At 69.8% G+C, this 55,925-nt stretch carries 51 protein-coding genes, 1 tRNA gene and 2 pseudogenes (2 of these 54 cut by a window edge); 31 read left to right on the forward strand and 23 right to left on the reverse strand.

Going from position 1 to position 55,925, the window contains the following annotated elements:
• From WAE60_RS06180 to WAE60_RS06195, 4 genes are all read left to right on the forward strand, one after another.
• On the forward strand, nt 1-161 hold the end of the coding sequence (locus tag WAE60_RS06180; protein WP_029907086.1) for a MotA/TolQ/ExbB proton channel family protein. 742 nt of this gene lie to the left of the window's left edge; the window shows 161 of its 903 coding nt (coding positions 743-903); the start codon falls outside the window, past its left edge; its stop codon occupies nt 159-161.
• 5 nt (nt 162-166) lie between these two features.
• Nucleotides 167-601, forward strand: a complete 435-nt coding sequence (locus tag WAE60_RS06185; RefSeq protein ID WP_029907087.1) for a biopolymer transporter ExbD — start codon at nt 167-169, stop codon at nt 599-601.
• Nucleotides 602-610: 9 nt separating this feature from the next.
• Nucleotides 611-1,348 carry an energy transducer TonB gene (locus WAE60_RS06190; RefSeq protein ID WP_029907088.1) on the forward strand — a complete coding sequence of 246 codons (738 nt, stop codon included), beginning with the start codon at nt 611-613 and terminating at the stop codon, nt 1,346-1,348.
• A 129-nt stretch (nt 1,349-1,477) separates the two neighbouring features.
• Nucleotides 1,478-1,554: transfer RNA gene (locus WAE60_RS06195), tRNA-His, on the forward strand.
• A 57-nt stretch (nt 1,555-1,611) separates the two neighbouring features.
• Here the strand turns inward: WAE60_RS06195 and WAE60_RS06200 are convergent.
• The 3 genes from WAE60_RS06200 to WAE60_RS06210 form a co-directional block, all read right to left on the reverse strand.
• Nucleotides 1,612-1,755, reverse strand: a complete 144-nt coding sequence (locus tag WAE60_RS06200) for a hypothetical protein (protein ID WP_156035529.1) — start codon at nt 1,753-1,755, stop codon at nt 1,612-1,614.
• A gap of 96 nt (nt 1,756-1,851) precedes the next feature.
• Nucleotides 1,852-2,013 (reverse strand): hypothetical protein, encoded by a 162-nt coding sequence (locus WAE60_RS06205; RefSeq protein WP_337685433.1) that lies wholly within the window; start codon nt 2,011-2,013, stop codon nt 1,852-1,854.
• Between the two features lie 111 nt (nt 2,014-2,124).
• Nucleotides 2,125-2,547 (reverse strand): helix-turn-helix transcriptional regulator, encoded by a 423-nt coding sequence (locus WAE60_RS06210; RefSeq protein WP_029907089.1) that lies wholly within the window; start codon nt 2,545-2,547, stop codon nt 2,125-2,127.
• 181 nt (nt 2,548-2,728) lie between these two features.
• Here WAE60_RS06210 and WAE60_RS06215 point away from each other — a divergent pair, with 181 nt between their 5' ends.
• Together WAE60_RS06215 and WAE60_RS06220 are read left to right on the forward strand one after the other, a co-directional pair.
• Nucleotides 2,729-3,718 carry an FAD-dependent oxidoreductase gene (locus WAE60_RS06215; RefSeq protein WP_337685434.1) on the forward strand — a complete coding sequence of 330 codons (990 nt, stop codon included), beginning with the start codon at nt 2,729-2,731 and terminating at the stop codon, nt 3,716-3,718.
• A gap of 27 nt (nt 3,719-3,745) precedes the next feature.
• Nucleotides 3,746-4,909 carry an acyl-CoA dehydrogenase family protein gene (locus WAE60_RS06220; protein ID WP_337685435.1) on the forward strand — a complete coding sequence of 388 codons (1,164 nt, stop codon included), beginning with the start codon at nt 3,746-3,748 and terminating at the stop codon, nt 4,907-4,909.
• An 842-nt stretch (nt 4,910-5,751) separates the two neighbouring features.
• Here the strand turns inward: WAE60_RS06220 and WAE60_RS06225 are convergent.
• Nucleotides 5,752-6,417: a class I SAM-dependent methyltransferase gene (locus WAE60_RS06225; protein WP_337685436.1), complete on the reverse strand. Its 666-nt coding sequence runs from the start codon at nt 6,415-6,417 to the stop codon at nt 5,752-5,754.
• Nucleotides 6,418-6,511: 94 nt separating this feature from the next.
• On the opposite strand from WAE60_RS06225, the gene WAE60_RS06230 reads away from it, so the two are divergent.
• A complete protein-coding gene (locus WAE60_RS06230; RefSeq protein WP_029907093.1) occupies nt 6,512-7,144 on the forward strand; it encodes a TetR family transcriptional regulator in 633 nt (210 codons plus the stop codon).
• 157 nt (nt 7,145-7,301) lie between these two features.
• Here WAE60_RS06230 and WAE60_RS06235 read toward each other — a convergent pair whose 3' ends face one another.
• Nucleotides 7,302-8,021 carry an energy transducer TonB gene (locus WAE60_RS06235; protein WP_337685437.1) on the reverse strand — a complete coding sequence of 240 codons (720 nt, stop codon included), beginning with the start codon at nt 8,019-8,021 and terminating at the stop codon, nt 7,302-7,304.
• A gap of 195 nt (nt 8,022-8,216) precedes the next feature.
• Here WAE60_RS06235 and WAE60_RS06240 point away from each other — a divergent pair, with 195 nt between their 5' ends.
• The gene (locus WAE60_RS06240) at nt 8,217-9,083 is read left to right on the forward strand and encodes a transglycosylase SLT domain-containing protein (RefSeq protein ID WP_029907095.1); all 867 of its coding nucleotides are present in this window, start codon (nt 8,217-8,219) and stop codon (nt 9,081-9,083) included.
• Between the two features lie 62 nt (nt 9,084-9,145).
• Here WAE60_RS06240 and WAE60_RS06245 read toward each other — a convergent pair whose 3' ends face one another.
• Together WAE60_RS06245 and WAE60_RS06250 are read right to left on the reverse strand one after the other, a co-directional pair.
• Complete coding sequence (locus WAE60_RS06245; protein WP_337685439.1) at nt 9,146-10,330, reverse strand: CaiB/BaiF CoA-transferase family protein; 1,185 nt, start codon at nt 10,328-10,330, stop codon at nt 9,146-9,148.
• Between the two features lie 119 nt (nt 10,331-10,449).
• Complete coding sequence (locus WAE60_RS06250) at nt 10,450-12,258, reverse strand: ATP-binding protein (protein ID WP_337685440.1); 1,809 nt, start codon at nt 12,256-12,258, stop codon at nt 10,450-10,452.
• 158 nt (nt 12,259-12,416) lie between these two features.
• Between WAE60_RS06250 and spbR the strand changes: the two genes are divergently transcribed.
• From spbR to WAE60_RS06265, 3 genes and pseudogenes are all read left to right on the forward strand, one after another.
• Complete coding sequence (gene spbR, locus WAE60_RS06255) at nt 12,417-13,553, forward strand: pole-localized protein SpbR (protein ID WP_337685441.1); 1,137 nt, start codon at nt 12,417-12,419, stop codon at nt 13,551-13,553.
• A gap of 245 nt (nt 13,554-13,798) precedes the next feature.
• Nucleotides 13,799-14,563: an NUDIX hydrolase gene (locus WAE60_RS06260; RefSeq protein WP_337685442.1), complete on the forward strand. Its 765-nt coding sequence runs from the start codon at nt 13,799-13,801 to the stop codon at nt 14,561-14,563.
• Nucleotides 14,564-14,696: 133 nt separating this feature from the next.
• Nucleotides 14,697-15,023: pseudogene (locus tag WAE60_RS06265) on the forward strand (endonuclease domain-containing protein); the annotation flags it as partial.
• A 76-nt stretch (nt 15,024-15,099) separates the two neighbouring features.
• Here the strand turns inward: WAE60_RS06265 and WAE60_RS06270 are convergent.
• A complete protein-coding gene (locus WAE60_RS06270) occupies nt 15,100-16,005 on the reverse strand; it encodes a LysR substrate-binding domain-containing protein (protein ID WP_337685443.1) in 906 nt (301 codons plus the stop codon).
• 146 nt (nt 16,006-16,151) lie between these two features.
• Here WAE60_RS06270 and katG point away from each other — a divergent pair, with 146 nt between their 5' ends.
• Together katG and WAE60_RS06280 are read left to right on the forward strand one after the other, a co-directional pair.
• Nucleotides 16,152-18,332, forward strand: a complete 2,181-nt coding sequence (gene katG / locus WAE60_RS06275) for a catalase/peroxidase HPI (RefSeq protein ID WP_337685444.1) — start codon at nt 16,152-16,154, stop codon at nt 18,330-18,332.
• 112 nt (nt 18,333-18,444) lie between these two features.
• Nucleotides 18,445-18,885 carry a transcriptional repressor gene (locus WAE60_RS06280; RefSeq protein WP_337685445.1) on the forward strand — a complete coding sequence of 147 codons (441 nt, stop codon included), beginning with the start codon at nt 18,445-18,447 and terminating at the stop codon, nt 18,883-18,885.
• Here the strand turns inward: WAE60_RS06280 and WAE60_RS06285 are convergent.
• The 4 genes from WAE60_RS06285 to WAE60_RS06300 all read right to left on the reverse strand — a co-directional run bounded on the left by WAE60_RS06285 (nt 18,882) and on the right by WAE60_RS06300 (nt 22,505).
• Nucleotides 18,882-19,520 (reverse strand): ABC-type transport auxiliary lipoprotein family protein, encoded by a 639-nt coding sequence (locus WAE60_RS06285; RefSeq protein ID WP_029907104.1) that lies wholly within the window; start codon nt 19,518-19,520, stop codon nt 18,882-18,884. The genes WAE60_RS06280 and WAE60_RS06285 overlap by 4 nt on opposite strands.
• A complete protein-coding gene (locus WAE60_RS06290; RefSeq protein ID WP_029907105.1) occupies nt 19,517-20,455 on the reverse strand; it encodes an MlaD family protein in 939 nt (312 codons plus the stop codon). Before WAE60_RS06290 ends, WAE60_RS06285 begins: the two co-directional genes overlap by 4 nt.
• Nucleotides 20,455-21,303 (reverse strand): ABC transporter ATP-binding protein, encoded by an 849-nt coding sequence (locus WAE60_RS06295; protein WP_029907106.1) that lies wholly within the window; start codon nt 21,301-21,303, stop codon nt 20,455-20,457. The genes WAE60_RS06290 and WAE60_RS06295 overlap by 1 nt, the downstream gene beginning before the upstream one ends.
• Before the next feature lie 86 nt (nt 21,304-21,389).
• Nucleotides 21,390-22,505 (reverse strand): ABC transporter permease, encoded by a 1,116-nt coding sequence (locus WAE60_RS06300; protein ID WP_029907107.1) that lies wholly within the window; start codon nt 22,503-22,505, stop codon nt 21,390-21,392.
• Between the two features lie 224 nt (nt 22,506-22,729).
• Here WAE60_RS06300 and WAE60_RS06305 point away from each other — a divergent pair, with 224 nt between their 5' ends.
• The 4 genes from WAE60_RS06305 to WAE60_RS06320 all read left to right on the forward strand — a co-directional run bounded on the left by WAE60_RS06305 (nt 22,730) and on the right by WAE60_RS06320 (nt 28,146).
• Entirely contained in the window at nt 22,730-24,286 is a 1,557-nt protein-coding gene (locus tag WAE60_RS06305) for a glucan biosynthesis protein G (RefSeq protein ID WP_337685446.1), read from the forward strand.
• Nucleotides 24,287-24,350: 64 nt separating this feature from the next.
• A complete protein-coding gene (locus tag WAE60_RS06310; protein ID WP_029907109.1) occupies nt 24,351-24,884 on the forward strand; it encodes a dihydrofolate reductase family protein in 534 nt (177 codons plus the stop codon).
• 100 nt (nt 24,885-24,984) lie between these two features.
• Nucleotides 24,985-26,517 (forward strand): methyl-accepting chemotaxis protein, encoded by a 1,533-nt coding sequence (locus WAE60_RS06315; RefSeq protein WP_337685447.1) that lies wholly within the window; start codon nt 24,985-24,987, stop codon nt 26,515-26,517.
• Nucleotides 26,518-26,586: 69 nt separating this feature from the next.
• On the forward strand, nt 26,587-28,146 hold the full coding sequence (locus WAE60_RS06320; protein WP_337685449.1) for a tryptophan halogenase family protein: 1,560 nt from the start codon (nt 26,587-26,589) through the stop codon (nt 28,144-28,146).
• Nucleotides 28,147-28,158: 12 nt separating this feature from the next.
• On the opposite strand, the gene WAE60_RS06325 is transcribed toward WAE60_RS06320, so the two are convergent.
• Both WAE60_RS06325 and WAE60_RS06330 read right to left on the reverse strand, forming a co-directional pair.
• Nucleotides 28,159-28,527, reverse strand: a complete 369-nt coding sequence (locus WAE60_RS06325) for a YciI family protein (protein ID WP_337685450.1) — start codon at nt 28,525-28,527, stop codon at nt 28,159-28,161.
• A gap of 162 nt (nt 28,528-28,689) precedes the next feature.
• On the reverse strand, nt 28,690-30,060 hold the full coding sequence (locus WAE60_RS06330; RefSeq protein WP_337685451.1) for a cation:proton antiporter: 1,371 nt from the start codon (nt 30,058-30,060) through the stop codon (nt 28,690-28,692).
• A 206-nt stretch (nt 30,061-30,266) separates the two neighbouring features.
• Here WAE60_RS06330 and WAE60_RS06335 point away from each other — a divergent pair, with 206 nt between their 5' ends.
• Together WAE60_RS06335 and WAE60_RS06340 are read left to right on the forward strand one after the other, a co-directional pair.
• Complete coding sequence (locus WAE60_RS06335; RefSeq protein ID WP_337685452.1) at nt 30,267-30,521, forward strand: type II toxin-antitoxin system Phd/YefM family antitoxin; 255 nt, start codon at nt 30,267-30,269, stop codon at nt 30,519-30,521.
• Nucleotides 30,521-31,018 (forward strand): type II toxin-antitoxin system VapC family toxin, encoded by a 498-nt coding sequence (locus WAE60_RS06340; RefSeq protein ID WP_029907115.1) that lies wholly within the window; start codon nt 30,521-30,523, stop codon nt 31,016-31,018. Before WAE60_RS06335 ends, WAE60_RS06340 begins: the two co-directional genes overlap by 1 nt.
• Before the next feature lie 32 nt (nt 31,019-31,050).
• Here WAE60_RS06340 and WAE60_RS06345 read toward each other — a convergent pair.
• Nucleotides 31,051-31,257 (reverse strand): annotated as a pseudogene (locus WAE60_RS06345) (LuxR C-terminal-related transcriptional regulator); the annotation flags it as partial.
• A gap of 332 nt (nt 31,258-31,589) precedes the next feature.
• Here WAE60_RS06345 and WAE60_RS06350 point away from each other — a divergent pair.
• Entirely contained in the window at nt 31,590-32,267 is a 678-nt protein-coding gene (locus WAE60_RS06350; RefSeq protein ID WP_029915262.1) for an FCD domain-containing protein, read from the forward strand.
• A gap of 9 nt (nt 32,268-32,276) precedes the next feature.
• Here the strand turns inward: WAE60_RS06350 and WAE60_RS06355 are convergent, their stop codons facing one another.
• Nucleotides 32,277-32,822, reverse strand: a complete 546-nt coding sequence (locus WAE60_RS06355; protein WP_337685453.1) for a gluconokinase — start codon at nt 32,820-32,822, stop codon at nt 32,277-32,279.
• Nucleotides 32,823-32,984: 162 nt separating this feature from the next.
• On the opposite strand from WAE60_RS06355, the gene WAE60_RS06360 reads away from it, so the two are divergent.
• Together WAE60_RS06360 and WAE60_RS06365 are read left to right on the forward strand one after the other, a co-directional pair.
• Complete coding sequence (locus tag WAE60_RS06360) at nt 32,985-35,990, forward strand: glycosyl hydrolase family 28-related protein (protein WP_337685454.1); 3,006 nt, start codon at nt 32,985-32,987, stop codon at nt 35,988-35,990.
• A gap of 70 nt (nt 35,991-36,060) precedes the next feature.
• On the forward strand, nt 36,061-39,099 hold the full coding sequence (locus WAE60_RS06365; RefSeq protein ID WP_337685455.1) for a glycosyl hydrolase family 28-related protein: 3,039 nt from the start codon (nt 36,061-36,063) through the stop codon (nt 39,097-39,099).
• A gap of 153 nt (nt 39,100-39,252) precedes the next feature.
• On the opposite strand, the gene WAE60_RS06370 is transcribed toward WAE60_RS06365, so the two are convergent.
• Nucleotides 39,253-39,390, reverse strand: coding sequence for a hypothetical protein (locus WAE60_RS06370; protein ID WP_231499516.1), 138 nt, complete (start codon nt 39,388-39,390; stop codon nt 39,253-39,255).
• On the opposite strand from WAE60_RS06370, the gene WAE60_RS06375 reads away from it, so the two are divergent.
• The 3 genes from WAE60_RS06375 (at nt 39,371) to WAE60_RS06385 (ending at nt 44,846) form a co-directional block, all read left to right on the forward strand.
• Nucleotides 39,371-42,223: a TonB-dependent receptor gene (locus WAE60_RS06375; RefSeq protein WP_337685456.1), complete on the forward strand. Its 2,853-nt coding sequence runs from the start codon at nt 39,371-39,373 to the stop codon at nt 42,221-42,223. The two genes, WAE60_RS06370 and WAE60_RS06375, sit on opposite strands and share 20 nt — an antisense overlap.
• A gap of 252 nt (nt 42,224-42,475) precedes the next feature.
• Nucleotides 42,476-43,558: a LacI family DNA-binding transcriptional regulator gene (locus WAE60_RS06380; protein ID WP_337685457.1), complete on the forward strand. Its 1,083-nt coding sequence runs from the start codon at nt 42,476-42,478 to the stop codon at nt 43,556-43,558.
• Nucleotides 43,551-44,846 carry an MFS transporter gene (locus WAE60_RS06385; protein WP_029915273.1) on the forward strand — a complete coding sequence of 432 codons (1,296 nt, stop codon included), beginning with the start codon at nt 43,551-43,553 and terminating at the stop codon, nt 44,844-44,846. The genes WAE60_RS06380 and WAE60_RS06385 overlap by 8 nt, the downstream gene beginning before the upstream one ends.
• 6 nt (nt 44,847-44,852) lie before the next feature.
• Here the strand turns inward: WAE60_RS06385 and WAE60_RS06390 are convergent, their stop codons facing one another.
• On the reverse strand, nt 44,853-45,908 hold the full coding sequence (locus WAE60_RS06390) for a LacI family DNA-binding transcriptional regulator (protein ID WP_337685458.1): 1,056 nt from the start codon (nt 45,906-45,908) through the stop codon (nt 44,853-44,855).
• 226 nt (nt 45,909-46,134) lie between these two features.
• On the opposite strand from WAE60_RS06390, the gene WAE60_RS06395 reads away from it, so the two are divergent.
• From WAE60_RS06395 to WAE60_RS06410, 4 genes are all read left to right on the forward strand, one after another.
• A complete protein-coding gene (locus WAE60_RS06395; protein ID WP_337685459.1) occupies nt 46,135-47,406 on the forward strand; it encodes an MFS transporter in 1,272 nt (423 codons plus the stop codon).
• A gap of 18 nt (nt 47,407-47,424) precedes the next feature.
• Nucleotides 47,425-48,231, forward strand: a complete 807-nt coding sequence (locus WAE60_RS06400; RefSeq protein WP_337685460.1) for an RNA methyltransferase — start codon at nt 47,425-47,427, stop codon at nt 48,229-48,231.
• Nucleotides 48,232-48,463: 232 nt separating this feature from the next.
• On the forward strand, nt 48,464-49,444 hold the full coding sequence (locus tag WAE60_RS06405) for an alpha/beta hydrolase (RefSeq protein WP_337685461.1): 981 nt from the start codon (nt 48,464-48,466) through the stop codon (nt 49,442-49,444).
• A gap of 51 nt (nt 49,445-49,495) precedes the next feature.
• Complete coding sequence (locus WAE60_RS06410) at nt 49,496-49,909, forward strand: hypothetical protein (protein WP_029915290.1); 414 nt, start codon at nt 49,496-49,498, stop codon at nt 49,907-49,909.
• On the opposite strand, the gene WAE60_RS06415 is transcribed toward WAE60_RS06410, so the two are convergent.
• A complete protein-coding gene (locus tag WAE60_RS06415; RefSeq protein WP_029915292.1) occupies nt 49,906-50,625 on the reverse strand; it encodes a YafY family protein in 720 nt (239 codons plus the stop codon). The genes WAE60_RS06410 and WAE60_RS06415 overlap by 4 nt on opposite strands.
• A 137-nt stretch (nt 50,626-50,762) precedes the next feature.
• Here WAE60_RS06415 and WAE60_RS06420 point away from each other — a divergent pair, with 137 nt between their 5' ends.
• A complete protein-coding gene (locus WAE60_RS06420) occupies nt 50,763-51,488 on the forward strand; it encodes a glutathione S-transferase family protein (protein WP_337685463.1) in 726 nt (241 codons plus the stop codon).
• Nucleotides 51,489-51,668: 180 nt separating this feature from the next.
• Here WAE60_RS06420 and WAE60_RS06425 read toward each other — a convergent pair whose 3' ends face one another.
• A complete protein-coding gene (locus WAE60_RS06425) occupies nt 51,669-51,863 on the reverse strand; it encodes a hypothetical protein (RefSeq protein WP_337685464.1) in 195 nt (64 codons plus the stop codon).
• A 176-nt stretch (nt 51,864-52,039) separates the two neighbouring features.
• Here WAE60_RS06425 and WAE60_RS06430 point away from each other — a divergent pair, with 176 nt between their 5' ends.
• Nucleotides 52,040-52,819, forward strand: a complete 780-nt coding sequence (locus tag WAE60_RS06430; RefSeq protein WP_337685466.1) for an IclR family transcriptional regulator — start codon at nt 52,040-52,042, stop codon at nt 52,817-52,819.
• Here the strand turns inward: WAE60_RS06430 and rhaT are convergent.
• The 3 genes from rhaT to WAE60_RS06445 all read right to left on the reverse strand — a co-directional run.
• A complete protein-coding gene (gene rhaT / locus WAE60_RS06435; RefSeq protein WP_337685467.1) occupies nt 52,816-53,910 on the reverse strand; it encodes an L-rhamnose/proton symporter RhaT in 1,095 nt (364 codons plus the stop codon). The two genes, WAE60_RS06430 and rhaT, sit on opposite strands and share 4 nt — an antisense overlap.
• A 72-nt stretch (nt 53,911-53,982) precedes the next feature.
• Nucleotides 53,983-55,434 carry a glucuronate isomerase gene (uxaC, locus tag WAE60_RS06440; RefSeq protein WP_337685468.1) on the reverse strand — a complete coding sequence of 484 codons (1,452 nt, stop codon included), beginning with the start codon at nt 55,432-55,434 and terminating at the stop codon, nt 53,983-53,985.
• A gap of 66 nt (nt 55,435-55,500) precedes the next feature.
• Nucleotides 55,501-55,925, reverse strand: partial view of a hypothetical protein gene (locus WAE60_RS06445; RefSeq protein ID WP_337685469.1) — the 3' end only. It continues 1,825 nt past the right edge of the window; 425 of the gene's 2,250 nt are visible here — the last part of the coding sequence; its start codon lies beyond the right edge, outside the window; the stop codon is at nt 55,501-55,503.

The raw sequence follows: 55,925 nt of genomic DNA on the forward strand, positions 1-55,925 counted from the left end.
AAGCGCTGCTCGCCACCGGTATTGGTCTGTTCGCCGCTATCCCGGCCGTTATCTTCTACAACTTCTTCCAGACCCGCATTTCCGGCTACGGCACGCGCTCTGAAGGTTTCGTTGCTGAACTGATGAACGCCATTTCGCGTCAGCTCGACAAAGGGGCGTAAGACCGATGGCCGCCAAACTCTCAGGCGGTGGGGGCGACAGGTTTAACATCGACCAAAACAGCGAGATCAACGTTACGCCCTTCGTGGACGTCATGCTGGTTCTCCTGATCATCTTCATGGTGGCGGCTCCGCTCGCCTCCGTGTCGGTCGAAGTGAACCTGCCGCCGGCGGTCGCCAAACCGTCGACGACCCCGCCAAAGCCCGTCTACATCTCGATCAAGGCTTCGGGACAGGTCTTCATTGGCGATGACCGCACTACGGTTGACGAGATGGGTGCGGACCTCGTTAAGAACATTGGCCGTCGCGATCCCACCAAGGAGCGCATCTATATCCGCGCCGATGAAAAGACGCGCTACGGGGCCTTCATGGAGGTGATGAACACCCTCCAGGATAACGGCTTCTATAGCGTGGCGCTCATCGGCAAGGATCAGAACAGCTAGGGGTGATGCATGGCTGAACAACAAACGCCTGAGCATCGCCACTACGATCCGCTCACTTCGGACGGCCCGCGCCGCAAGAAGGGCCTCGGCGCCTTCGGCGTCGCGACCATCGTCGTCGTCGGCTTCCACGCTGCTTTGTTCGCTTATCTGGCGAAGCAGAAGTTCGAAGCGGTGATGAAGGAGTATCACGACGACGCCGTGGACGTGGAGCTGCCTCCGCCGCCCCCGCCGCCGCCGCCGCCTCCTCCGCCGCCGCCGCCGCCGCCGACCAACGCTCCGCCTCCGCCTCCCGCGGTGGTGCAGCCGAGGCCGCCGATCGCGCCGCCGCCGGACGTGACGCCGCCGCCGCCGCTGCCGATTCCGCCCGTCAAGGAGCGGGTCGAGCAAACGGCTCCGCCGGTGATCTCGAACGTGCCGCCGGTTCCTTCGAACCCGCCGGCTCGGGCTTCGGTGATCACCAAGCCGGACTGGGCCCGCAAGCCCACCGGCGAGGACATGGCTCGTTACTACCCCGACCGCGCTCAGCGGATGGAAGTTGGCGGCCGCGCGACCCTGTCGTGCACCGTCACCGCCAAGGGGTCGCTGGAAGGCTGCTCGGTCGTGTCGGAAAACCCGGCCGACTACGGCTTCGGCGATGCGGCCCTGAAGCTGTCGCGGCTGTTCCGCATGAAGCCGAAGACGCTTGACGGCGCTCCGGTGGACGGCGGTCAGATCACGATCCCGATCGTGTTCACGGTCCCCCGCTAGGGGCCGAGGCGACAGGCCAAGAAACGAACGCCCCGGAGCTTCACCGCTCCGGGGCGTTTTCGTGTGGAAGGGCCGTTTCGGCGCTTGATCCGGCTCGCGCGTCCGACTAAAGACACTGCCTCGCGATACGCCGCCTTAGCTCAGTTGGTTAGAGCGCTAGATTGTGGATCTAGAGGTCCTCGGTTCGAGCCCGAGAGGTGGTACCATCGCAAGACGTTGAAAAGCCCTGGGTTCGCCCAGGGCTTTTTCATTGGGGCCGAGGCCTAGGCGTGGCGGCCGCTCAGGGCGCTCCAGACGCGCCAGCCGACCAGGGCGATCGCGATCCACCCCGCCGCCAGGCCGACCATCGGCCGGGCTTGCCACCAATAGCGAATGCGGCCGACCGCCGTCTTCGAGGACGCGCTCACTTCGAAACTCCCGACTTTGACGCGCTTCTGCGCGTCCGCTCCCTGACCCGAAGGTTGCGCCCGAACGGTGTTTTGCGGAAGTGCGGCGCAACGCCGCTAGGACGGGCCGTCGAAACGGTACTCGGCCACCGGCGTGGCGCGGAGGAAGGCCTCGATCTGCTTGCGGCGCCAGATCGCGCGCTGGTGACGGCGAACCACCTCGCCGACCGGCGGGGTGACGACGGCGCAGATCAGGAACAGCGATACGATCAGAAGCATGCGGGCTCGTGGACGGCGACGAACGCCCCTTGGCCTCATGAAACGTCCGAGAGGAGCCGGCGATCCGTGCGCGCGTGCGGCGCGGCCTTGGGGACCCGCCGCCGGCGTCTCCTAGGGCGCGACCGCTCCCGGCTCGTCGTCGACCATCGCCTTGACCAGGTCGACCACCCGGCGCCGCAGCCGGCGGTCGTTCAGCCGCGGGAACAGCCCCGCCAGCTCCAGCCCCTCGGGCGTGGCCACGAACTGGGTCATGCGCTGGGCGAAGCCGTCGTCCACGGCGCCCTGCGTGGTCTCGTCCAGGCCCTCGAAGAAGTAGGACACCGGCGACTGCAGCAGGCGGGCGGCCTCGTAGAGTTTGGAGGCGCTGATGCGGTTGGCGCCGCGCTCGTATTTCTGGATCTGCTGGAAGGTTATGCCCAGGGCCTCGGCCAGCTGCGTCTGGCTCAGGCCCAGGACCTTGCGACGGATCCGAAGGCGCGCCCCCACATAGAGATCGACGGGGTGAGCCAAGTCGGAAGTGGGTTTGTCGGTCATCCGCGTCACGTTCCTCCCAGACACCGCCGACGCTCGCTTTTTGCGAGAGCGTGTGGTCCAGCTTGGTTAACACAGGATAGACCCATGCGGTTGCCTTAGTCACGCCTCTGACACACGCCGCGACGCCGCAAAATGGCCCGTCGGGCTTGACGTTTGGCGCGGGCGAGGGTGTCTGCCGCCCATGGAGACCAAGCCTCGCGCGCGGGTGGCGGTGGCCGGCGCCGGCGCGATCGGATCGGCCGTCGCCCTGACCCTGTCCCGCGCCCAGTTCGACGTCACGCTGTTCGACCCCGATCCCGCCGGCGACAACGCGTCCAGCGTGGCCGCCGGCATGCTGGCGCCGGTGGCCGAGTCCGTGTTCGACCCCGTTTCGGCCCCGCACCTGGCTGTGCTGCGGCGGGCCCGCGACCTGTGGCTCGCCTTCGCCGAGGGGCTGGACCTGCCGATCCTCCGCGAGGGGCTGAGGGTCGAGGGACGGGCCGCGTGGCTGGCGGATATCGCCGCGCGCTTCGAAGCCCTGGGCGTCCCCTTCCAGCGCCTGGACGGGGCCCTGGTCGACGCCGAGGATTGGCGGGTCGAGGCCCGGCCGGCCCTGGCCGCCCTGCGCGCCGCCTTCGAGGCCCTGGGCGGACGCCTCCAGCCCCGCGCCTTCGTCGCCGACGATCTGAAGGCCTTCACGGCCGTGGTGCTGGCGACCGGCGCGGCCGACGCCGGCGGCCTGGCGCCGGAACTGGCGGCGCTGACGCCGATCAAGGGCCAGATCCTGCGCGCCGACCGCGGTCCGGCGACCGGACCGGTGATCCGGGGCGAGGGGGTCTATATCTGCCCTGGCGAGCGCCCGGCCATAGGCGCCACCATGGAGACCGGGCGCGACGACCTGACCATCGACCCTTCGGTCACCGAAGCCCTGCGCGCGGCGGCGATCCGCCTGCGTCCCGAACTGGCCGAGGCCGTCCTGACCACCGAGGTCGGGGTGCGGGCCGCCACGCCCGACGGCCTGCCCCTGGTGGGCTGGAGCGCGACGCCGGGTTTGATGCTGGCCGTGGGCGCCCGCCGTAACGGCTGGCTGCTGGCCCCGCTTGTGGCCGATCTGGTCGCGTCGTATCTGAAGGGTGATAACCCAGGCCCGGACGCCGCGCTGTTCGATGCGCGGCGTTTCTCGAGGACCTGAGGCGCAACAAGAGCAGGGCAGGGGCGGATGAGCGGATTCTGGTTGACCGACGAGCAGGAAGCCATCCGCGAGGGGGTCGCCAAGTTGTGCGCCGGCTTCGACGACGAGTACTGGCGCCGCACCGACGAGACCGGGATCTTCCCCGAGGAATTCGTGGCCGCCATCGCCGAGGGGGGATGGCTGGGCGTGGCCATGCCCGAGAGCGTCGGCGGAGCGGGCCTGGGCCTGACCGAGGCGGCGATCATGATGCAGACCGTGGCCCAGTCGGGCGCGGGCTTCTCGGGCGCCAGCGCCATCCACCTGAACATCTTCGGCCCGATGCCGATCGTGAAGTTCGGCACCGACGAGCAGCGCCAGAAGCACCTGCCGCGGCTGATCTCGGGCGAGGACAAGATGTGCTTCGCGGTGACCGAGCCCAATTCGGGCCTGGACACCTCGAGCCTGGAGACCCGGGCCGAGCGCACCAACGACGGCTACGTGCTGAACGGCCGCAAGATCTGGACGACCGGGGCCCAGCGCGCCAACAAGATCCTGATCATCGCCCGCACCACGCCCAAGGACCAGTGCGCCAAGCCCACCCAGGGCTTGAGCCTGTTCTATACCGACCGCGAGAAGATCGAGGCCAAGCCGATCCCCAAGATGGGGCGCAAGGCCGTCGAGTGTAACATGCTCTTCATCGAGGACCTGTTCGTGCCGGCCGACGACCTGGTCGGCGAGGAGGGCAAGGGGTTCTCCTACCTGCTGCACGGCCTCAATCCCGAGCGGGTGCTGTTCGCGGTCGAGGCCATCGGCCTGGGCCGTGCGGCCCTGGCCAAGGCGACGACCTACGCCAAGGAGCGCGTGGTGTTCGGCCGGCCGATCGGCCGGAACCAGGGCGTCGCCCATCCGCTGGCCAAGTCCTGGGCCGAGCTGGAGGCCGCCAACCTGCTGGCCTTCAAGGCCGCCGCCCTCTACGACCGCGGCCAGGACTGCGGGGCCGAGGCCAACGCCGCCAAGTACCTGGGCGCCGAGGCCGGCTTCACCGCCTGCGAGGCCAGCGTCCTGGCCCATGGCGGCATGGGCTACGCCAAGGAATATGACGTCGAGCGCTATTTCCGCGAGGCGATGATCGCCCGCATCGCCCCGATCAGCCGTGAGATGATCCTGAACTTCATCGCCGAACGGGTGCTGGGCCTGCCGAAGAGTTATTGAACTGGTCCTTCCTGTTCGGGCGGTGCGGTCAGCACTTGCCCCCTACGGACCGCTTCGCGGTCGTCTTCCCCCGGAGGGGGAAGAGCTTTGCTGAGCGGACCGCGCGAGGCTCCGCCCCCTACGGGGGCGGACAGACCGCGAAGCGGTCAGGTGGGGGCAAGGGAGTGTGATCCCACGCCAAATGGCTGTGAGCTGGTGGAAAGGGACGCGGAGCGCCGGACATCGTCCGGAGGAAGTAGAGAGTAACCGTTTCGACGAAGCCCGATCGCTCCGCGCGGTCGTTATCCGGAAGCGCGACGGCGCTGAGTTCTATTGGAACCTCGCCGCCTTGAAGCCTCCGGCGGGCGGGCTGGAGCAACGATCCCCAGTCCCGGACCGCGAGCGTCTCATCGCCCGCCTGCTGCTCAACCGGCCCCCATCCAACGCTGTATCCGTGTTCCGAGCCCAGCCGGCACCAGATGGATGGGGTTTGATCCTTTCGGACCGCCGAAGGAGCTTCCCGCTCGATCGCCCCCCGCCGCCGCATCGGTCGCTGGCCATGCGCCCTTTCCCGCGTCGAGGTGGGTAAAGGATAAGGCTGCTCGGAAGGGTGAGGATCAAATCGGGTCGAGAAAGTTCAGGGCGTTGAAAACGCTGAGGTTCGTTCGCTATCCGCCGAGCGTAAGTCGCCCATTCGGAACCCTCTCCCAGAGGGAGAGGGCAGGGTGAGGGGTTACGACGCCGACCGGCGCGCTGGCAGTGCGGCCGCAGCCAAACCCGACACGGTGAAACCCCTCACCCTCCCACGCCTGCGGCGCGGGCCCCCTCCCTCTCCCTTTGGGAGAGGGGCTTTGGTGGCGATCTCACCCGACCCGCATCGACAGTTCCACGTCCTCGGCGAACGGCGTCGACAGGTAGCCGCCGTCCGGGGCGCGCACGCGCTCCAGGTATTCCGGGCAGTAGTCGGCGTTGTCGGCGACGATCAGGGCGCCGGGGCGCAGGCGGCTTTCGACCCGGTCCAGGATGTCGGAATACAGCGCCTTGGCGCCGTCCAGCAGCAGCAGGTCGATGGTCTCGGGCAGGTCGATGCTCAGCGTCTGGAGGGCGTCGCCTTCGCGGATCTCGACCAGGTCGATCAGGCCGCCGGCCGTCAGGTTCGCTCGGGCCCGCGCCGCCTTGGACGGCTCGAACTCGCTGGTGATCACCACCCCGCCGCCATTGTCGCGCAGGGCCGAGGCCAGGCACAGGGTCGACAGGCCGAACGAGGTCCCGAACTCGACGACGGTCCGCGCCTTAAGGCTGCGGGCCAGCATGTAGAGCAGCAGGCCCGTCTCGCGGGAGACGGCGAGGGGGTAGTCCTTCAGGTGGCCGTAGAAGTCGAGATAGTCGGTCTTGCTGCGCATCAGCCGCGCGTGGTCGCCGCCGGCCAGGGCGGCCAGCGCCGGATTGTCCATCGGCGAGGTCGCCGAGGCTTCCTCGAACAGGCGATCCAGGAGCGGCCCGACAGGGGGCGTGGTCAGGGTGGTCATGGGGTGTTTCCGGTCTCGAAAAGGCGCGTCCTTGCGCCCCTTCAGAAATGCGACTAATCCGTCAGGTTTCCTATTCGCATTGCCGGGGCGCCCCATGACAGAACGTGCAAGTCCCCGGATTTCCTCGCGAAAGCAGCCGCGCCAGGCCCGCTCGACCGAGCTGGTCGCGGCCATTCTGGAAGCGGCGGTTCAGGTTCTGGCGAAGGAAGGCGCGGCGCGGTTCACCACGGCGCGGGTGGCCGAGAAGGCCGGGGTCAGCGTCGGGTCGGTCTACCAGTACTTCCCCAACAAGGCCGCGATCCTGTTCCGCCTGCAGACCGACGAATGGCGCCAGACGACCGACCTGTTGCGGAGCGTGCTCGAGGACGCCGCGCGGCCGCCGCTGGAGCGCCTGCGGGCCCTGGTCCACGCCTTCGTCCGGTCCGAGTGCGAGGAGGCCCAGATGCGCGTGGCGCTGAACGATGCCGCCCCGCTGTATCGCGACGCGCCCGAGGCCCAGGAGGTCAGGATCTGGGGCGGCGACATCGTCCGGGCCTTCATGGCCGAGGCGCTGCCGGCGGCCGACGAGGCGACGCGGCTGCTGGCCGGCGACCTGATCAAGACGACTATGAGCCAGGTGGGCAAATCGTTCTCGGAGACGCCCCGGACCGACGCGGAGATCGCCACCTACGCCGACGCCATGGCCGACATGTTCTGCGCCTATCTGGCGGACCTCGCGCGCGGCTGAGCCGACGAACGAAAACCCCGGGCCGCCGCGCTGGAAGGCTCGCGGCGGCCCGGGGCTCCCCCGAGACCGATGGACGGCGCCGGCCAACATGCACTCCGGCCGGCGCCCCTCGGGACCTTCGGGCCGCCGCCTCCCGAGGGGAGAGGCGGCGCGCCCTCTAGCCCTCGGCCGCGTTGAAGCGGATCGGGATGCGCACGCTGGCCCCATCGACGGCCTGGCCGTTCTCCATCTGCGGGCTCATCTTGAAGAACCGCGACAGCTTGATGGCGGCCTTGCCGAAGCCTTCCTCGGACGGGGTCTCGTCCAGCACGCTGCAGGCCTGGATGGAGCCGTTGGCGGCCACCGTGCAGTTCAGGGTGGCCATGCCGCCGACGCCGCGCCGCATGGCGCTTTCCGGATAGAACCGGCTGAACTCCGAGGCCCCGGGCTTCTTCAGCCAGTTGGGCCGGGTGATCATCTTGGGCTGCGGCGCCTCGACCACGGTCGGCGGCCCGGGCGGCAGGTCGGTCTTCAGGTCCACCGGACCCGGCCCGGGCGGATCGCGGGGACCTTCCACCGGCTTGACCGGCAGCGGATCGACCGTCGAGGGCGTGACCAGGGTCGGTTTGTGGATCAGCGGCGGGTTCGAGGTCTGGGTCTGCTGGATCGGCTTCTTGGGCTCGGGTTCGGGAGGATCGTAGAGCGGGACCTCGATGATCGGCGGGTCGGAGATCACCGTCGGGGGAGCGACCCACTTCTGATAGGCCAGGTAGGCGAACAGGCCGGCATGGGCGGCGGAGACCACGACCAGGGCCGCGACCAGGGCCTTGGGCGCCTTCCTGGGCTTGGCGTCCAGGCCGGGAATGTAGGAACCGACAGCGCCTTCGTACGCAACCATGACAACCTCCTTCTGCATCGACCGCTGGTGGAGCCGGGTCGATGGAGGAAGCCTGTCACGCCGAATTACGTTTGTAAATATTACGGGCGTAGAATTTTTACGCGTGTAACTGTGGCAACCCGCCACAGGCAATTTCTGCCGGGTCGGGCCGCATGGTTAATCCGTGATTAACCATGCGCGTCCACATCTTCGGGCATGGCGAATGTCACCTCCATCCGCAGCGTCGTCGAGTCGGCGATCCAGCGCGCGTCCAGCGCGACGGGCGTGGATTTCTCGTTCCTGATGGGCGCGGCCAAGCGCGAGAGCGGCTTCAACCCCGCCGCCAAGGCGCGCACCTCGTCGGCCTCGGGCCTGTTCCAGTTCGTGGACCAGACCTGGCTGTCGACCCTGAAGAAGCACGGCGCCAAGTACGGCTACGCCCGCTACGCCGACCTCATCCAGCAGGGTTCGGACGGCCGCTATCGGGTGGCCGGCGACGAGGCCCGCAAGGCGGTCCTGGGCCTGAAGCTCGACCCGCACGCCGCCTCGCTGATGGCCGGCGAACTGGCCAGCGACCACGCCTCGTATCTGCGCGGCCGGGTGGGGCGCACGCCCACGGCCGGCGAGCTCTACGCCGCCCACTTCCTGGGGCCGCAGGGCTCGGCCCGGCTGATCGAGGCCGTGGGCAATTCGCCGGGCGCCAGCGCCGCGGCCATGTTCCCGGACGCCGCCGCCGCCAACCGCTCGATCTTCTATCGCGAGGGCCGCGCGGCCACGGTCAGCGAGGTCTACGCCAACCTCACCCGCACGGGCGGCGGAGGCGGCGAGGTTCCCGTCGTGCCGGCCGCTCCGGCCCCCGAGACCGACCAGGGCTTCCTGCAGTACGCCACCGGCCGCCGGCTGGAACGCATCCAGCAGCAGCGCGAGCTGGTCAGCCTGATCCTGCGCGGCCCGCAGGACGCCGACAACGGCTTCAGCCTGGCCTCGAACGGCGGCTCGTCGACCCAGCGCATGGCCAGCTCGATGTTCTCGGCCGAGATGCTGCGCGTGCTGTCCGACGCCAACGACAAGACGCAGCGGTAGGGGGCTCAAGCCCTACAAGAATCCGCTCATCCCGGCGAATGCCGGGATGAGCGGCTGGGAGGTTAGCGGGCCGAGCTAACCCCTGCGATCTCGTCCTCCGACCAACCAATCTCGGTCAGCACCGAAACCGTATGCTCGCCCAACGCCGGGGCGGGGCCTCTGGGCCCGTCCTGCGCCCCCGGGAAACGCGCCGGGCCCGCCGGAGCCGGGAACGTCCCGCCGCGCCCGTCGGGCGTCTCCACGAAGCAGCCGGCCGCCTTGGCCTGCGGGTCGCCGACCAGGTCGCGGGGCGTCTGCCACGGGGCCCAGGTCAGGTCGCCGGCGTCGAGCGCGGCGGCCGCCTCCGCGTAGTCCATGGCCCCGAAGGCCGCGTCCAGGATGTCGACCAGGGCCCCGCCGTTCTCGCGCCGCAGGCGGGCGCCGGCGAAGCGGGGGTCGTCGACCAGCTCGGGCCGGCCCGCCGCCGTCGCGATCCGCGCCCAGTCGGTCGAGCCCTGGCGGGCCAGCAGGCAGATCCAGCGGCCGTCGCGGGTCTGGAAGAAGTTGGCCAGGGGCTGCACCGCCTCGCGCCGGGGACGGGTGGAGGCCAGCTTCCCGAACCGCAGCTGGATGGCCATGTCCGAGCCGATCGCATAGACGCCGGTGCGCAGCAGCGAGGTCTCGACCAGCCGGCCGACGCCCGTCCGATGCCGCTCGTGCACGGCCGCCAGGATGGCCGACACCGTCGCCAGCGAGGTCACGTGGTCGCCCATGCCGGTGCGCAGCGGGAAGGGCTCGGCGCCCTTGGCGGCGGTGATCGCGCCCACTCCGGCCCGCGACCAGAAGGCGGCCACGTCCATGCCCGGCCGGTCGGCATCGGGACCCTCCAGGCCGTAGCCGGTCAGGCTGCAATAGATCAGGCGCGGATTGACGGCCTTGAGGCTGTCGTAGTCCAGCCCGGCCCGGGCCAGGCCGGCGGGACGGACATTGGTCAGGAAGATGTCGGCGTCCTTGACCAGGGCCTTGGCGGCTTCGCGGCCGGCGTCGGTGCGGATATCCAGCACGACCGACCGCTTGCCGCGGTTGTCCAGCTCGAAGATCGGGTTGGCGGCCTGATCCGAGCCCAGGGTGTCGAAGAAGCCCCGCATCGGGTCGCCGTCGGGCGACTCGATCTTGATCACGTCGGCGCCCCAGTCGGCCATGATCCCGGCCGCGCCGGGGGCGGCGATATAGGTGGCCAGCTCGATGACCCGCAGATCGCGCAGCATCCCGTCCTCCCGCTTCTTGTCGTTGCGGGCAGTGTGGACGACTTAAACAGCTGTTGGAAAGTGTTTACGCTCGACGGGTTCCGGGCGCGAAACCGCTTCGCATTTTGCTGAACCCGTCGCTAGGCGACCGCCGTCCGGCCGGCTTCCCCGCTTTTGCGGTCGATCGTCGCCGCGTCGGCCACGGCGCGGGCCACGGCCGCGACGCTGACGGGCTTGCGCAGCACGGTGTCGGCGCCGGCGTCCAGGCACTCGCGCGCCTCGTCGGCGTCGCCGCCGATCACGGCCACGATCGGGACCTCGCGGTTGGCGGTCTCAAGGGCGCGCAGGGCGGCGGCGGTCTGCGGGCCGTCGAGGATCGGCATGCGGCCGTCCAGCATCACCAGGTCGAAGTCGCAGATGCGGGCCAGGTCCAGGGCGCGGCGGCCGTTCTGGGCGTGGACCACCTGGTGGCCCAGCTGCTCGAGGATGGCGCGCAGCATGGCCGCGTTCAGGGCGTCGTCCTCGGCGATCAGGATGCGCAGGTTGCGCGGCGGGGCGCCGGCGGCCTCGACCGCGTGCGGGGCCTCGCTGTCGGGCTCGATCATGCAGGGGGCGTGTTCGTCGAAGGGCAGGGTCAGGGTGAAGCAGCTGCCGACGCCGACGGCGCTGCTCGCCTCCAGCGCGCCGCCCATCAGCTTGGCCAGCTGACGCGACAGCGACAGGCCCAGGCCCGCGCCGTTGACGCCCGCCCCGGTGCGCTCGACCCGCTGGAACGCCTGGAAGGCCTGGTCCAGTTCTTCGCGCGACAGGCCGGGGCCGGTGTCGGCCACCTCGATGGCGATCAGGTTGTCCCGCCGCTCGACCCGGACCTCGATCCGGCCGCGCACGGTGTACTTGACCGCGTTGCCGACGATGTTGGCGATGATCTGGCGGGTGCGCAGGGGATCGCCCATGGCCGCGCCCAGCTGGCGGTGCTCCAGGTCGGGCTCGACGTGGACGACCAGCTCCAGGCCCTTGGCCACGGCGTGGGGGCGGTCCAGCAGGACCAGGTCGCGGATCAGGCGCACGGGCTCGAAGGCGACGCTCTCGACGGCCAGACGGCCCGACTCGGCGGTCTCGGAATCCAGGGTGGCGTTCAGCACGGCGACCAGGTCCTGGGCGGCGTCCAGGGCGGCGTTCAGCTGTTCCCGCGACGGGGCCGCGCGGCCGCCCTTGCCGGCGGCGGCGGCCAGCACGTGGGTCACGCCGGTCAGGCCGTTGCGAATCTCGTGGCTGAGGGTGGCGACGATGTCGGACTTGGAGCGGGCGGCGCGCTCGGCGGCCTCCAGCACGTTCAGCCGCTCCTCCAGCAGGGCCTCGTGGGCCAGGGCCAGGGCGTGCTGGCGGCGCAGCATGCGGTTGAGGATCAGCGACAGGGCCATGGCCAGGCTGACGGCCCCGAACGCCATGCCGCCGGCCTGATTGCTCTGCGGCTGCGAGAACAGCAGGTACAGCGGCCCGGCCGCCGCCAGCGGGGCGGTCAGCAGCAGGGCCAGCAGATAGGGCGCGGCGAAGAAGATGCAGACCACGGCCGCGCCGGCCGACAGCAGCAGCAGGGTCTCGCGCACCGGGCCAGACCCGTCGGCGAAGACGGCCATCTGGCAGACCGCGACGGCCCACAGCAGGCCCGACATCACGTGCACCCGCGCGCGGCGGGTCAGGTCCTCGGCCCCGGGCGTGCGCAGCCAGGCGACCACGCCGTAGAAGATGCCCCAGTTGATGGCGAACACGGCGAAGCTGATCGCCATCCAGCCGGCGTTCTGCGCGAACGAGCAGGCCCAGACATAGATCGGCAGGGCGACGGCGAAAACGGCCAGCGCGTAGGGCAGCAGAGCGGCCTGGGCGTCGAGCGCCAGACGGGCGTCATCGCCGCCGTTCGCGGGGGTGTTTTGTCGGCGCTCGGCGAACAAGGACTGATTCCTCGGCTGGTGAGCCCAGACCCTAGAGGATCGCGGTTTGCGCCGAGTTACGGCTTATCGTTAACGAGCGCCGCCAGGCGGGAAAACAATCGTTAAGCATAACGGGGGATGATCCGATTCCTCGCCGTCCGTGGGGACTGGGAAGATCGATGGCCACCACCCGCGCCGCCCTGACCGAACACGACATCCGCATGCTGGTGAAGGGCGCGACGCCGGACGAGCGCGCCCTGGCCGCGCACAAGCTGTGCCGCACCATCGACCGCGCCGAGCTGGACGACGAGCAGCGCGCCCTGGCCGCCGAGATCCTGCGGGTGATGGCCGCCGACGCCGCCGAACTGGTCCGCCGCGCCATGGCCGTGACCCTGCGCAACTCGCCGACCCTGCCGGCCGACGTCGCCAACCGCCTGGCCCGCGACGTCGAGAGCATCTCGCTGCCGATCATCAGCTTCTCGCCGGTGTTCAGCGACGCCGACCTGGCCGAGATCGTCCGCCTGGGCGGACCGGTGCGGCAAATGGCCGTGGCCAAGCGCCCCAAGCTGTCGCGCAAGGTCGCGGCCCTGCTGGTCGAACAGGGCGGCGAGGAGGTGGTCGCCACCCTCTGCGCCAACGACAACGCCCGCATGTCCGAGACGGCCCTGCAGCGGGCCCTGGAACGCTTCGCCAAGTCCGAGAAGGTGCTGACGGCGGTCGCTTACCGCTCGTCCCTGCCGCTGTCGGTGACCGAGCGCCTGATCGACATGGTCGGCGAACAGCTGCGCGACCACATCCTGGCCACGCACCCGCTGTCGGCCGAGCGCACCCTGGAGCTGATCCTCGACACCAAGGAGCGGGCGACGATCGACCTGGTCGACCAGGCCGGACGCTCGGCCGACGCCAAGACCTTCGCCGCCCACCTGCACAGCGTCGGGCGGCTGTCGCCGTCGCTGCTGCTGCGGGCCCTGGCCCATGGCCACATGACCTTCTTCGAGTGGGGCGTGGCCGAGCTGGCCGGCGTGCCGCATCACCGCACCTGGCTGATGATCCATGACGCGGGCGAGCTGGGCCTGAAGGCGATCTGCGAGCGGGCGGGCCTGCCGCCGCGCCTGCAGCCGGCCTTCCGCGCGGGCGTCGACGCCTTCCACGCCCTGGAATACGACGGCCGCCCCGGCGACCGCGAGCGCTTCCAGGAGCACATGATCCAGCGCTTCCTGACCGCCGCGCCGTCGGTGTCGCGCGAGGACGCCGACTACCTGCTGGACCGCGCGGACCAACTGGGCGAGCGGGCGAAGACGGCGGTGGCGGGGTAGGGGCGGCTCAAGTTCCGCCGTTGTTTCGGCTTTCGCGCTCCAAACGGTTGTCATCCCGGAAAGCGCGCAGCGCTTGTCCGGGACCCAGGTGAACCGCAAGGCCTCAGCCCAGTCCCCTGGGTCCCGGACAGCCTCTGCGAGGCTTCCGGGATGACAACCGTTGAGGGGCTTGGATTGAGTTCGGGCATTAGAACACCCGTTCGAAATCTCTAGCCGTCATCCCGCTTCGGCGCCAACCTCGTCCGATGACAGAGCGTCCCGCCGACCCGATCCGACCCGCCGCCACCATCCTGCTGCTGCGCGACGAGCCCTCGTTCGAGGTGCTGATGGTCAAGCGGCACCACCAGATCGACTTCGCGGCCGGCGCCCTGGTCTTCCCGGGCGGCAAGAGCCATGCGGGCGACCACGACCCGGCCTGGATCGACCACGCCACCGGCTGGGAGAGCGTCGAGGCCGACGGCGCGCCGCTGCGCATCGCCGCCATCCGCGAGGCCTACGAGGAGGCCGGCGTGCTGCTGGCCCGTGACGCCGCCGGCGAGGTCTATGCCGGCGAGGCGGCGATCGACGTGCGGGCGGCGGTCGCCGAGGACCGCCTGCCGTTCCTCGACGTGGTCCGCGAGCTGGGGCTGAAGCTGGACCTGTCGGCCCTGACCGTCTTCGCCCGCTGGATCACGCCGCCGCTGATGGCCAAGCGCTTCGACACCTGGTTCTACGTCGCCCACGCGCCCCTGGCCCAGCTGGCCATCTGCGACGGCCACGAGGCGGTCGACGCCGAATGGATCGCGCCCGGCGAAGCCCTGGCCCTGGCGGAGGCCGGCGAGCGCAAGGTGATCTTCCCGACACGGATGAACCTGCAGCTGCTGGCGGAGAGCGCCGACGCGGCGACGGCGATCGGCGCGGCGCGGGCGCGGCCGCTGGTGACGGTGGAGCCGTGGGTCGACGGGGCGTCGCTGCGGATCCAGGCGGACGCGGGGTACGGGGACGTGGCGGAGCCGCTGACGGCGCTGTAGGGGAACCCCTCTCTCTTAGAGAGAGGGAGGGGCCCACCGCGAAGCGGTGGGAGGGTGAGAGGTTTCACAGCTGGCCGGAAAATCCCGATTCCTTCCGTTGCGTGGTCATCAGGACCAAGCTCAAGCTTGCCCCATGGATGCGACCGCCAACGCCCGCCGGCTCCGCCGGGACCAGACTCTCGCCGAGAAGAGGTTCTGGAAGCTGGTGCGCAATCGCCGGCTAGGCGGATTCAGGTTCCTGCGACAGGTCCCGATAGACCGCTACCTCGCCGACTTCGTCTGCGAGGCGGGCAAGTTGATCGTCGAACTCGATGGCCCGACCCATGAAGAGCGCGAAGACTACGACGCGCGCCGCACAGAGGATCTGGAGCTCTTCGGATACGTGGTTCTGAGGTTTCCCAACGACCGGGTGCTGGCCGACCCTTGCGGTGTCGGCGAAGACATCCTGGCCGTGCTTCGTTCGGACAGGGTGAAACCTCTCACCCTCCCACCGCCTTCGGCGGCGGGCCCCTCCCTCTCTCAAAGAGAGAGGGTGATTATACCGCCCCCGCCGCCGCGCCCTCCGCGAACCCCTTGAGCCGCGAGGCGATCACCTCGCCCACCGCCTCCACCGCCGCCCGCCGGGGGAAGTGCGCGCGCCAGGCGATGCGGACCGTCCGGCCCGCCTTGGCCGACAGCGGCCGCAGCACGATGCCGGCGTCCTGCGCCGCCCCGGCCGCCAGGCCCGGGATCAGGGTCGTGCCGTAGCCGGCCGCCACCATGTTCAGCAGGGTCGGCAGGCTGGCCGCCCGGAGGGGGCCGCCCAGCCCCGCGTCGCCGCCGCAGGCCTCGACCGTCTGGTCGCGCAGGCAGTGGCCGTCGGCCAGCACCAGGATGTCGCGCGCCAGGTCGGTCTCCAGGATCACCGCGCGGGCGGCCAGGGGATGCTCAGGGGGCAGGGCGGCCAGGAAGGGCTCGGCGAACAGCGGCAGGCTGACCAGGTCGGGCCCGTCCTCCTCGGTGGCCAGCAGGGCGGCGTCCAGTTCGTGGGCGCGCAGCCGCTCCAGCAGGGCCGAGGTCTGGTCCTCCCATGGCTCCAGCTCCAGGGCGGGCAGGGCCTGGCGCAGCGGCGCGAAGACCAGCGGCAGCAGATAGGGCGCCAGGGTCGGGATGATGCCCAGCCGGAAGCGGCCCGACAGCGGGTCGCGCATGTTGCGGGCCGTGGCCAGGATGGCCTCGGCCGCCGTCACCGCCGCGCGGGCGTGGCCGATCAGCCGCAGGCAGGCTTCGGTCGGGGCGGCGGTCTTGCTGGAGCGCTCGAACAGCGTCACGCCCATCAGGTCTTCCAGCTTGCGGATCTGCACCGACAGGGTGGGCTGGCTGACGCCGCAGGCCTTGGCGGCGCGCCCGAAATGCTCGTGCTCGGCGACGGCCAGCAGGTAGCGGAGGTCTCGCAGGTTCATAGGCATAGCCTATCACGTTCATTAGACCTTGGCGCTTCTCTTTATCGTGGAGTTGGGCGAACAATCGCGTCGCAATCCGGGGGAAGAATACTCACGCCGGCCTTCGGGCCGGACGATCACGGACGCTCAAGCGGAGGAACAGAACGATGGACGCCAAGGTCGAAGACAGCATTCAGGGCCAATGCCCGATGGGACATGGTCCCCGCAGCACCAACCGCGACTGGTGGCCGAAGAACCTGCGCCTCGAGAGCCTCAACCAGCATTCGCCGCGCTCCAACCCGATGGGCGAGGCGTTCGACTACGCCAAGGCGTTCAAGACCCTCGACCTCAAGGCGGTGGTCGCCGACCTGACGGCGCTGATGACCGACTCCCAGGACTGGTGGCCGGCCGACTTCGGGCACTACGGCGGCCTGATGATCCGCCTGGCCTGGCACAGCGCCGGCACCTACCGCATCACCGACGGCCGCGGCGGCGCGGGCGGCGGCCAGCAGCGGTTCGCCCCGCTCAACAGCTGGCCGGACAACGCCAACCTCGACAAGGCCCGCCGCCTGCTGTGGCCGATCAAGCAGAAGTACGGCGCCAAGCTGTCGTGGGCCGACCTCTACGTGCTGGCGGGCAACGTCGCCCTGGAGTCCATGGGCTTCAAGACCTTCGGCTTCGGCGGCGGCCGGGCCGACCAGTGGGAGCCCGAGGAACTGTTCTGGGGGCCCGAAGGCTCGTGGCTGGGCGATGAGCGCTACAGCGGCGAGCGCCAGCTGCACTCGGCCCTGGGCGCGGTGCAGATGGGCCTGATCTACGTCAATCCGGAGGGGCCCAACGGCAATCCCGACCCTGTCGCCGCCGCCCATGACATCCGCGAGACCTTCGCGCGCATGGCGATGAACGACGAGGAGACCGTCGCCCTGATCGCCGGCGGCCACACCTTCGGCAAGACCCACGGCGCGGGCGACCCGTCGTTCGTCGGTCCCGAACCCGAAGGCGGCGAGATCCATGACCACGGCCTGGGCTGGCGCAGCAAGCACGGCACCGGCGTCGGCGCCGACGCGATCACGTCCGGGCTGGAAGTCACCTGGAGCCAGACCCCGACGCGGTGGAGCAACCACTTCTTCGAGAACCTCTTCAAGTTCGAGTGGGAGCTGACCAAGAGCCCCGGCGGCGCACAGCAATGGGAGGCCAAGGACGCGCCGGCCGACGTCCCGAACGCCTTTGGCGGCGCCGCGCAGAAGCCGCGGATGCTCACCACCGACCTGTCGCTGCGCTTCGATCCCGAATACGGGAAGATCTCGCGCCGCTTCCTGGAGAACCCCGACCAGTTCGCCGACGCCTTCGCCCGCGCCTGGTTCAAGCTGACCCACCGCGACATGGGCCCCAAGGCCCGCTACCTGGGCCCGCTGGTGCCCGAGGAGACCCTGATCTGGCAGGACCCGATCCCGGCCGTGGACCATCCGCTGGTCGACGCCTCGGACGTCGCGGCCCTGAAGCAGAAGATCCTGGCCTCCGGACTTTCGGTCTCCGCGCTGGTCGGGGCGGCCTGGGCCTCGGCCTCGACCTGGCGCGGGTCCGACCGCCGGGGCGGCGCCAACGGCGCGCGCATCCGCCTGGCGCCGCAGAAGGACTGGGAGGTCAACAACCCGCCGGTCCTGGCCCAGGTGCTGGCGGCCCTCGAGGGGATCCAGAAGGACTTCAACGGCGCGGCCGCCGGCGGCAAGAAGGTCTCGCTGGCCGACCTGATCGTGCTGGGCGGGGCGGCGGCGGTCGAGCAGGCGGCCAAGGACGCCGGCGTCCCGGTCGAGGTGCCCTTCGCCCCCGGGCGGGCGGACGCCTCGGCGGAGCAGACCGACGCGGACTCGTTCGCGCCGCTGGAGCCGCGCTCCGACGGCTTCCGCAACTACCGCAAGGCGGGCGAGCACTTCATGTCGCCCGAGGAGTCCCTGGTCGACCGGGCCCAGCTGCTGCGCCTGAGCGGGCCGGAAATGACCGTCCTGGTCGGCGGCCTGCGGGTGCTGGGGACCAATGTCGGCGACGCCAAGGCGGGCGTGTTCACCGACCGTCCGGGCGCCCTGACGAACGACTTCTTCGTCAACCTGCTGGCCATGGGCACCACCTGGAGCCCGACCGCCCTCAACGCCTTCGCCGGCCACGACGGCAAGTCGAGCGACCCGAAATGGACGGCCACGCGCGTCGACCTGATCTTCGGCTCCCACGCCGAGCTTCGGGCCTTCGCCGAGGTGTACGCCGCCTCGGACGCCCAGGAGAAGTTCGTGAAGGACTTCGTCGTCGCCTGGAACAAGGTGATGAACGCCGACCGGCTCGACCTGGCCGCCTGATGTTCCAAGGGCGCGGCGGCGACGCCGCGCCCGTACGTCTTTGAGCTTTCGGATCAGGCCGCGGCGGCTCAACGACCGCGGCCGGTTCGGACGCCTCTGGGAGGACGCTTCGATGCCACATGCGGTGGAGGCCGCGTTGCGGGAGGAGCTGCGTCGCGCCGGCCTGGCCGGCCACGGCGCCTTGCCGCGCCTGCTGGCGCTGCTGCGCGCCTCGCCGGAGGAGCACCTGACCCTGACCGAGGTGGCCGAGCTGGTCGCCGAAGCCGGCGTGGCCGTCACCTCGGGCGACCTCGGCCGCCAGATGGAGCTGCTGGCCGACCACGGCCTCATCGGCCGCCTCGCCACCACCACGGCCGAACTGGTGTTCGACACCGTGGCCGAGCCGCACTCGCACCTCGTCTACGAGGAGTCCGGCCAGGTGGTGGACCTGCACGTCTCGGCCGACACGGTGCTGGCCATGGTCCGCGACGCCCTGGCCCAGCGGCCGGGCGGCGTGGAGATCCTGGTGCGCTTCCGGCGGGAAGCGGGCGCGCCGCCCGATCCGGAAACCTAGGTCGCCGGCAGCTTCGCGCCCGCCTCGCCGACCCAGGCCACGATCTCGGTCAGCACCTTGTCCACGGCCTGGTCATAGGCGGGGACGATGGCCGACAGGCGGTTGTCGGCGGCCTTGACCCGGGCCACGAACACCTTGTCGCCCAGCAGGGCGCGGTCGTTGCTGCGGGTCATGACGGCCCGGATCTCGACCAGCACCTCGGGCGCGGCCTTGGGGCCGTTCACGTAGTCGGTCTCGAACGAGCGGACCTCCAGGCGCAGGGCCATGGCCGCCTTCAGGGCCTCGCCGCGGGTGACCAGGCGGGCGGTGCTGCCGTCGGCCTCGAAGGCGCGGGCCACGGCCTCGTCGAACAGCACGATGGCCGGCGACACCCAGCGGGCGTCGGCGATGTAGGCGGCCTCGCCGTTGGTCACGGACAGGAGGCGGTCGCTCATCGCGGCGCGGGTGAAGACCGTCGGGGTCTTGTAGACCCCGAAGCTCTTGTCGCTGGCCGGCCGCGAGCTTTCGGCCGCCACGTGGCCGAAGCGGTAGAGCCCGGCCGGGTTCGACTTCGGGAACAGGCTGATGCAGCCGGTGAGGGCGACGGCCGTGGCGGCGATCGCGACCGTCCGCAGGGTGATGCGCAGCTTGCTCACGGCTTGACCTCCAGTTCCTTGGCGGGCGCCTTCCCGACCAGGGCGCGCGGGTTCTGTTCGACTTCGCTGACCAGCCGGTCCAGGGACTCGGCGGCCGATTGCAGGGTGACGACGGCCGACGACAGCTGCGGCAGGCCGGTGGTGGCGAAGTCGCTGGTCGGGCCTTCCAGCTTGCCGACCATGCCGCGCACGTCCTTGGCGGTGGCCTTCAGCTCGTCGGCGGCGTCGCCCAGGTTCTTCAGGGTGCGCTTGGCGTCGCCGTTGGCCAGGCCGTTGACCGAGTCCGACAGCTCGCCGATCCGGGTCGAGGTGGCCTCGATGCTCTGCAGGGCCTTCTGGGCGTCGGCGATGATCGCCTTGCGCTCGCGTAGCTCGGCTGTGACCGACTGGATGTCGCTGAGCGAGGCGCTGAAGGTCTTGACGTTGTCGTCCGACAGCACGCGGTTGACGCGGTCCAGGGCCTCGATGGTGCGGGTCAGCACCGTGCCGCCGCCCTCCAGCAGGTCGGACAGGGCGCTGCGCTGGCTGCGGATCACGGGCACCTCGCCGCTCTTGACCGTGCTCTTCAGCAGCGGCTTGGCGGGCGTGCCGGCGGCGATCTGCACGTAGTTCACGCCGGTGATGCCCTGGGGCTCCAGGGTGGCGAAGCTGTCGGTCTTGATCGGCACGTCCGAAGTGACGCGCACGCGGGCGATGACGCGGTTGGGGTCGGACTTGTCGAGGGCGATCTTGGTGACCTCGCCGACCTTGATGCCGTTGAAGTGCACCTCGCCGCCATCCGAGAGGCCGCGCACGGGGCCGACGAACAGCACGTCGTACAGGTCGTATTCCTGGTTGAAGCTCAGCTTGGCCAGCCAGACGGCGAAGATCAGCAGACCCATGAACAGGATCAGGGTCGCCGCGCCCACCAGGGCGTAGTTGGCGTTTCTTTCCATCAGCTCGTCCTCGGTGTGGCTTTCGGCGCCGATTTGGGCGTCGCCTGGCCGGCGGCCGCGCGCCCGCGCGGCCCCATGAAGTATTCCTGGATCCAGGGGTGGGGGTTCTTCTCCAGCTCCTGGACCGAGCCGGTGGCCACCACCTTCTTGTCGGCGATCACCGCGATCCGGTCGGTGATCTCGTAGAGGGTGTCCAGGTCGTGGGTGATCATGAACACCGTCAGGTCCAGGCTGTCGGACAGGTCCTTGATCAGGCTGTCGAAGGCCGCGGCGCTGATCGGGTCCAGGCCCGCCGTGGGCTCGTCCAGGAACAGCAGCTCGGGGTCCATGGCCAGGGCGCGGGCCAGGCCGGCGCGCTTGCGCATGCCGCCCGACAGCTCGGCGGGCTTGAGGTTGCCGGCCCGGGCGGGCAGGCCGACCAGGGCGATCTTCAGATCGGCCAGATGCTCGATCTCGCCCTTGGGCAGGCGGGTGTGCTCGTGCAGCGGCGCGGCGACGTTCTCGCGCACGGTCAGGTTCGAGAACAGCGCCCCCTGCTGGAACAGCACGCCCCAACGGCGCTCGATCACGCTCCAGCGGCGGCGCGAGGCGTCGGCCATGTCCTGGCCGAACAGCTTGACCGATCCGCCGTCGGGGACCTTCAGGCCGATGATGGTGTTGAGCAGCACCGACTTGCCCGCGCCCGAGCCGCCGACCACGCCCAGCACCTCGCCGCGCTCGGCGGTCAGGTCCAGGCCGTCGTGGATGACGTTGTCGCCGAACCGCGAGACCAGGCCGGTGACCCGGATCGGCGGGGCCTCGGCGGTCGACTCGGCTTCGTCCTCGACATGGGGCGTGGCCTTGGCCAGCGCCTTGGTCTGGGCCTGAGCCTGAGCCTGGGCCTGGGCCTGCGCCTGGGCGTCGGGGCCCTGGGGCGGGGGCGCGTCGGCCGGGCTCACAGGTTCAGCTCCATGTAGATCAGGGCGAAGACCGCATCGATGGCGATGATCGCGAAGATGGCGTGGACCACGGCGGCGGTGACCCGGCGGCCCAGCGACTCCACGTCGTTGCCGACCTCCATGCCCTGGCGGCAGCCGATGGCGGCGATGACCATGGCCATGACCGGGGCCTTCGACAGGCCGATCCAGTAGTGCTGCACGCCGACGGCGTCCTGCATCCGCTGCAGGAAGAAGGTCGGCGACAGGTCCAGCGCCGCCCAGGTGACCAGCATGCCGCCCGCCAGGCCCGCCAGGGTGGCCACGAAGGTCAGCAGCGGGATCGTCAGCAGCAGGGCCGCGAAGCGCGGCAGCACCAGCGCCTCGTAGGGATCGACCCCCATCACCTGCATGGCGTCGATCTCCTGGTTCATCTTCATCGAGCCGATCTCGGCCGCGAAGCTGGAGGCCGAGCGGCCGGCCAGGAGGATGGCGGTGATCAGGATGTTGAACTCGCGCAGCACCGAGATGCCGATCAGCTCGACCGCGAACACCTGGGCGCCGAACTGGGTCAGCAGGTTGGCGCCCAGCAGGGCCACGACCGCGCCGATGAAGAAAGTGGTGACCGAGACGATCGGGATGGCGTCCAGGCCCGCCCGTTCCGCCAGCGAGACCACCGGCGCCCAGCGGATGCGGCTGGGCTTGGCGATGCAGCGGGCGATGGCGACCAGCAGGTGCCCCAGGAAGGCGGTGGTGCTGTAGAGGTCGTCGCCCAGGCCGTAGACGCCCCGGCCGATGCGCTCCAGCAGGGCCAGGAAGCCCTTCTGTGGGGGCGCCGCCTCGGGCTCGACCTGGATGGCGTCGTCGACCAGCTGCAGCAGGCGCAGGGTGCGCGGACCGGCCTTGATCTTGCCGGCGCTGATCCGGCCGTCGGCGGCGCGGATGATGGCGTAGGCCCCGGCGGTGTCGCAGCGGGTGATGTCGCGCAGGTCCAGATCGACCGCTTGCGACCCTTCCATGGCCTGGACCAGTCGCTCGCCGGCGTCGACCATGCCGCGGGCGGTCCAGTCCCCCGAGAGCACGGCGGTCTTGTGACCGGCGGTCTCCTTGAGGGTGAAATCAGCCGGAGCGCCCATGAAGTGTTGTCGGTCCCTCTATCCGCCGTCGAACCTTATCAGGCCCTCGACCAAGCCCAAACGTGCCAAGGCCTGGCTTGTTGCAACGCTTGTCGCGTTAGGAATAGGCGGGTGCGGCGCCGCGCGCCAGCGACGTTGTCCGCGATCGAGGCGAATGCGCGAACCTTTGTCGCTAAAGGTGCGTTGTGTGGCGTGCAACGGGGGCGTTGCTTTACAAGGCCCGGATGTTTTCCAGTCTGCTCAACCGTCGCGCGGCGCTCGGCCGGCTTTCGCTGTCGGCTGTCCTGGCCCTGGCGCCGCGACTGGCCGCCGCCCAAGTCCTTTCGAATGGGGCGCCGGCCGTCGACGGCGCGGTCAGCCAGCCGTTCTCCGTCGAGGGGCTTCGCGACAAGGCCCGGGCGCTGGCCGCCGCGCCCTACGTCAAGCCGCCCGCGCCGCCGACGATCACCGGCCTGACCTACGACGAATATTTCCGCATCCGCTTCCGGGCGGAGGCCGACCTGTGGAAGGACCGCCAGCCGCCGTTCCGGGCCGAGTTCTTCCCGCCGGCCTGGCTCTATCCGCGGCCGCTGCCGATCTTCGAGGTGGCCGCCGGCCTGGCGCGGCCCATCGCCTTCGACCCGGCGATGTTCGACATCCCGGGCGAGCACGCCGACGTCGCCAAGGCCTGGAACGGCTTTTCCGGCTTCCGCCTGCTGTGGCCGCTGAACGAGGCGGGCAAGATGGACGAGGTGGCGGTGTTCCAGGGCGCCAGCTACTTCCGCAGCCTGGGCCGGGGCCAGCGCTACGGCCTGTCGGCGCGCGGCCTGGCGATCGGGGCGGGCGAGCCGAACGAGGAGTTCCCCGACTTCACCGCCTTCTGGCTTGAGCGGCCTCAAAACAACAATGGGGCCATCGACGGCGACGCGGTGGTCGTCCATGCCCTGATGGACAGCCCCAGCTGCAGCGGCGTCTACAGCTTCACGATCCGGCCGGGCGAGGACGTGGTCTTCGACGTGGCCGCCAGCATCTTCCCGCGCACCACCCTGGCCAAGGCGGGCGTGGCGGCCATGAGCAGCATGTTCCTGTTCAACATCGCCGACCCGTCGCCCCTGCAGGACTACCGCACCGCCGTGCACGACAGCGACGGCCTGGCGATCTGGACGGGGCAGGGCGAGCACATCTGGCGCGTGCTGCAGAACCCCAAGGCCCACCGCCTCAGCAGCTTCCAGGATCAGAACCCCAAGGGCTTCGGCCTGGTCCAGCGGGCGCGGACCCTGGAGGACTTCGGCGACCTGCAGGCCCGCTACGACCTGCGGCCCAGCCTGTGGGTCGAGCCCCTGGACGCCTGGGGCGAGGGCGCGGTGCACCTGGCCGAGCTGGCCACCACGAAAGAGACCGACGACAACATCGCCATCTTCTGGCGGCCCAAGGATCCCTGGAAGGCGGGCAGCCAGGTCGACCTGCGCTATCGCCTCCACTGGGGCCAGGAGCGCTTCGCCAGTCCCGACGCCCGGGTGTTCCGCACCCGCACCGGCGCCGACGCCCAGGCGGGCCTGCGGCTGTTCACGATCGACCTGCAGGGCGGGGCCCTGGCCGAGGGGCTGGACGGGGTGGCGATGGACCTCCAGGCCACGGGCGGCGAGATCGTCTGGAAGGACCTGTCGCCCTATCCCGACGAGGCGGCGGCCCGCGTCGCCTTCGGCGTGCGCCCCAAGGCGGCCAATGTCGACCTGACCCTGCGCCTGACGCGGGGCGACCAGGCGATCTCGGAGACCTGGAAGTACCTCTGGACGGCGTGATGGGCTGGGCGTTTGCGCCCCTGTCCGCCCGCGATTAGGCTCCCGCCGGCCCACGGAGGGAGAGATGGCGAAGTTCGTCTTCGGAATGGTCCAGTCGCTGGACGGCTATGTGGACCACACGGTGCTGCCGGCGCCCGGTCCCGAACTGTTCCGGCATTTCATCGACTGGGTGGGCAGCCTGAGCGGCAGCGTGTACGGGCGCGTCGTCTACGAGCTGATGCAGTACTGGGACGAGGACCGTCCCGAGTGGGACGCGCCGCAACGCGAGTTCGCGGTGGTCTGGCGGCGCCAGCCCAAGTGGGTGGTCTCGCGCACCCTGAAGACGGTCGGCCCCAACGCCACCCTGATCGAGGGCGATCTCGCGACGGCGATGCGCGACCTGAAGGCCCGGTTCGAGGGCGAGATCGAGGTCGCCGGGCCGAACCTGGCCCAAAGCCTCACCGATCTGGGCCTGATCGACGAATACCGGCTGCTTTATCGCCCCTTCGTGCTGGGAAGCGGCGCGCCGTTCTTCGCGGGGCCCCGGCCGCCGCTGCGGCTGGTGTCCAGCGGGCCCGTGGGCGAGGACGCGTTCGCGCTGAACTACGTTCCAGCCTAGGCCGGCCTGGGCGCGCGCGGACGGCCACGCTTCAAGCTTGGTTAATGAATTCGGTTCACCGGTATCGCCCAAAGTACAGTCAACGACTCGGGGGAGCCGCATGAGCGCCAAGGACCAGCTCGACCAACGTCTGAGCTTCATGCGGTTCGATCATCGGTCCCGGTCGGCGCTGCAGGCGGCCAAGCCGGTGCTGGACGCTGCGGTGCCCGAGGCGCTGGAAAGCTTCTACGAACAGCTGCGGGGCTTCGCCGAGACGCGGGCCCTGTTCAAGGACGGGAAGGGCGAGAGCGCCCAGGCGCGTCAGGTGGCCCATTGGCGGCGGATGCTGTCGGGCGACCAGGGTCCCGACTATGTGGCGGCGGTCGAGCGCATCGGCCAGTCCAACGCCCGCGCCGGCCTGGAGCCGCGCTGGTCGATCGGCGGCTACGCCCTGGTGCTGGACAAGCTGATCCATGCGGTGCTGGGCAAGCGCTCGTCCGCCAAGGGGATGTTCGGCGGGGCCAAGGCCGACGACGGCGCGGCCGACCAGGTCTCGGCCCTGGCCAAGGCGGTGTTCCTGGACATGGACCTGGCCGTCTCGGCCTATTTCACGGTGCTGCTGGAAGAGCGCGACCGCCTCGAGGCCGAACGTCAGGCGGCCGAACAGCAGCAGGCCTCCGCCGTGGCCGCCCTGGGCGTGGCCCTGTCGCGGCTGGCCTCGGGCGACCTGTCGGTGCGGATCGACGGCGCGCTGTCGCCGGAGTTCGAGCGCCTGAAGACCGACTTCGACAACGCCGCCGCGGCGCTGGACAAGGCCATGGGCGCGGTGTCGCGCGGGGCGCTGGACATCCGGGCCGGGACCGACGACATCGCCCGCGCGGCCGACGACATGGCCGAGCGCACCGAGCAGCAGGCCGCGACCCTGCAGGAGACCGCCGCGGCCGTCGAACAGCTGACCGCCACGGTCGAGCAGACCGCCAAGAGCGCCAAGGCCGTCTCGGCCCAGGTCCGCGAAGCCGCCGCCGACGCCCAGACCTCGGGCGAGGTGGTGACCCGCGCCGCCGAGGCCATGACCCAGATCGAGAGCTCCTCGGCCAAGGTCTCGCAGATCCTGGGCGTGATCGACGAGATCGCCTTCCAGACCAACCTGCTGGCCCTCAACGCCGGGGTCGAGGCCGCCCGCGCGGGCGACGCCGGCCGCGGTTTCGCGGTGGTGGCCCAGGAAGTGCGGGCGCTCGCCCAGCGCTCGGCCGAGGCCGCCAAGGAGATCAAGACCCTGATCGCCGACTCCAGCCGCCAGGTGGGCGAGGGCGTCGACCTGGTCGGCCGGACGGGCGAGGCCCTGCGCGGCATCGTCGCCAAGGTCGGGGTCATCGACACCCTGGTCGACGAGATCGCCGCCTCGGCCAACGAGCAGGCCGCCGCGCTGGGCCAGGTCAACGTGGCCGTCAACCAGCTGGACCAGGTGACCCAGCGCAACACGGCCATGGTCCAGCAGTCGACCTCGGCGGCCCATGCCCTGCGCGCCGAGGCCGCGGACCTTTCCAACCACGTGGGCGGGTTCCGGACGGGCTCGACCCAGGCGCCGTCGCGCGAGCATCCCGTGCACCAGGCCCGCGAGCGCGTGGCCGCCTTCGCGCGGCCGGGGCGGTAGTCCCGGCCCGCGGGCGCGTCGGCGAACTTTGCTTTCCGCTTTTGCGGCGCGCCGGGCTATCAAGGCGGCATGGATCGTAGACGCAGAATCCTGATCGTCGGGGGCGGCACGGCCGGATGGCTGACCGCGGCCTATCTGGCCAAGTCCTTGCGGATCGCCGAGCAGGCGCATCTGGAGATCACCCTGCTGGAATCGCCCGACGTCGGCATCATCGGCGTCGGCGAGGCCACGTTCCCGACCATCCGCACGACCCTGCAGTTCCTGGGCATCGACGAGGCCCGGTTCATCCGCGAGACCTCGGCCACCTTCAAGCAGGGCATCCGCTTCAACGACTGGGCCTGGGCGCCGAAGGAGAGCGGCGGGCGCCACCAGTACTTCCACCCGTTCGAGGCCCCGTTCTCGACCGACGGGACCAGCTTGGCCCCTTACTGGCTGCTGCAGAACGAGGCGACCCGCGCGCCGTTCGCCGAGGCCATGACCATCCAGGCCCGGGTCGCCGACGCTCAGCGCGCCCCCAAGCGGCCGCACGAGGGCAACTTCTCGGGCCCCTTGAACTACGCGTACCACTTCGACGCCGCCAAGCTAGCCCAGGTGCTGGCCGAGCGGGCCCGCGAGCTGGGCGTGCGCCACGTGCAGGGCCTGCTGACGGGCGTGGAACTGGACGCCACGGGCGCCATCGACCACGTCACCTGCCAGGAGCACGGCCGGCTGGACGCCGACCTCTATATCGACTGCACCGGCTTCCACGCCGAGCTGATCGGCCGGGCGATGAAGGCCCCGTTCAAGTCGGCGCGGCCGATCCTGTTCGCCGACCGCGCCCTGGCCTGCAAGGTGCCCTACGACCGTCCGGACGCGCCGATCCAGAGCTTCACGATCGCCACCGCGCACGAGGCCGGCTGGACCTGGGACATCGGGCTGAACGGCGCGCGCGGTGTGGGCTGCGTCTATTCCAGCGACCACATCGACGACGACCGCGCCGCCGCGATCCTGCGCGGCTATCTGGGCGAGGGCGTCGAGGTCACGCCTCGGGCGCTGTCGTTCGAGGCCGGCTACCGCACCAAGCAGTGGGTCAGGAACTGCGTGGCCGTGGGCCTGTCGGCGGGCTTCCTGGAGCCGCTGGAATCGACCGGCGTGGTGCTGATCGAGGCGGCGGTGGCGATCATCGCCGAGCTCTTCCCGCACAACGGCCCGATCAGCGCCCCGGCGTTCCGCTTCAATGAGCTGATGACGGCCCGCTTCGACAACATCATCACCTTCCTGAAGCTGCACTACTGCCTGAGCCAGCGGACCGAGCCGTTCTGGCGCGAGAACGCCGACCCGGCCTCGATCCCCGAGCGGCTGGTCGACTTGCTGGAGCAGTGGCGCTGGCGGCCGCCCACCCGCTACGACTTCATCCTGGACCTCGAGACCTTCGCCTTCTTCAACTACCAGTACATCCTGTACGGCATGGGCTTCAAAACCGACCTGTCGCCGGGGCGCAGCGAGTTCCCCGACGTGGCGGGCGCCGAGAAGCTGTTCGCCAAGATCCGCACGTTCGGCGACCGGGCCACCCACGACCTGCCCAGCCACCGCGACCTGATCGCCCAGATCAACCGCTTCGGCTTCGACCGGCCGCTGGAGCCGGCCTGAGGCCGGTCGGGCTCAGGCGAAGTCGGCTTCTTCGTACAGCGGCCGGATCTCGATCTCGCTGGGTCCCGGCATGGGGTTCGGGCAGCGCTTCACCCAGGCCACCGCCTCGTCCATGTCCTTGACCTCCCAGAGCCAGAAGCCGGCCACCAGCTCGCGGGTCTGGGGGAACGGCCCGTCGACAACCGTGCGGCCGGGACCGTCGAAGGCGACGCGCTTGCCTTCCGACGAGGGCCTGAGGCCGTCGCCGGCCTTCATGACGCCGGCCTTGACCAGCTCGTCGTTGAACCGGCCCATCGCCTCCATCATCGCCAGGGTCTCGGGCGTGGGGAAGAAACCCTTCTCGCTGTCTTCGGTCGCCTTCACGAGCACCATCACGCGCATCGTCCGTCTCCTTGTCCGCGCCGGCCGCATCGGCCTGGCGTCGAAACGACGAACGGGGGCGTCGGATGCCGACATCGGCTCGTGGTCCGGCCAAAAAGAAGCCCTCGCTCCGGCAGGAGAGCGAGGGCAGGGAAGCGACTGGGAAGTCGACTGGGGAAGTGGTCAGGCGGCCTTGGCGACGGCGCCGTCGATGGCGTCCAGCTCGCCCGTCTCGCGGGCCTTCTTGCCGTAGACCACCTCGAACAGCGGGCTGGCCATGACCGTGGTGACGATCGCCATCAGCACCAGCATCGAGAACAGGGTCGGGCCGATGATGCCCTTCTGCAGGCCGATGTTGATGATGATCAGCTCCATCAGGCCGCGCGAGTTCATCAGGGCGCCGATGCCCATGGCGGTGTGGTGGTTCTCGCCGGTCAGGCGGGCGGCGGCGTAGCAGGCGCCCCACTTGGCCAGGATCGAGCAGACCAGGACGCCCAGGGCGATCAAGAGAAGTTGCGGCGAGTTGACCATGTCCATCCGGGTGTTCAGGCCCGAATAGGTGAAGAACATCGGCAGCAGCAGGACGACGGCGATCGGCTCGACCTTGCGCTTGAGCTCCTCCACCAGCTTGCCGCGCGGCATGACCACGCCCAGGATGAAGCCGCCGAAGATGGCGTGGATGCCCACGGCGTCCATCAGGAAGGCCGAGACGCAGAAGGCCAGGATGACCATGGCCAGGACGCCGGTGCTCATCTCGCCTTCGCGCTCGACGATGCGGCCCAGCGGAGCCAGGATCTTCGGGCCGAGGATGGTGACGAAGGCCACCCAGGCCAGGCCGCCGCCGATGGCGAGGACCGCCACGCCGGGGCCGCCGCCGAAGGTGGCCAGCACCACGGCCAGCACGCACCACGACACCGCGTCGTCGAAGGCGCCGGCGGTCAGGGACAGGGTGCCCAGCGAGGTCTTGGCCAGGCCGCGCTCGTTGATGATCCGGGCCAGCATCGGGAAGGCGGTCAGGGCGATGCAGGCGCCCATGAACAGCGTCGCGCTGCCCTGGCCGATGGTCGCGGCGAAGAGGCCCGGCACCTTCAGCAGGAACGGGGTGATGAGGGCCGCGATGATGAACGGGGCCGCGATGCCGGCGAACGACACGCTCATGGCGCTCTTGGCCTTGGCCTTGAAGTGGCCCGCCTGGAAGCTGGTGCCGACCATGAACATGTAGAGGCCCACGCCCAGCTGGGCGCCGACGTACAGGACGTTCTTGGTCTCCTTGGGGAACAGGGCCAGCTGGAAGTCGGGGAACAGCAGGCCCAGCAGGGATGGGCCCAGCACCACGCCGGCGATCATCTCGCCGACCACCTGCGGCTGCTGCAGCAGCTTCTGGCCCAGCCAGCCCACGACCCGGCAGGCCAGGACGATGACGGCCAGCTGCAGGAAGAAGTGAACGCTGAAGTCGCCCGGCGTGAAGCTGTGGGCGGCGACCTTCGTGGCCGGGCCGTGCGGGTCGAGTATGCCCGTCACGGTCGTGACGAGGCTGGAAATGATGTCGGACACGTGTGTCCCCCCTGTTTGAAATCCCTCGGCGTTGACCGCCGTTGGTTCAAAGCCGCGCAGAAGCCGGCGGGGCGCGCAAGTTGAAAGAGCGTTTTTGACGCTCGCGTACAGAAGATTGTTTTTGCTGGCTTATTTCCTGTTGCGAGAACGCCACAACGTAGTAACGTGCCTACAAGACAGCCTTGTCAATGTAGGTATGTAGGCACGTGAAAATCATCTCGAGTCGCGACTTCAACCAGGATGTCAGCCAGGCCAAGCGGGCGGCGCGGATCGAGCCGGTGTTCGTCACCGATCGGGGCAAGACCACCCATGTGCTGATGAGCATCGAGGCCTATCGCAAGCTGTCGGGCCAGACCGAGACCATCGTCGACCTGCTGGCCATGGCCGCGCCGGCCAGCCTGGACGTCGCCGAGGTCCGCTCGACCGAGGCCTGGGACACCCCCGGAAGCTGGCGCGGCTGATGTACCTGCTCGACACCGGCATCGTCTTCGAGCTGCGCAACGCCAAGGCCGGCGGCACGGATCCGGGCCTGGCCGGCTGGGCCGCCGGCGTCGCCCGGTCCAGCCTGTTCATCTCGGCCGTCACCCTGCTGGAGCTGGAGACCGGCGTCGCGCGGGCCGAGCGGAAGGACAAGGCGACAGGCCAGGCGCTGCGGACCTGGCTGAACGACCAGGTCGCCGTCGCCTTCGAGGGGCGGGTCCTGCCGGTCGACGCCGCCGTCGTGCGCGGGCGGGGCCGCCTGCCGCTGACCGACGCCCGCGACGCCCTGCTGGCCGCCACCGCCCTGGAGCACGGCCTGACCCTGGTCACCCGCGACGTCGCGGCCTTCAAGGTCAACCGGCTGAAGGTGTTCAACCCCTGGGGCTACAAGCCCGAGGCGCTGGACGACAGCGAGGACTGGGGCCAGGCCGCCAAGGCCGGGTCGCAATGGCTGCGCAACATCTTCGTGCGGGGCTGACGCGGGGGCGGGCGGCGCCGCCCCTGGCGTGTCTATCGGGCGACGGAGCGGAGGCCGTGCACCAGGGCCTGGGCGGCGATCGCCGCCTGGGTGCGGTTGTGGACGTTGAGCTTGCGCATCAGCGCGGTCATGTGGGCCTTGACCGTGGCCTCGGCGATGCCGAGGTCGAAGGCGATCTGCTTGTTCAGCAGGCCTGAATTGACGCCTTCCAGCACCTTTAGCTGGGTCGGCGTGAGTTCCTCGAACGCCGCTTCCAGATCGCGGTCGATAACGCGGACTGCCGTCGTGCTCATGCTTGAACCCCTCTGTTTCATCCCAGCGCAGCCATCATCAGCGGTGCGACGCCCGTTTGTTTTCCGTTCGCCGATCAGAGTCGGTGAACGCGGGTCGTGTTCCAGGATGGTAACGCTATCTGTTGGACAAGTTCAAGCGATTTGCGAAATGTGAACGTGAACATTTGTTTTTGACAGGCGTAATGTCGAAACCTGTCATACAGATTTGACGGGGCGTGGCGAGTTGGAACAAGCTCGCCCCCGCGACGGCGGCGCTTGCCGAATGTGGAGATGGGTGGATGAGCGAGGGCCGTTTGGCCGACAGGGCCTATACGGGCATCGTCGAGATGATCAACGCCGACGGGATGGAGGTCGGGGATCGCTTGCCGTCCGAGGCGCGCCTGGCGGAAATCTTCGGCATGTCGCGCACGATCGTGCGCGAGGCGCTGGTCCGGCTGGCTGCCGACAGCATCACCGAGCCGCGTCGCGGGGCCGGGTCGTTCGTGAAGAATCGCCCGTCGGACAAGCTGGGCGCCTACATGCCGCTGTCCGAACTGCCCTCGACCCTGGGCAGCTATGAAGTGCGTTTCGTGCTCGAGGCCGAGGCGGCGCGGCTGGCGGCGGCGCGGCGGTCGGACGAGGAGATGACCAGCATCGAGGGGGCGCTGTCGGATCTGCGCAAGGCGCTGCTGTCGAACGCCCCGGCCCACGCCGAGGACATGGAGCTGCACCGTCGCATCGTGCAGGCCACCGCCAACCCCGCCTTCCTGCTGGCGTTCGAGGCCCTGCAGCCCGACGTCGACCGGATCATGCGCGCCGGCGTCGACATCTCGCGGTCGCGGCCGCCCGAGGCGATCGCCGAGATGATGCGGGAGCACGAACTCATCGTCGAGGCGATCCGCGCCCAGGACGGCGACGGCGCGGCCCTGGCCATGCGCTGGCACCTGTCGCGCGGACGAAAGCGGCTGATGCCTTAGGGCAGCGCCCTAGGGGCGGGCGCCGTCCGCCAGCCAGGCCTGGGCGATCTCGCACAGGCGGTCGGGCGGGGCGACGGCGTCGAGCGTGAACACCGCTTCGTCCGCATCCGGACGTTCCAGCGTGGCCAACTGGCTGTCCAGCAGGCTGGCGGGCATGTAGTGGCCCGAGCGCTGGGTGAGCCGCCGCAGCAGCTCGTCCTGGCTGGCGTCCAGCAGCACGAAGCGGGTGGGGGCCCCGATGGCGTCGCGCAGGCGCTGGCGGTAGCTGCGCCGAAGCGCAGAACAGGCCGCCACGACCGGCCGTCCCGGGGCCAGGGACCGGGCGACGGCCTCGCCCAGGCGGTCCAGCCACGGCCAGCGGTCGTCGTCGTCGAGAGGGCGGCCGGCGCGCATCTTGGCCACGGCCCGGGCGTCGTGGAAATCGTCGCCTTCCAGGAACGGGCAATCGAGCCGATCGGCCAGCAGCGCGCCCAGGGTCGACTTCCCGCTGCCGCTGACGCCCATGGCGATGATGGCGAGGCCGGCGGACGGGACAGGACGGGGTGGCGGCTGCAAACGGGCTCCCTGAACGCTGGGCGACCCGCCGAACCGTCGACAGGCTGACCGCACCCCAGGGGTTCTACCGGGCCGCCGACAAGGCGTAACTACGACCATGGTCGAGGATGGCGGGTATGGGCCGATCCCTTATCGATAAGGGATTGTAACAAGGAGAGCGGCATGCGGGCGGTCCTTCTGGCGGCGTTTCTGGGGGTTTCGACCCCGGCCTTGGCCCAGGCGGCTTCCGTCCTCCTCACAGCGCCCGACGATCCCCGCGCGATCACCGTCAAGGGCGTGGGCGACGGCCGCGCCGACGACACCGAGGCCGTCCAGAAGGCCATCGACGCCGCGCGCGATCCCACCGGCCACGGTCTGGTCTTCCTGCCCTCGGGCCGCTACCGCCTGAGCCGCACGATCCTGGTGCCCCCGGGCGTGCGCGTCTTCGGGGTGGGCGCGACCCGACCGGTCTTCGTGCTGGCCCCCAACACGCCGGGCTTCCAGAAGGGCGTGGGCACGATGATCGTGTTCACGGGCGGCGACCAGTACCAGGTCGGCGACATCCCCGTACCGGTGTCGACCGTGGTCCCGCCGACCGACAAGGTGCGCGACGCCAATTCGGGCACCTTCTATTCGTCGATGGCCAACATCGACATCGAGATCGGCGAGGGCAATCCGGCCGCGGCGGGCGTGCGCTTCCGCATGGCCCAGCACGCCTTCCTCAGCCACATGAACTTCCGCCTGGGCTCGGCCTTCGCCGGCGTCTACCAGGCCGGCAACATCATGGAGGACGTCCACTTCCAGGGCGGGCGCTACGGCATCGTCACCGAGAAGACCTCGCCGGCCTGGCAGTTCACATTGGTGGACTCCAGTTTCGACGGCCAGCGCGACGCCGCGATCCGCGAGCACGAGGTCGACCTGACCCTGGTCAATGTGGCGATCCGCAACACGCCGGTCGGTATCGACATCGACCGCGGCTACAGCGACAGCCTGTGGGGCAAGAACGTCCGGTTCGAGAACGTCTCCAAGGCCGGGGTCGTGATCTCGGCCGAGGACAGCGTCTTCACCCAGATCGGCTTCGACAACGCCGTGGCCTCGAACACCCCGGTGTTCGCCCGCTTCCGCGACAGCGGCAAGACCGTGGCCGGCAAGGGTCGGGCCTATCGGGTGGGCGCGTTCACCTACGGCCTGACCCTGTCGGGCCTGGGCCAGACGGGCGAGTACAAGACCGTCGCCGACGTGACGCCGCTGAAGGCCCTGCCGGCCGCGTCCGCGCCGGCCCTGCGCGCCCTGCCGCCGGTCGCCGACTGGACCAACGTCAAGACCCTGGGCGTCAAGGGCGACAGCAAGACCGACGACACCGCCGCCCTGCAGAAGGCGATCGACACGCACCGCGTGCTCTATCTGCCGATCGGCTTCTACAAGGTCACCGACACCCTGAAGCTGCGGCCCGACACCGTGCTGATCGGCCTGCACCCGGCCATGACCCAGCTGGTGATCCCCGACGACAACCCGCGCCACGCCGGCGTCGGGCCGGTGACGCCCGTGCTGGAGGCGCCCAAGGGCGGCGACAACATCCTGTTCGGGCTCGGGATCTTCACCGGCCGGGTCAATCCGCGCGCCTCGGCCCTGCTGTGGCGGTCGGGCGCGACCTCGCAGGTCACCGACGTCAAGATCATGGGCGGCGGCGGCACGCCCACCATGGACGGCAAGCCGCTGGGCGCGCTGCAGGCCCGCAGCGGCGATCCCGTCGCCGACGGCCGCTGGGACGGCCAGTACCCGAGCATCTGGGTGACCGACGGCGGCGGCGGCACCTTCGCCAACGTCTGGAGCCCCAACACCTTCGCCTCGGCCGGCTTCTACATCAGCGACACCAAGACGCCGGGCCACATCTACGAGGTCTCGGTCGAGCACCACGTGCGCAACGAGTTCGTGCTCGACAATGTCGAGAACTGGGAATTCCTGGCGCCCCAGACCGAGCAGGAGGTCGGCGACGGGCCGGACGCCGTCTCGCTGGAGGTGCGCAACTCGCGCAACATCCTGTTCGCCAACTATCACGGCTATCGGGTCACGCGGTCGTACCATCCGGCCGAGACGGCGGTGAAGCTGTTCAACTCGACCGACATCCGCTTCCGCAACGTCCACATCAACGCCGAGAGCGGCGTGGCCCTGTGCGACAAGATCGGGTGCGGCACCTATCTGCGGGCCAGCAAGTATCCGTTCGAGAACGCCATCCAGGACAAGAGCCGCAAGCAGGAGGTGCGCGAACGCGAGTTCGCGGTGCTGGACGTCACCGGCGATCCGTCGCCCGTCGCCACGGCCGCCGACCCTAAGGTCCGCAAGCTGGAGACCGGCTTCTGGTCGATCTCCGGCGCGACGGTGGGCGCGGACGGGGCGCTGTACTTCGTCGAGAAGCGCTTCCAGCGGATCTATCGCTGGACGGCGGCCAAGGGTCTGGAAGTGGTGCGCGACAATTCGCTGGACCCGACCAACCTGGCGGTCGACGGCTCGGGCAAGCTGCTGGTGGTGTCGTCGTACGGCCCGCAGGCCAGCGTCTATTCGATCGATCCCGACGGTCCCAAGGACCAGATGACGATGATCGCCCCGACGCCCGCGTCTCCGCGTGCGGGCGGCAAGACCCTGCTGCCGGTCAACTGGTGGAACAACGGCGAGTTCCGGGACCAGTACGACCCGGCCACCGACCAGTTCACGACCCTGGCGCAGATGTTCGCCCGCGACGTCGGCACGCCCAAGACCCAGGAATACGTCTCGCCCGACGGCAGCCTGTCGCTGCCCGCCTTCCGGGTGTGGCAGCAGGGGCCGCCCGACCATGTGGGCTGGCGCTGGGCCGACAGCCTGCAGGCCAACGGCCTGATCGGCGGCGCGGTCGGCGAGCGGGTGTTCGTCACCAACGGCTCGGAGAACAAGACCTATAGCGGCCAGATCGGCCCCGGCGGGACGCTGACCGACCTGAAGGCCTTCGCCGATCGCGGCGGCGAGAGCGTCGCGGTCGACGGCCAGGGCCGGGTGTTCGTCGCCAACGGCCAGATCTTCCAGTACGGGCCCGACGGCAAGCCGGCCGGCCGCATCGACGTGCCCGAGCGGCCGCTGCAGCTGATCTTCGGCGGACCGGACAAGAAGACCCTCTTCGTCCTGACCCATCATTCGCTCTATGCGGTCACGCCCTGACCGGGGGCTTGCGTTTGTTCGCGCGACGGGCCGACATCCGGCGGTTCGTCGCGGGTAGGGGAGTTTCGCCATGAAGACTTGGCTCGTCGCGCTGGGCGCGGCTTCGATCGCGTCCGTCGTGGTCCCGGCCGGATCGGCCTGGGCTTCGGTCTCGGTCTTCGCGACCGCACCCGACGATCCCGCCGCCGTGACGGTCAAGGCCAAGGGCGACGGCCGCGCCGACGACACCGCCGCCCTGCAGGCCGCGATCGACGCCGCCGCGGCCAAGCCCGGCGGCGGCCTGGTCTTCCTGCCGTCCGGCCGCTACCGGATCAGCAAGACGCTGTTCCTGTGGCCGGGCGTGCGGGTGTTCGGCGTCGGCGCCACGCGCCCGGTGATCGAACTGGGCGACAGGACGGCGGGCTTCCAGAAGGGCGTGGCCAACATGGTGATCTTCGCCGGGGCCAAGCGCGACCCGGCCCGCCGCGTGCCGTTCCCGGTCCCGGGCAGCGTGCCGTTCGACAAGGCCATCGCCGACGCCAATTCGGGCACCTTCTACAGCGCGATGGCCAACATCGACTTCAAGATCGGCGACGGCAATCCTGCCGCGACCGCGATCCGCTTCCACGCCGCCCAGCACGCCTTCGTCAGCCACATGGAGTTCGACATCGGCTCGGGCCTGGCGGGGCTGTACCAGGTGGGCAACGAGGCCGAGGACCTGCACTTCAAGGGCGGGCGTTACGGCATCCTGGCCGAGAAGACCTCGCCCGCCTGGGGCTTCGTGCTGCTGGACTCCACCTTCGAGGGCCAGCGCGACGCGGCCATCCGCGAGCACGAGGCCGGCCTGACCCTGGTCAATGTGACCCTGCGCGACACGCCGGTCGGCATCGAGATCGACCGCGGCTACGGCGACTGGCTGTGGGGCAAGGACGTCCGCTTCGAGAACGTTTCCAAGGCCGGCGTGGTGATCTCCAACGAGAACAACGTCTACACCCAGGTCGGCTTCGACAACGCCGTGGCCTCCAACACCCCGGTGTTCGCCCGCTTCCGCGACAGCGGCAAGACCGAGGCCGGCAAGGGCAAGGCCTATCGCGTTTCGTCGTTCACCCATGGCCTGACCCTGCCGGGCCTGGGCCAGGTCGGCGCCTACAAGACGGATATGAAGGCCGAGACCCTTCCGGGCCTGCCGGCGCGGCGCACCCCGGCGATCCGGGCCCTGCCGCCTGTCGCCGACTGGGTGAACGTGCGCACGCTGGGGGCCAAGGGCGACAACGCCACGGACGACACCGCCGCTGTCCAGAAGGCGATCGACGCCCATCGCGTGGTCTATTTTCCGACCGGCTTCTACCGGGTCGCCGACACCCTGAAGCTGCGGCCCGACACCGTGCTGATCGGCCTGCACCCCAGCCTCACCCAGATCGTGCTGCCCGACCGCACCGAAGGCTACCAGGGCGCCGGCGCGCCCAAGGCCTTGGTCGCCTCGGCGGACAAGGGCGACAACATCGTCTTCGGCCTGGGGCTCAACACCGGCGGGATCAATCCGCGCGCCACGGCCCTGCTGTGGACGGCGGGCGCCAACTCGCTGGTCGACGACGTCAAGTTCCAGGGCGGCCACGGCACCAATCTGTACGACGGCGAACGGTTCAATCCGTACAACGCCAACGCCACGGCCGACGCCGATCCGGCCAAGCGCTGGGCTGGCCAGTATCCCAGCCTGTGGGTGACCAACGGCGGCGGCGGGACCTTCGCCAACATCTGGAGCCCCAGCACCTACGCCTATTCGGGCATCTACGTGTCCGACACCCAGACCCCCGGCTACATCTACCAGGCCTCGGTCGAGCACCACGTGCGCACCGAGATCAGCCTCAACCGCGTGGCCAACTGGGAGCTCCTGGCGCCGCAGACCGAGGAGGAGGCCGGGGAGGGCGAGGACACCGTCTCGCTGGAGATCCGCGACTCCCGCGACATCCTGGTGGCCAACTACCACGGCTATCGCGTCACCCGGACGCGGCGGCCGGCGGCGGCGGCGGTCAAGGTCTACAACTCGCAGGACATCCGTTTCCGCAACGTGGCGGTGAACGGCGAGAGCGGCTTCAGCACCTGCGACGAGAGCGGCTGCGCGACCTTCCTGCGCCTGACCAAGTACCCCTACGAGAACGCCATCCAGGACGTCACCAGCGGGCTGGAGGCGCGCGAGCGGCAGTTCGCGGTGCTGGACCTGACCGCCCACCCGTCGCCGGTCACGCCCTCGATCTTCCCCGCCGGGGCCCGGATCGAGAAGCTGGGCGACGGCTTCTTCTCGCTGGGCGGCGGCGCCGTGGACGCGGCCGGGACGCTCTACTTCACCGACCGCCGCCACCAGCGCATCTACAGCTGGTCGGACGCGCGCAAGCTGTCGATCGTGCGCGACAACACGCTGGACCCGATCAACCTGGCCGTCGACGGCTCGGGGAACCTGCTGGTCCTGTCGTCCGACGGCCGCGACGGCACGGTCTACAGCTTCAAGCCGGGCAGCCCCGACACCGAGGTCGCGGTGATCGCGCCGACCCCGGCCGCCGACCATGCCGGGGCGGCGACCGTGCTGCCGGTCAACTGGTGGAACAACGCCGAGTTCAAGGACCAGCTGGATCCGGAGACCTACCAGTTCACGACCCTGGCCCAGCTGTTCGCCCGCGACATGGCGCTGCCCAAGGCCAAGGAATACGTCTCGCCCGACGGCAGCCTGGCCTTGCCGGCCTACCGCGTCTTCCAGCAGGGACCGCCCGACTACCGGGGCCTGCGCTTCTCGGACTCGCTGGACACCTACGGCTTCACCACGGCCAAGCCGGGCCAGCGGGTGTTCGTCGCCAACAGTTCCGAGAACAAGACCTACAGCGGCCTGGTCGGGCCCCAGGGCGAGGTGACGGACCTGAAGGTCTTCGCCGATCGGGGCGGCGAGAGCGTCGCGACCGATCCGGAAGGGCGGGTCTATGTCGCCAACGGCCAGGTCTTCGTCTACGCCCCCGACGGGCGGGAGCTGGGCCGCATCGACGTGCCCGAGCGGCCGCTGCAACTGGTCTTCGGCGGAGCGGACAAGCGGACCCTGTTCGTCCTGACCCATCACGCGCTTTACGCGGTGCGAGGGCGCTGAAGCCGCCCTCGCGGCCCGGGACTACGACCATGGTCTAATGGTTTGCCCGCGGCTAGCCTGACAAATTCCCTCAAGGCCATCGGTCGATGGACTCAACGAAAATGAGGGAGGCAGCAGGATGAGTGGTGTTGGTCGCGCCGGCGGGGGACCGTCCTATTTGAGCGCTCTGTTCGCGACGAGCGCGGTGGCGTTGATGGCGATGGCGGGGGCCGCGAGCGCCCAGACGGCGCCGTCCGCGCCGGCGCCTGCCGCCGCGCAGGAATCCTCGACCGTGGAGACGATCATCGTCACCGGCAGCCGGATCAAATCCACCAACTTCACCGCCCCCACGCCGACCCAGGCCCTGGGCGAGGCGGATCTGCAACGCAACGCCGAGCCGAACGTCTTCACCACCATCGCCCAGCTGCCCTCCTTGCAGGGGTCGACCGGCGCGACGACGGGCACCTTCAGCACCTCGAGCGGCCAGCAGGGCCTCTCCTCGTTCTCGCTGCGGGGCCTCGGCACCATCCGGACCCTGACCCTGCTGGACGGCCAGCGCGTGGTCCCGGCCAACGTCACGGGCGTCCCCGACATCAGCCTGTTCCCGCAACTGCTGGTCCAGCGCGTCGACGTCGTGAACGGCGGCGCCTCGGCCTCGTACGGCTCGGACGCGGTCGGCGGCGTGGTCAACTTCATCACCGACAAGCGCTTCGAGGGCTTCAAGTCGAACTTCGCGGCCGGCGTCACCACCTACGGCGACAACGAGCAGTTCCTGGCCCAGGTCGCGGTCGGCAAGTCCTTCATGGGCGGCAAGCTGCACGTGCAGCTCAGCGGCGAATATGATGACGAGGAAGGCGTTCCGGCCGGCGGGTTCGGCGAGGACGCGCCCGGCGACCGCGACTGGTACACGACCGCCACCCTGGTCAACCGCGGCGTCACCAACGACGGCTCGCCGCAGTACCTCTATCGCGAGCACGCCCAGGCCTATCAGTACACCAAGTACGGCCTGATCAGCGCCGGGCCGCTGCAGGGCACCGCCTTCGACAAGGCCGGCAATCCGTTCCAGTTCCAGTACGGCTCGAACGGCGTGCCGGTTAAGAACGCCGCCGGCAACGTGACCAACTGCTACTCGAACGGCGGCTTCTGCGTCGGCGGCGATCTGTCGGGCAACGTCGGCGTCGGCACGTCGCTGCAGTCCGAGATCAAGCGCCTGAACGGCTATACCCGCGTCGCCTACGACATCGACGACAACAACGAGATCTACGGCACCCTGAACGTCGCCCGCGTCGAGAGCGCCAACCAGCCCAATCCGGGCGCGGCCACGACCGGCCTGACGCTGCAGTGCTCCAACCCGTACCTGCCGGCTTCGGTCGTCACGGCCTGCGCCAACAACGGCATCACCCAGTTCACCTTCGGCACCAGCAACGCGCTGCTGCCGCGGAACATCTCGGTCCATCCGACCCGGACCCAGGTCCGCGCGGTGATCGGCGCCGACGGCAAGTTCAACGCCTTCGACAAGGACTGGTCGTACGACGCCTACTACACGCACGGCCAGAACACGACGAACATCCATGTCCGCGACATCCTGCTGACCCCGCGCTACCGGCAGGCCGTCCAGGCGGTCCTGCTGAACGGCCAGATCGTCTGCGCCGACGCGACCGCGCGGGCCAACGGGTGCCAGCCGATCAACGTGTTCGGCGGCCAGACGCCCAGCGACGCGGCCCTGGCCTACATCACCCCGAAGAACGGCCCGTACCAGCACTCGGTCCAGAAGCAGGACGTGGCCAGCATCAACGTCACCGGCGAGCCGATCCAGGGCTGGGCCGGCCCGATCTCGCTGGCCGTCGGCGCCGAATATCGCCGCGAGCAGTACCACGTCCAGGGCGACCCCTACGGCGACGGTTCGGCGGCCTCGCCCTACACCGTCGACTATCCGGCCGACCCGATCCTGAACACCCAGGGCAACAACTGGTTCGCGGGCAACTATCACTCGGGCGCCGGCAAATACAGCGTCAAGGAAGCCTATGCGGAAGTGAACGTGCCGCTGGTGGACTCCGAAGCCGCCGGCAAGGCCAACCTCAACATGGCCGGCCGCTGGACCGACTACAGCACCTCGGGCACCGTCTATACCTGGAAGGTCGGCGGCACCTGGGACACGCCGCTGGAGGGGATCCGCCTGCGGGCGGTCACCTCGCGCGACGTGCGGGCGCCCAACCTGTCGGAACTGTTCGCCGCGCCGGTCACCACGACGCAGCCCAACTTCACCATTCCCTCCACCGGCACGCCCCCCGCGGGTCAACCGGCGGGACCCGGCGCGCTGACGCTCTTGCAGAACGTGATCGGCAACCCGGACCTGAAGCCGGAAATCGCCAAGAACGTCTCGCTTGGCGTGGTCCTTTCCAACCCGAAGTGGTTCCCCGGCTTCAGCGCCTCCGTCGACTGGTACAACATCGTGCTGAACGGCGGCATCTCCAGCCTCAGCGCCCAGCAGGTCGTCAACTTCTGCTATGCGGGCCTGACGCAGTACTGCGGCAACTTCAACCTCAACCAGCCTTCCCCGTTCGTGACCGCCCAGGTGTTCAACCTGGCCTCGATCAAGACGAGCGGCTTCGACATGGAGGCCAGCTACCGCTTCGATATGCCGGGCGTGCCGGGCCACTTCGACCTGCGCGCCCTGGCGACGAACGTGCACAAGTACGTCACCAATCAGGGCTTCCCCGGCGGCTCCGTCATCGACAGCGCGGGCCAGAATTCGGGCAACACGCCGGACTGGAAGGTGCTGGCCGTGCAGACCTGGACCTCCGACCGGTTCATGCTCAGCCTGCAGGAGCGCTGGTTCAGCGACGGTGTCATCGGCGGCCAGTACATCGAGTGCGCCCCCGGCAGCTGCCCGACCGGCAGAAGCGCGGCGGACAACAACAACTATCCGACGATCGACTACAACCGGATGAAGGGCGCGACCTATGTCGACCTCAGCGGTTCGTACGAGGTCAGGGATGGTCTGAAGGCCTATTTCAAGGTCGCCAACCTGTTCAACAAGGATCCGACGCCCTCGCCGCAGACCAATACCGGTCTCGACGCCAACCCGGCGCTCTACGACCTGCTGGGCCGGTTCTACCACGTCGGTCTTCGCTACGAATTCTAACTTGAGCCGCTTCCACCACCTCCCCCTGGGCGGCGCCGCCCGGATCGAAACGGCTCTCCTGCCGCGTCGATCCGGGCGCACTTTTTTGACGGCCGGGAAGCCCGCTGGAAGCGCTCGTCCGAAGCTGGGCCGTCTCGCGCTTGCCTTATCGGGCGCGTCACGCCCCTATGGCCCGGCGTCGGGGTTGCGACCTCGACGATCGGACCAACACCTCGTCGCCGTGGCGTCGGCGGACCTTCAGAAGGTTGTCCCTTGAGCAGGCTGGAGCGCGCCCGGGGCGCCACCCTCGTCGACGTCGCCCAGCTGGCCGGCGTCTCGCGCATGACGGTGTCGCGGGTGATCAACGGCGACGCCCGGGTCCGCGAGCCGACACGCCTGGCCGTCCAGGCCGCGATCCGAGAACTGAGCTACGAGCCCAACCTGGCCGCCCGCAACCTAGTCATGGCCGGCGAGCTGCGGATCGGGGTGATCTATTCCAATCCCAGCGCCGCCTTCATGAGCGACTTCCTGATCGGCGTGTTCGAGGAGGCGACCAACGCCGGCGCGCGGCTGATCCTGCTGCGGGGCGAGAACGGCCAGCCGCCGGCGCCGCACGAGCTGCAGAGGCTGCTGGGCTCGGGCGTCCAGGGCGTGGTCCTGGCCCCGCCGCTGGGCGAGTGCGTCATCGTGCGCGAGGTGCTCCGTTCCGCCAACCTGCCCGTCGCGGTGGTCGCCGCGGGACGTTCCCCGGCCGACGCGATCAACGTCCGCATCGACGACCGCCAGGCCAGCCAGGCCTTGACCAAGCACCTTCTGGACCTCGGTCATCGCCGCATCGGCTTCATCACCGGCAACCCCGACCAGACCTCCAGCGCCGAGCGCCTGGAGGGCGCGCGGGCGGCGGTCGCTCAGGTGAAGGGGGCCGAACTGATCCTGGCCCCGGGCGCCTTCACCTATGCTTCGGGCCTGTGCGCCGCCGAGCAGCTGCTGGAGTCCGACACGCCGCCCACCGCGATCTTCGCCAGCAACGACGACATGGCCGCCGCCGCCGTCTCGGTGGCCCACCGCCGCCATCTCGACGTGCCGGCCGACCTGACCGTGGTCGGGTACGACGACACGACCGTGGCCACCACGCTGTGGCCGCCGCTCACCACCGTCCGCCAGCCGGTGCGCCAGATGGCGGCCGTGGCGCTGGACCGGCTGCTGCGCGCCCTGCGCTCGACCGAGCCCGCCGCGAAGGCTCCCGCCGACTACGTGCTGGACCACGCCCTGATCCAGCGCCAATCCGCCGCCCCGCCCGGACGCCCCGTCCCGGTCGCGGACACGACAGTTCAAGAGAGGTCCCCGCATGCCTGATCCGTCCCCCGACATGGAACGCGCGACGGTCGGGCGGGTGACGCGGCGGCTGATGCCGCTGTTCTGCCTGATGTACCTGATCGCCTATATCGACCGGCAGAACGTCTCCTACGCCAAGCTCGACATGGTCCAGGCCCTGGGGCTCAGCGAGGCCGCCTACGGCCTGGGCGCGTCGCTGTTCTTCATCGGCTACTTCCTGTTCGAGGCGCCGTCGAACCTGATCCTGGCCCGGGTGGGCGCGCGGGTCTGGTTCGCGCGGATCATGTTCACCTGGGGCCTGGTCACCCTGGCGCTGGGCTTCACCCAGAACGCGGCGATGTTCTACGTCCTGCGGTTCCTGCTGGGGGTGACCGAGGCGGGGTTCTTCCCCGGCGTGCTCTACGTCCTGACCCTCTGGTACCCCCAGGCGCATCGCGCCCGGATGGTGGGCCTGTTCATGATCGCCAGCGCCCTGGCCAACGCCGTCGGGGCGGCGGTGGGCGGGCTGCTGCTGGACCTGGACGGCACGCTGGGCCTGGCCGGCTGGCAATGGGTGTTCCTGGTCACCGGCGTCCCGGCCGTGCTGCTGGCCCCCTATGTCCTGTGGCGCCTGCCGGACGGCCCGAACCAGGCCCGCTGGCTGCCGCAGGCCGAGAAGACCTGGCTGGCCGGCGTCCTGGACGCGGAGAAGGGCGGGGTGGTCGACGACCATCGCGGGGCCTGGAAGGCGATCTTCGACCCGCGCGTCCTGCTGCTGGCCGGCCTCTATATCGGCATGCCGCTGGGCGCCTACGGCCTCAGCTACTGGCTGCCGACGATCGTCAAGTCGTTCGGCGTCTCCAACACCGTCAACGGGTTCATCAACGTGATCCCCTGGATCCTGGTCGGGGCGGCGCTGTGGTTCGTGCCGCGCCACGCCGCGCGGCACGGCGCCAGCGCCTGGCACATCGCCGGGCCCTGCCTGGTGGCCGCGGTCGCCTTGACCCTGAGCGTGGTCCTGCCGGGCGCGGCCCTGAAGTTCGCCATGCTGTGCATCGCCGCCCCGGCCATCTTCTCGGCCCAGCCGGTGTTCTGGAGCCTGCCGCCCAGCTTCCTCAGCGGACCGCGCGCGGCGGCCGGCATCGCGGCGATCAACGCGATCGGCAATCTGGGCGGCTTCATCGCCCAGAACCTGGTGCCGATGGTGCGCGACGCGACGGGCAGCAACCTGGCGCCCATGCTGGCCCTGGCCGGCGTGCTGGTGGTGACCAGCCTGCTGATCTTCTACGCCATGGCCCGGTTGGAGAAGGCGCGGGCCGCCGCGGGCTGAGCGCGCCTAGCCCTTCGGCGCCGCCGTCGAGGCGCGGTGGATCAGGGTGAAGGGCAGCAGCTCGTCGCGCGGCCGCTGCTCGGTCCCGGAATTGCGGGCGACCCCGCTGATCAGCATCTTGGTCGCCAGGGTCGACATCTCGACCAGCGGCTGGCGGATCGTGGTCAGCTGCGGACGGCTGAGGCGCGAGACAGGGCTGTCATCGAAGCCCGCGACGGAGACGTCGCCGGGGACGGACAGATCGGCCTCGGCCGCGGCCGCCAGGGCGCCCAGGGCCATGTCGTCGTTGGAGGCGAAGATCGCCGTGGGCCGGTCGGGCAGGGCCAGCAGGGCGCTCGCCGCCTTGTGTCCGGACTCGAAGGTGAAGTCGCCGTCGCGGATCCAGGCCTTGTCCACCTTCAGGCCGCGCGCCTTCATGGCGGCGACATAGCCCTCGCGGCGGGCCGGGGCGGCGCCGTAGCGCGGGTCGCCCATGATGAAGCCGATGCGCGTGTGGCCCTGGTCGGCCAGGTGCTCGGTCATCTCGCGGGCGGCGGCGACGTCGTCCATGTGCACGCGCGGACCCAGGCCCTCGGGCTTTTCCGGGCCGAGGCGGACATAGGGCGTGCCGGCCTTGTCGAGCAGCTCCAGCACCACCTCGTTGTCGCACGACGGCGGGGTCAGGATCACCCCGTCGGGCTTGAGGGCGGCCAGCAGGGCGCCGACCTCCTGGCGCACCCGGGGCCCGTCGTGGTCGATCAGCTCGACCAGCAGGTGATAGCCGGCCTGCCGGGTCTCGACCGTGGCGCCCAGCTGGATGCGCTGCAGGTAGTCTGACCCGCGCTCGCTGCGCCAGTGGTCCAGGGTCAGGGAGGCGTCGACGAAGACGGCGATCACGAACGAGCGCGAGCCGGCCAGGCTGCGGGCCGACAGGTTGGGCGCGTAGCCCAGGGCGGCGGCGGCCTCCAGGACGCGCTCGCGCATCTGCGGACGCACGTTGGGCTCGTTGTTCATCACGCGGGAGACGGTCTTGATCGACACGTCGGCGCGCGCCGCAACGTCATAGATCGTCACCGACGCCATCAGCTCGCCCAACTCCCGCTTCGTGGGTCCAGTTTGCTTGGACTCATCTCCATTCCGGCAGCCTAGAGCAACTGCGCGCCATAAGGCGACGCTCGCGACTGAAAAAATTGCGCTGTCAAACGTCGTAGTGCGAGCTTTGTCGCGTCTGGCGGCTTGTGTCCCCCCGCGCGGAAGGCCAGTGTCCGAGCCAATCGCGGCGAAGACCGCGTGTGTGCGGGGAGGCGTGATGACAGCGGCGGAGGCGATCGGGATCGACAGGGCAAGACCGACAACACCCGTGAAGCCGAGCTTCATCGCCGCCTTCACCCTGGCCCAGATCGGGGCCTATGTCAGTTTCATGCCCCTGTTCCAGGTGCTGCTTCCGCTGAAGGCCGAGGTCATCGATTCGGCCAACAAGGCCGTGGTGCTGAGCCAGGTCGCCATCCTGGGTTCGATCACCGCCAGCTTCGCCAACCTGCTGGCCGGCGCGATCAGCGACCGCACGACCTCGCGCTTCGGCCGCCGTCGTCCGTGGATGGTGGTCGGCGCCCTGGGCACGGTCGCTTCGTACTTCCTGATCATGATGGCGCGGAACGCGGCCCACCTGATGGCTGGGGTCGTCTGCTTCCAGCTGGCCTTCAACCTGCTGTTCTCGGCCCTGCTGGCGGTGCTGCCCGACCGGGTGCCCGACGCCCAGAAGGGCAGGGTGGCGGCCTTCCTCAGCCTGGGCCATCCGATCGGCGCCATGGCCGGGGCCATCCTCGTGGGCGGCCTGCTGGTCGGCGAGGCCTCGCGCTATTTCGCCATCGGCGTGGTGCTGCTGATCGCCATCGCCCCGTTCGCCCTGGCCCTGAACGACCCGCCGCTGCCGCGCGGCGAGCGGCCGCCGTTCGACTGGCGCGAGTTCCTGGCCGGGTTCTGGATCAATCCGCGGGCCTATCCCGACTTCGCCCTGGCCTGGGTCAGCCGGTTCATGGTGCTGGTCGCGATCACCCTGACCCAGTGCTACATGCTGTTCTACCTGCAGGACGCGCTGCACTATCCCGACCTGTTCCCAGGACGCCGCGCCGAGCAGGGCATGGCCCTGCTGACCACCGTTGCCACCTGCGCCAACGTCGCCTGCGGCATGCTGGGCGGCATGCTTTCCGACCGCCTGAAACGCCGCAAGCTGTTCGCGGCGGGGGCGGCCCTGACGCTGGCGGCGGCCATGATCGTGTTCTCGATGGTGCCCGGCTGGCCGGTGGTGGTGGCGGGCTTCGTGATCTTCGGCTGCGCGGTGGGCTGCTACTACGCCGTCGACATCGCCCTGGTCAGCCAGGTGCTGCCCTCGCAGAAGGACGCCGGCAAGGACCTGGGGGTGATCAACCTGGCCAACACCTTGCCCCAGGCCATGGCCCCGATCCTGGCCATGTGGGTGCTGGGCCCGGCCCACGTGAACTATCACGCCCTCTATCTGGTGGCGGCCGGCCTCGCGGCGGCTGGCGGTCTGGCCATCCTTCCGATACGGGGCGTGCGTTAAGCCGTTTCCGAGGGTTCATTGGCCGACCTGATCCCCATCGACGATCCGGACGACCCGCGCGTCGCGGCCTATCGCGACATCAAGGAGCGCGACCTGGTCGGCCGCCAGGGGCTGTTCATCGCCGAGGGCGAGACGGTGCTGCGCGCCTTCGTCCGCGACGCGCCGGAACGGGTCCGCTCGCTGCTGATCGACGGCAAGCGGGCCGACAAGCTGGGCGAGGTGTTCGCCGGAGTGCCCGAGGGCGTTCCCGTCTACGCCGCCGGCCAGGCCGTGCTGGACGCCATCGCCGGCTTCCACCTGCATCGCGGCGTGCTGGCGGTGGGCGAGAAGCCCGCGCCGCTGTCGGCCGAGACGCTGCTGGCGCGAGCCGGGCCTCGCGCGGTGGTGCTGGTGCTGATGGGCATCGCCAACCATGACAATCTGGGCGGCATCTTCCGCAACGCCGCCGCCTTCGGCGTCGACGGGGTGATCCTGGACGGCGACTGCTGCGACCCGTTCTATCGCAAGGCCATCCGGGTCTCGATCGGCGCGACGCTGAGCGTCTCCACCGCCTGGCTGGCGCCGGGCCAGGACGTGGTCGACCTGCTGGAGCGCCACGGTTTCCAGGGCCTGGCCCTCAGCCCGGCCGCCGGCGAGACCCTGGCGCGGCTCGATCCGCCGGCGCGGGCCGCGGTGCTGCTGGGGGCGGAGGGACCGGGCCTGTCCCGCTCCGTGATGGACCGCGTGCGGACCGTCGGAATCCCGATGGCGGGCGGCTTCGACTCCCTTAACGTAGCCACCACCAGCGGGATCGTGCTGCACCACCTGAAGTTCGCGCGTTCGTAACGCTCTCAAACGCCCGTCATCCTCGGACTTGTTCCGAGGACCCCTCTGTCCGTCTGTTTGCCGTTTCTGATTGATCCGCGGCCTCACCGCTCCATGGATCAACCTTCTTCGCGGTTGAACGAGGGATCCTCGGAACAAGTCCGAGGATGACGGTTTGAAGGAATGACACCGGTGACTTGCCCGGACCGCAGCCCCGCCCTACGGTCCTCGCGCGTCGCTTAGGGAGGTCGCATTGTTCAATCGCCGGGGAACCCTGGCCACCTTGACGGGCGGCCTGCTGACATCGTTGCTGGCCAGCGCCGCCGCGGCCCAGACCAAGCCCGCGAAGGCCCCGATGGACCCCACCGAAGTCCTGCCCCTTTGGCCCGGCGATCCGCCCGGCTCGGCCGGCGTCACCGCCGTCGAGACGCTGATCGACCGCACCGTCGCCGGCGGCCTGCGCGACCGCGCCGTCACCCACACCCGCAAGCCGACCCTGACCGTGTTCCGCCCGGCCAAGCCGAACGGCGCGGCGGTGGTGCTGATGCCCGGCGGCGGCTACGAGCGCGTGGTCACCGACAAGGAGGGCTTCGAAACCGCCCGCTGGCTGGCCGATCACGGCTACACCTGCTTCGTCCTGCTGTACCGCCTGCCCGGCGACGGCTGGGGCGCGGGCCCCGACGCGCCGCTGCAGGACGCCCAGCGCGGCCTGCGCCTGGCCCGCTCGAAGGCCAAGGCCATGGGCTTCGACCCCGCCCGCGTGGCGATCATGGGCTTCTCGGCCGGCGGGCACCTGGCCGCCAGCCTGACCGTGCGCTTCGAGGCCAAGGTCTATGACCGCGTCGACGCCGTCGACGACCTGTCGGCCCGGCCCGACCTGTCGTGCCTGATGTACCCGGTGGTCTCGATGGCCGACGGCCCGGTCCACGCCGGTTCGCGCAAGCAGCTGCTGGGCGCCTCGCCCAGCCCGGAGCAGATCACGGCCTACTCGCCCGACCAGACCGTGACCGGCCGCGAACCGCCGGTGATCCTGGTCCACGCCGCCGACGACAAGACCGTGCCGGTAGCCAACACGATCATGATGTTCACCGCCCTGCGCGCCAAGGCGATCCCGGCCGAGATGCACGTCTTCGAGGAAGGCGGCCACGGCTTCGGCCTGCGCTCGATCGCCGGCAAGACGGTGGCGGCCTGGCCGGACCTGTTCGTGGCCTTCGCCAAGCGTCACGGAATCTAGGCTTTCCGTGCCCATGGTGTTCGCCGGGACCGTGGATAGGGGGCTTTGTCCATGATGATGCTTGTCGCGCTGCTGGCCGTTTCGACGGGCTCGACCACGGCGGTCGACGACCTTCGGGCCCACCTGCCCAAGCCGACCTTCCCGTCCTACACCCAACACGCCGACTCCGACCGCCTGGGTGTCAGTCTCGCCGAGACCCGCCTGAAGCTGTGGGGCGGCTTCGGCGGCGAGAGGGTCGAGATGAAGTCCCTGGCCATGGTCTGGACGCTGGGGCGGACCAAGGTCTACAGCCGCAAGGGCGACTATCGCGCCCTGACCCAGCGCCATCTCTACGCGGATCGCGACGGCGACGGCCTGGTCGACGCCGGGGCGCTGTACAATCCCAGGACCGGCGTCGTTTCGGCCGACTGGAACTGCGACGGCAAGGGCGACCAGATCCTGGCCGCCTTCCAGCCCAAGGACTAGCAGCTTCCGCCGTTGGCCTCGCGCCAGCGCTTGCGCTCCTCCTCCAGCGCCCGCTGCCATTTCGCCCGCAGCACGCCGGGCCGCTGGCCGTGGCGTTCGTCCAGGAACTCGGCGTGCTCGACCCGGTCGGTGCGGAAGTTGCGGAAGTCGTTGCGCAGTTCGCACCAGGCGATCAGCAGGCGGACGGTCTCCAGATAGCCCACCGTCACCGGCCAGACGACGCGCTGGCTGACCGCGCCCTTCTCGTCGCGATAGTCCAGGCGGATCTTGCGGCCGGCGTGGATCCAGGCCCGGGTCTGGGCGATGTCGATCCCGTCGGGCAGGGCCTTCCAGGCGCGCGAGGCCTCGGTGGCCGGCTGCAGGACGTAAGGGCGCAGCTGTTCGGGGACGGCGGCGGCGATCTTGGCGATCAGGTCGTTGGCGGCCGTGGCCAGGACGGGATCGCCGCGTCCGGCGACCCACTGGGCCCCCAGCACGGCGGCCTCGATCTCGTCGGGTGTCAGCATCAGGGGCGGCATGTCGTATCCGGCCTCCAGCACGTAGCCGACGCCCGCCTCGCCGCGGATGGGCGCCCTCTGGCCGATCAGGGCGGCGATATCGCGATAAACGCTGCGTTTGGAGGTCTCCAGCTCGGACGCCATGGCGTCGGCCGTCACCGGCTGGCGGCTGCGGCGGAGGATCTGGATGATCTGGAAAAGGCGTTCGGCGCGTCTCATGGCTTCACTGTGCTCGACCGATGCTGACAGCATGCTGGCAGCAGGATGGCGGTAGCGTCCGATTGTCGCAATACGGCGGCTTCCAGAGGCGGCTCGGAAGCCCGCCCAAGCGGCTCGCTCAACAGGGAGAGACCACCATGATCACGCTCTACTGCGCCGGACCCGCCTACGGCCTGCCCGAGGGCAGCCCCTATGTCACCAAGACCGAGATCCACCTGAAGATGGCGGGCCTCTGGTACGAGAAGGTCCCGGCCCATCCCGAGACCTCGCCCAAGGGCCAGCTGCCGTGGATCGACGACGACGGGATCAAGGTCGCCGACTCCACCTTCATCCGCGCCTATATCGAGCGCAGCTACGGCGTCGACCTGGACGCGGGCCTGCCCAAGGCCCAGCGCGGCCAGGCCTGGGCGATCGAGCGGATGGTCGAGAACCACCTGGGCTGGGCCAGCTGCCATTTCCGGTTCTTCGACGACGACAATTTCGCCAAGGGTCCGGCGCGCTGGTTCGACGGCATGCCGGGCGAGGCGCGGGCCGACGCCATCGACGGCCTGTTGGACACGGTGCAGACCACCCTGAAGTCCGTCGGCATGGGCCGCCATTCGCCCGACGAGATCGTGGAGCTGGGCGCCTGGTCGCTGAACGCCCTGTCGGAGATGCTGGGGAACAAGTCGTTCATGATGGGCCACCGGCCCACCAGCGTCGACGCCATCGTCTTCGCCATGCTGGCCCAGATCCTGACGCCGTTCTTCGACTCGCCGCTGCGTCGCCGGGCCGAGGCCCTGCCCAACCTGGTGGCCTTCGCCGAGCGGATGATGGCGGGCTACTACCCCGACTTCGCGCCGGAAGTGCGGGTGGCGGCGTGAGAAGGCTCCCTCTCCCATGGGGAGAGGGCGGGGCCCGCGCCGAAGGCGTGGGAGGGTGAGGGGGTACGACGTTCGACGGCGTGCCGGCAAAGCGACTGAGAGAAAGCGGTGAGGGTGTAACCCCTCACCCTCCCAAGCTGCGCTTGGGTCCCTCCCTCTCCCTCTGGGAGAGGGCGCCCCTCAGCGGTCCTGCACGTTGCCGGAATGGCTGGTGTTCTGGCGCAGGTTGCCGTGGCGGCCCTGCTCCTGAAGGTTCACGTCGGCGTTGCCGGGATCGGGCGACTGCAGGTCGTCGTGACCGCCCTGGCCTTCGATCTGCGGCTTCTGGCCCTTGAAGGCCCGTTGCTCGGGCGGGATGGGCGGGGCTTTGGACATCGGGTTCCTCCATGTCTCGCCCTTGGTGAACCGATGCGCGGCCGGTGAAGTTCCTCCGGTCACGGTTCGGGCGCCCTTGGAAAATGGGGCGCGGAGACGGGCGGATCGGCGGTTGGCCATCGCCGGAATCGGCGTTGCGATGCTATCTAAGGGCGTGATCGGGATAGGACGCCCCCTTGTCGGATTCAGCCGCCCCCCAAGTCTCCGCCGCGGCGGATCGCGCCAGCCAGACCCTGCATCGGGCCCTGGACATCCTGGAAGCCGTGGCCGAGGGCGCCCATAGCCTCAAGGCCTTCGAGGAGCGCGTCGGCCTGACCCGCAGCACCACCCATCGCCTGGCCTCGGCCCTGGTCGATCGCGGCCTGCTGTCGGCGGTCGGGCGCGACTATCGGCTGGGCGGCCGGCTGGTCCAGCTGGGCCACCAGGCCAGCGAGCGGCTGGGCGTGGCCGAGGTGGCGCGGCCGGTGCTGGCGGCCCTGGCGGCCGACACCCAGGACGCGGCCAACCTGGGGACGCCGTCCGGCGACGACGTGCTCTATGTCGCCCAGGTCCCGGGCCGGCGCCGGCTGGAGATCCGCCACCGGGTGGGCGACCGCAACCGCATCCGCGACACGGCCCTGGGCCGCGCCCTGCTGATCGACGCCTCGCCGCAGCGTTGGGCCGCCCTGTTCGCCGACGCGCCGGACGCGCTCCAGGCGGCGACCTTCCAGCGCGACATGGAGGCCGCCCGACGGACCGGCCACGCGCTGCACCTGGAGGACGGCGGCGACAGCATCCGCTGCATCGCCGCCCCGATCCGCGACGCCAGCGGCGCGATCGTCGCCGCCATCAGCCTGTCCAGCGTCCCGCAGTACATGGACGAGGCGCGGATGGCCGAGCTGGTCCCCCAGGTGGTCGCGGCCGCCCTGGAGATCGGCATGGCCCTGGGGTTCAACCCGTCTCGCCTGGCCCCCTAGCCGCCCAGGCGGTTGCCGTAGCCGATGATCACCGTGGCGCCGACCAGCAGGGCCACGCCGGTCCAGACCATGGCCTTGACCCCTGGACGGGCGTCCTTCCATTCGCGGAAGGCGAAGCCCCACAGCGTGCCGAAGATGATGATCGAGGCCATGTGCAGGGTCCAGCTGGAGAAGCCGAACCGGCCCATCTGGCTCTCGCCCATCGTGTAGAAGAAGAACTGGAAGTACCAGGCCGTGCCCGCCACCGCGCACAGCAGGTAGTTGGCCGCCAACGGCGAGCGCTTCAGCGCGGCGACCTCGGGCTTGTCGGCCGCCTCGGCGGGGCTGACCGCGCCCAGCCACTGGCCGGCGCTGCGGTTCTTGAAGATCAGCCAGGCGCACCAGACGCCGTTGGTGATCAGGCCGCCGAACATCACCAGGCACAGGGTGGGCAGGCCGGTCCACAACGGGCCGGTGCCGGCCGCCGCGGTCAGGGCCTTGATCGGCTCGCCGGCCGACAGGCCGAAGGCGAAGCAGGCCGACATGATCCCCGAGAACACCGCCACGGCGATGCCCTTGCGGAAGTCGAACTCGGCGACGGCGGCCTTCTTCTGCTCGGGCGACAGGGCGGCGTCCTTCTTGGCCCCGGCCCAGGCGACCACGACGATGCCGGCCAGGGTGACCAGCAGGCCCAGCAGGATGATCCGCCCCGACAGCGTACCCAGCAGGGTCTCACCGAACTGGCCCCGGACGAGCGGTGGGACCAGGGTGCCGAACACCGTGCACAGGCCCAGCACCACGGCCATGCCCAGGGACAGGCCGAGATACCGCATGGTCAGGCCGTAGGTCAGGCCGCCGAAGCCCCACAGCACGCCGAACATCACGCACAGCCCGACGATCTTCGGCGGGACCTGGGCCATCACGCCCAGCAGGTCGTGGGTCTGGAGGGCGGCGAACAGCCAGGGGGCCAGCAGCCAGCTGAAGATCCCGCCGGTCAGCCAGAAGATCTCCCACGACCAGCGGCGCACGCCGCGATAGGGGACGTAGAAGCTGGCGGACGACAGCCCGCCCAACCAGTGAAACAGCACGCCGAGCAGCGGGTTGGGTGTCATGGCGTCGTCCCCTCCGGTGAGATCTAAAGTCTCACATTATGGAATAATATCTTATAGTTTGGAGTTTGAGCGTCAACCCGCCGCGACGGGCCGGGCCCAGTCGGGCCGTTGGTCGAGTTTGTAGGCGCGTTTGGGCAGGGTGTAGGTGAGGTCGACGATGAGCTCGGCGGCCTCGACCTCGTCCATGCGGTGCTCGGCGACCATGCGGGCCAGGAACGCGCTGTCGACGCGGCGGGCCACGTCGTGGCGGGCGGGGATAGACAGGAACGCGCGGGTGTCGTCGTTGAAGCCGACGGTGTTGTAGAAGCCGGCGGTCTCGGTGACCTGCTCGCGGAACCGCATCATGCCCTCGGGGCTGTCGTGGAACCACCAGGACGGGCCCAGCTTCAGCACCGGATAGTGGCCGGCCAGCGGGGCCAGCTCCCGGCTGTAGACCGTCTCGTCCAGGGTGAAGAGGATGATCGACAGGCGCGGGTCGTTGCCGAACTTGGTCAGCAGCGGCTTGAGGGCCTCGACATATTCGGTGCGCATGGGGATGTCGGCGCCCTTGTCGCGGCCATGGCTGGCCAGAAGCCCGACATTGTGGTTGCGGTGCGAGCCGGGGTGGATCTGCATGACCAGGCCGTCGTCCAGGCTCATGCGGGCCATCTCGGTCAGCATCTGGGCGCGGAACAGCTCGGCCTTGGCTGGGGTGACATCGCCCTTCAGCAGGCTCTGGAACAGGGCCTCGGCCTCGACCGAGCTGAGGTCGGCGGTGGCGGCGGTCGGGTGGCCGTGGTCCGAAGACGTGGCCCCGGCGGCGATGAAGGCCTGGCGGCGCAGGCGGTGACCTTCCAGATAGCCCTTCCAGGTCGTGACGTCCTGGCCGCTGACCTCGGCGAAGCGCTCGAACGATCGGCCGAAGCGTTCGTCCTCGAAGTCGATGACCGCGTCGGGGCGATAGGCGGTGACCACGTGGCCGCCCCAGCCGCTCTCGCGGATGGCCTTGTGGTGCTCGAGCCGATCCTGCGGGCCCTCGGTGGTGGCCAGGGTCTCGATATTGAAGCGGTCGAAGAGCGCCCGGGGCCTAAACGCCTCGGTGGCCAGGGCTTCGTTGATGGTGTCGAAATAGAGGTCGGAGGTCTCCGCGCTCAGGAACACCTTGATCCCGAACACCTGGCTGAACACGTGGTTGAGCCACAGCCAGGACGGGGTGCCGCGGAAGAGGTGGAAGTTCTGGGCCAGCAGCCGCCAGGCCTCGCGCGGGTCGGTGCTGGGCACCCCGGCCTTGGAGCGCACCTTCAGGGCGTCCAGCGAGACGCCCTGGCTGTAGAGCATGCGGAAGAGATAGTGGTCCGGCGCCAAGAGCAGATCGGTGGCGTCCTCGAAGGGCGCGTTGGCCGCGAACCAGGCCGGGTCGGTGTGGCCGTGCGGGCTGATGATCGGCAGGGCCTTGACCTGGCCGTACAGCGCCCGGGCGATCCCCCGCGTGCGCTCGTCGGCCGGGAACAGGCGGTCGTCGTGAAAAACCAGAGGCCGGGTCATGGAACTGCACCTGGAAAAAGGGCGGCCGACGCCGGGACGCCGGCCGCAGGGGGAGGACGAAAGAGGCTAGGGCAGGGGCGTCAGCCCCTCCGCGCGGACGGTCCAGCCGGACCGGGGGAAGCCGGGGGCGGGCCCCTTGGAGCCGTCCCAGCCGGCGGCCATCATGCCGACGGCCAGAAGCAGCGAACCGTTGGACGGGAAATAGGTCTCGGCCGCGCGGCGATACCCCGGACCGTCGGGACCGACCCCGCCGGGCGCGCCGGGCGTGAAGGCGATGGCGTGCTCGTCGGCGTGGACGCGCGGCGTCATGCCGGTGACGCCCCACTGGTTGTTCTTCAGGTCCTTGAACAGCCAGTCGACCGCGTCCTCCGGCTGCCCCAGGCGGGCGGCGGTCATGGCCACCATCGGGAAGTCCCAGCCCCAGGTCTGGCGCAGGTCCCAGTGGTCTTCGGTGGCCTTGAGCGTCCGGCGCATGGTCTGCGGATCGATCC

The sequence above is a fragment of the Caulobacter sp. CCG-8 genome (assembly GCF_037402475.1).
GTDB lineage: Bacteria > Pseudomonadota > Alphaproteobacteria > Caulobacterales > Caulobacteraceae > Caulobacter.

Excerpts from the sequence above, each read along its gene's own strand:
- WAE60_RS06425 (WP_337685464.1), bottom strand. The coding sequence starts at position 51,863 with ATGTCCAAAGCCCCGCCCATCCCGCCCGAGCAACGGGCCTTCAAGGGC.
- WAE60_RS06190 (WP_029907088.1), top strand. The coding sequence starts at position 611 with ATGGCTGAACAACAAACGCCTGAGCATCGCCACTACGATCCGCTCACT.
- WAE60_RS06205 (WP_337685433.1), bottom strand. The coding sequence starts at position 2,013 with ATGCTTCTGATCGTATCGCTGTTCCTGATCTGCGCCGTCGTCACCCCG.
- spbR (WP_337685441.1), top strand. The coding sequence starts at position 12,417 with ATGGCCACCACCCGCGCCGCCCTGACCGAACACGACATCCGCATGCTG.
- WAE60_RS06415 (WP_029915292.1), bottom strand. The coding sequence starts at position 50,625 with ATGAGACGCGCCGAACGCCTTTTCCAGATCATCCAGATCCTCCGCCGC.
- WAE60_RS06325 (WP_337685450.1), bottom strand. The coding sequence starts at position 28,527 with ATGCGCGTGATGGTGCTCGTGAAGGCGACCGAAGACAGCGAGAAGGGT.
- WAE60_RS06245 (WP_337685439.1), bottom strand. The coding sequence starts at position 10,330 with ATGCTGCGCGATCTGCGGGTCATCGAGCTGGCCACCTATATCGCCGCC.
- WAE60_RS06260 (WP_337685442.1), top strand. The coding sequence starts at position 13,799 with ATGACAGAGCGTCCCGCCGACCCGATCCGACCCGCCGCCACCATCCTG.
- WAE60_RS06220 (WP_337685435.1), top strand. The coding sequence starts at position 3,746 with ATGAGCGGATTCTGGTTGACCGACGAGCAGGAAGCCATCCGCGAGGGG.
- WAE60_RS06365 (WP_337685455.1), top strand. The coding sequence starts at position 36,061 with ATGAAGACTTGGCTCGTCGCGCTGGGCGCGGCTTCGATCGCGTCCGTC.
- WAE60_RS06210 (WP_029907089.1), bottom strand. The coding sequence starts at position 2,547 with ATGACCGACAAACCCACTTCCGACTTGGCTCACCCCGTCGATCTCTAT.
- WAE60_RS06290 (WP_029907105.1), bottom strand. The coding sequence starts at position 20,455 with ATGGAAAGAAACGCCAACTACGCCCTGGTGGGCGCGGCGACCCTGATC.
- rhaT (WP_337685467.1), bottom strand. The coding sequence starts at position 53,910 with ATGACACCCAACCCGCTGCTCGGCGTGCTGTTTCACTGGTTGGGCGGG.
- WAE60_RS06390 (WP_337685458.1), bottom strand. The coding sequence starts at position 45,908 with ATGGCGTCGGTGACGATCTATGACGTTGCGGCGCGCGCCGACGTGTCG.
- WAE60_RS06320 (WP_337685449.1), top strand. The coding sequence starts at position 26,587 with ATGGATCGTAGACGCAGAATCCTGATCGTCGGGGGCGGCACGGCCGGA.
- WAE60_RS06270 (WP_337685443.1), bottom strand. The coding sequence starts at position 16,005 with ATGAACCTGCGAGACCTCCGCTACCTGCTGGCCGTCGCCGAGCACGAG.
- WAE60_RS06215 (WP_337685434.1), top strand. The coding sequence starts at position 2,729 with ATGGAGACCAAGCCTCGCGCGCGGGTGGCGGTGGCCGGCGCCGGCGCG.
- WAE60_RS06420 (WP_337685463.1), top strand. The coding sequence starts at position 50,763 with ATGATCACGCTCTACTGCGCCGGACCCGCCTACGGCCTGCCCGAGGGC.
- WAE60_RS06350 (WP_029915262.1), top strand. The coding sequence starts at position 31,590 with ATGAGCGAGGGCCGTTTGGCCGACAGGGCCTATACGGGCATCGTCGAG.
- WAE60_RS06235 (WP_337685437.1), bottom strand. The coding sequence starts at position 8,021 with ATGGTTGCGTACGAAGGCGCTGTCGGTTCCTACATTCCCGGCCTGGAC.
- WAE60_RS06300 (WP_029907107.1), bottom strand. The coding sequence starts at position 22,505 with ATGGGCGCTCCGGCTGATTTCACCCTCAAGGAGACCGCCGGTCACAAG.
- WAE60_RS06310 (WP_029907109.1), top strand. The coding sequence starts at position 24,351 with ATGGCGAAGTTCGTCTTCGGAATGGTCCAGTCGCTGGACGGCTATGTG.
- katG (WP_337685444.1), top strand. The coding sequence starts at position 16,152 with ATGGACGCCAAGGTCGAAGACAGCATTCAGGGCCAATGCCCGATGGGA.
- WAE60_RS06305 (WP_337685446.1), top strand. The coding sequence starts at position 22,730 with ATGTTTTCCAGTCTGCTCAACCGTCGCGCGGCGCTCGGCCGGCTTTCG.
- WAE60_RS06410 (WP_029915290.1), top strand. The coding sequence starts at position 49,496 with ATGATGATGCTTGTCGCGCTGCTGGCCGTTTCGACGGGCTCGACCACG.
- WAE60_RS06280 (WP_337685445.1), top strand. The coding sequence starts at position 18,445 with ATGCCACATGCGGTGGAGGCCGCGTTGCGGGAGGAGCTGCGTCGCGCC.
- WAE60_RS06340 (WP_029907115.1), top strand. The coding sequence starts at position 30,521 with ATGTACCTGCTCGACACCGGCATCGTCTTCGAGCTGCGCAACGCCAAG.
- WAE60_RS06225 (WP_337685436.1), bottom strand. The coding sequence starts at position 6,417 with ATGACCACCCTGACCACGCCCCCTGTCGGGCCGCTCCTGGATCGCCTG.
- WAE60_RS06395 (WP_337685459.1), top strand. The coding sequence starts at position 46,135 with ATGACAGCGGCGGAGGCGATCGGGATCGACAGGGCAAGACCGACAACA.
- uxaC (WP_337685468.1), bottom strand. The coding sequence starts at position 55,434 with ATGACCCGGCCTCTGGTTTTTCACGACGACCGCCTGTTCCCGGCCGAC.
- WAE60_RS06230 (WP_029907093.1), top strand. The coding sequence starts at position 6,512 with ATGACAGAACGTGCAAGTCCCCGGATTTCCTCGCGAAAGCAGCCGCGC.
- WAE60_RS06385 (WP_029915273.1), top strand. The coding sequence starts at position 43,551 with ATGCCTGATCCGTCCCCCGACATGGAACGCGCGACGGTCGGGCGGGTG.
- WAE60_RS06315 (WP_337685447.1), top strand. The coding sequence starts at position 24,985 with ATGAGCGCCAAGGACCAGCTCGACCAACGTCTGAGCTTCATGCGGTTC.
- WAE60_RS06240 (WP_029907095.1), top strand. The coding sequence starts at position 8,217 with ATGGCGAATGTCACCTCCATCCGCAGCGTCGTCGAGTCGGCGATCCAG.
- WAE60_RS06360 (WP_337685454.1), top strand. The coding sequence starts at position 32,985 with ATGCGGGCGGTCCTTCTGGCGGCGTTTCTGGGGGTTTCGACCCCGGCC.
- WAE60_RS06185 (WP_029907087.1), top strand. The coding sequence starts at position 167 with ATGGCCGCCAAACTCTCAGGCGGTGGGGGCGACAGGTTTAACATCGAC.